Annotated in this window: 60 protein-coding genes and 1 pseudogene (1 of these 61 cut by a window edge); 31 read left to right on the top strand and 30 right to left on the bottom strand. The window is 68.8% G+C overall.

The features are described from left to right. Positions 1–115: 115 nt before the first annotated feature. From M1E25_RS20660 to M1E25_RS20645, 4 genes are read right to left on the bottom strand one after another with little or no spacing between them, the layout of a single operon-like run. A complete protein-coding gene (locus M1E25_RS20660; RefSeq protein WP_251417880.1) occupies positions 116–1,540 on the bottom strand; it encodes an amidase family protein in 1,425 nt (474 codons plus the stop codon). Beyond that, a complete protein-coding gene (locus M1E25_RS20655; protein ID WP_251417878.1) occupies positions 1,537–2,742 on the bottom strand; it encodes an MAB_1171c family putative transporter in 1,206 nt (401 codons plus the stop codon). Before M1E25_RS20655 ends, M1E25_RS20660 begins: the two co-directional genes overlap by 4 nt. Beyond that, a complete protein-coding gene (locus M1E25_RS20650) occupies positions 2,739–3,251 on the bottom strand; it encodes a hypothetical protein (RefSeq protein ID WP_251417875.1) in 513 nt (170 codons plus the stop codon). Before M1E25_RS20650 ends, M1E25_RS20655 begins: the two co-directional genes overlap by 4 nt. A 43-nt stretch (positions 3,252–3,294) precedes the next feature. After that, positions 3,295–3,735 (bottom strand): XRE family transcriptional regulator, encoded by a 441-nt coding sequence (locus tag M1E25_RS20645; protein WP_251417873.1) that lies wholly within the window; start codon positions 3,733–3,735, stop codon positions 3,295–3,297. Between the two features lie 884 nt (positions 3,736–4,619). Here M1E25_RS20645 and M1E25_RS20640 point away from each other — a divergent pair. The 10 genes from M1E25_RS20640 to M1E25_RS25955 all read left to right on the top strand — a co-directional run bounded on the left by M1E25_RS20640 (position 4,620) and on the right by M1E25_RS25955 (position 15,913). Beyond that, positions 4,620–5,510 (top strand): helix-turn-helix domain-containing protein, encoded by an 891-nt coding sequence (locus M1E25_RS20640; RefSeq protein ID WP_251417871.1) that lies wholly within the window; start codon positions 4,620–4,622, stop codon positions 5,508–5,510. 2 nt (positions 5,511–5,512) lie between these two features. Continuing rightward, positions 5,513–6,205, top strand: a complete 693-nt coding sequence (locus M1E25_RS20635; protein WP_251417868.1) for a zinc finger domain-containing protein — start codon at positions 5,513–5,515, stop codon at positions 6,203–6,205. A gap of 157 nt (positions 6,206–6,362) precedes the next feature. After that, entirely contained in the window at positions 6,363–7,001 is a 639-nt protein-coding gene (locus M1E25_RS20630; RefSeq protein WP_251417866.1) for a WhiB family transcriptional regulator, read from the top strand. Beyond that, positions 6,998–8,572, top strand: coding sequence for a hypothetical protein (locus M1E25_RS20625; protein ID WP_251417863.1), 1,575 nt, complete (start codon positions 6,998–7,000; stop codon positions 8,570–8,572). Before M1E25_RS20630 ends, M1E25_RS20625 begins: the two co-directional genes overlap by 4 nt. Beyond that, a complete protein-coding gene (locus M1E25_RS20620) occupies positions 8,569–8,760 on the top strand; it encodes a hypothetical protein (RefSeq protein ID WP_251417861.1) in 192 nt (63 codons plus the stop codon). The genes M1E25_RS20625 and M1E25_RS20620 overlap by 4 nt, the downstream gene beginning before the upstream one ends. 88 nt (positions 8,761–8,848) lie before the next feature. After that, positions 8,849–9,085 carry a hypothetical protein gene (locus M1E25_RS20615; RefSeq protein ID WP_251417859.1) on the top strand — a complete coding sequence of 79 codons (237 nt, stop codon included), beginning with the start codon at positions 8,849–8,851 and terminating at the stop codon, positions 9,083–9,085. A gap of 131 nt (positions 9,086–9,216) precedes the next feature. After that, on the top strand, positions 9,217–9,714 hold the full coding sequence (locus M1E25_RS20610) for a plasmid mobilization protein (protein ID WP_251417856.1): 498 nt from the start codon (positions 9,217–9,219) through the stop codon (positions 9,712–9,714). 84 nt (positions 9,715–9,798) lie between these two features. Continuing rightward, positions 9,799–11,520, top strand: coding sequence for a relaxase/mobilization nuclease domain-containing protein (locus tag M1E25_RS20605; RefSeq protein WP_251417854.1), 1,722 nt, complete (start codon positions 9,799–9,801; stop codon positions 11,518–11,520). Between the two features lie 83 nt (positions 11,521–11,603). Further along, positions 11,604–12,041, top strand: a complete 438-nt coding sequence (locus M1E25_RS20600) for a hypothetical protein (protein ID WP_251417923.1) — start codon at positions 11,604–11,606, stop codon at positions 12,039–12,041. Positions 12,042–12,622: 581 nt separating this feature from the next. Continuing rightward, positions 12,623–15,913: a DNRLRE domain-containing protein gene (locus M1E25_RS25955; protein WP_372501213.1), complete on the top strand. Its 3,291-nt coding sequence runs from the start codon at positions 12,623–12,625 to the stop codon at positions 15,911–15,913. Between the two features lie 75 nt (positions 15,914–15,988). Here M1E25_RS25955 and M1E25_RS20590 read toward each other — a convergent pair whose 3' ends face one another. The 4 genes and pseudogenes from M1E25_RS20590 to M1E25_RS20575 all read right to left on the bottom strand — a co-directional run bounded on the left by M1E25_RS20590 (position 15,989) and on the right by M1E25_RS20575 (position 18,123). Beyond that, complete coding sequence (locus M1E25_RS20590) at positions 15,989–16,489, bottom strand: hypothetical protein (protein ID WP_251417852.1); 501 nt, start codon at positions 16,487–16,489, stop codon at positions 15,989–15,991. 17 nt (positions 16,490–16,506) lie between these two features. Next, positions 16,507–17,374 (bottom strand): annotated as a pseudogene (locus M1E25_RS20585) (DUF317 domain-containing protein). Then, positions 17,375–17,665: a hypothetical protein gene (locus tag M1E25_RS20580; RefSeq protein ID WP_251417849.1), complete on the bottom strand. Its 291-nt coding sequence runs from the start codon at positions 17,663–17,665 to the stop codon at positions 17,375–17,377. A gap of 104 nt (positions 17,666–17,769) precedes the next feature. Then, positions 17,770–18,123 (bottom strand): SPDY domain-containing protein, encoded by a 354-nt coding sequence (locus M1E25_RS20575; RefSeq protein ID WP_251417847.1) that lies wholly within the window; start codon positions 18,121–18,123, stop codon positions 17,770–17,772. Between the two features lie 367 nt (positions 18,124–18,490). Here M1E25_RS20575 and M1E25_RS20570 point away from each other — a divergent pair, with 367 nt between their 5' ends. Both M1E25_RS20570 and M1E25_RS25950 read left to right on the top strand, forming a co-directional pair. Further along, entirely contained in the window at positions 18,491–18,721 is a 231-nt protein-coding gene (locus M1E25_RS20570) for a DUF8825 domain-containing protein (RefSeq protein ID WP_251417844.1), read from the top strand. Further along, positions 18,722–19,228: a DUF6233 domain-containing protein gene (locus tag M1E25_RS25950; RefSeq protein WP_372501211.1), complete on the top strand. Its 507-nt coding sequence runs from the start codon at positions 18,722–18,724 to the stop codon at positions 19,226–19,228. It begins immediately after the preceding gene. Positions 19,229–19,497: 269 nt separating this feature from the next. Here M1E25_RS25950 and M1E25_RS20565 read toward each other — a convergent pair whose 3' ends face one another. The 13 genes from M1E25_RS20565 to M1E25_RS20505 form a co-directional block, all read right to left on the bottom strand. Next, positions 19,498–19,989, bottom strand: coding sequence for a hypothetical protein (locus M1E25_RS20565; protein ID WP_251417842.1), 492 nt, complete (start codon positions 19,987–19,989; stop codon positions 19,498–19,500). Positions 19,990–20,022: 33 nt separating this feature from the next. Then, positions 20,023–20,889, bottom strand: a complete 867-nt coding sequence (locus M1E25_RS20560; RefSeq protein ID WP_251417840.1) for an SPDY domain-containing protein — start codon at positions 20,887–20,889, stop codon at positions 20,023–20,025. A 14-nt stretch (positions 20,890–20,903) separates the two neighbouring features. Continuing rightward, entirely contained in the window at positions 20,904–22,106 is a 1,203-nt protein-coding gene (locus M1E25_RS20555) for an ATP-grasp domain-containing protein (RefSeq protein ID WP_251417921.1), read from the bottom strand. A 138-nt stretch (positions 22,107–22,244) separates the two neighbouring features. Further along, the gene (locus M1E25_RS20550; protein ID WP_251417919.1) at positions 22,245–23,372 is read right to left on the bottom strand and encodes an MFS transporter; all 1,128 of its coding nucleotides are present in this window, start codon (positions 23,370–23,372) and stop codon (positions 22,245–22,247) included. Positions 23,373–23,452: 80 nt separating this feature from the next. After that, positions 23,453–23,965 carry a hypothetical protein gene (locus tag M1E25_RS20545; protein WP_251417838.1) on the bottom strand — a complete coding sequence of 171 codons (513 nt, stop codon included), beginning with the start codon at positions 23,963–23,965 and terminating at the stop codon, positions 23,453–23,455. After that, entirely contained in the window at positions 23,962–24,813 is an 852-nt protein-coding gene (locus M1E25_RS20540) for a winged helix-turn-helix transcriptional regulator (protein WP_251417836.1), read from the bottom strand. Before M1E25_RS20540 ends, M1E25_RS20545 begins: the two co-directional genes overlap by 4 nt. Positions 24,814–24,855: 42 nt before the next feature. Beyond that, complete coding sequence (locus tag M1E25_RS20535) at positions 24,856–25,272, bottom strand: hypothetical protein (RefSeq protein WP_251417834.1); 417 nt, start codon at positions 25,270–25,272, stop codon at positions 24,856–24,858. A gap of 10 nt (positions 25,273–25,282) precedes the next feature. Further along, entirely contained in the window at positions 25,283–25,564 is a 282-nt protein-coding gene (locus M1E25_RS20530; RefSeq protein ID WP_308290456.1) for a hypothetical protein, read from the bottom strand. Positions 25,565–25,723: 159 nt separating this feature from the next. Then, on the bottom strand, positions 25,724–26,203 hold the full coding sequence (locus tag M1E25_RS20525) for a hypothetical protein (RefSeq protein WP_251417832.1): 480 nt from the start codon (positions 26,201–26,203) through the stop codon (positions 25,724–25,726). A gap of 116 nt (positions 26,204–26,319) precedes the next feature. Then, entirely contained in the window at positions 26,320–26,667 is a 348-nt protein-coding gene (locus M1E25_RS20520; protein WP_251417830.1) for an SH3 domain-containing protein, read from the bottom strand. A gap of 76 nt (positions 26,668–26,743) precedes the next feature. After that, a complete protein-coding gene (locus M1E25_RS25945; protein WP_372501207.1) occupies positions 26,744–27,340 on the bottom strand; it encodes a hypothetical protein in 597 nt (198 codons plus the stop codon). Then, entirely contained in the window at positions 27,340–27,894 is a 555-nt protein-coding gene (locus M1E25_RS20510) for a DUF4913 domain-containing protein (RefSeq protein WP_251417917.1), read from the bottom strand. The genes M1E25_RS25945 and M1E25_RS20510 overlap by 1 nt, the downstream gene beginning before the upstream one ends. A 242-nt stretch (positions 27,895–28,136) precedes the next feature. Beyond that, positions 28,137–28,892 (bottom strand): DNA-methyltransferase, encoded by a 756-nt coding sequence (locus tag M1E25_RS20505; RefSeq protein ID WP_251417828.1) that lies wholly within the window; start codon positions 28,890–28,892, stop codon positions 28,137–28,139. A gap of 513 nt (positions 28,893–29,405) precedes the next feature. On the opposite strand from M1E25_RS20505, the gene M1E25_RS20500 reads away from it, so the two are divergent. From M1E25_RS20500 to M1E25_RS20445, 12 genes are all read left to right on the top strand, one after another. Beyond that, entirely contained in the window at positions 29,406–30,527 is a 1,122-nt protein-coding gene (locus tag M1E25_RS20500; protein WP_251417826.1) for a C40 family peptidase, read from the top strand. A gap of 101 nt (positions 30,528–30,628) precedes the next feature. Then, on the top strand, positions 30,629–30,940 hold the full coding sequence (locus M1E25_RS20495; protein WP_251417823.1) for a DUF6112 family protein: 312 nt from the start codon (positions 30,629–30,631) through the stop codon (positions 30,938–30,940). After that, a complete protein-coding gene (locus M1E25_RS20490; protein ID WP_251417821.1) occupies positions 30,940–31,602 on the top strand; it encodes a hypothetical protein in 663 nt (220 codons plus the stop codon). The genes M1E25_RS20495 and M1E25_RS20490 overlap by 1 nt, the downstream gene beginning before the upstream one ends. 21 nt (positions 31,603–31,623) lie before the next feature. Next, positions 31,624–32,940 carry an SCO6881 family protein gene (locus M1E25_RS20485; protein WP_251417820.1) on the top strand — a complete coding sequence of 439 codons (1,317 nt, stop codon included), beginning with the start codon at positions 31,624–31,626 and terminating at the stop codon, positions 32,938–32,940. A gap of 78 nt (positions 32,941–33,018) precedes the next feature. Continuing rightward, positions 33,019–34,491 carry an SCO6880 family protein gene (locus M1E25_RS20480; protein WP_251417818.1) on the top strand — a complete coding sequence of 491 codons (1,473 nt, stop codon included), beginning with the start codon at positions 33,019–33,021 and terminating at the stop codon, positions 34,489–34,491. A gap of 53 nt (positions 34,492–34,544) precedes the next feature. Then, a complete protein-coding gene (locus M1E25_RS20475; RefSeq protein WP_251417815.1) occupies positions 34,545–34,994 on the top strand; it encodes a DUF6238 family protein in 450 nt (149 codons plus the stop codon). A 28-nt stretch (positions 34,995–35,022) separates the two neighbouring features. Next, the gene (locus tag M1E25_RS20470) at positions 35,023–36,534 is read left to right on the top strand and encodes a VirB4 family type IV secretion system protein (RefSeq protein WP_251417813.1); all 1,512 of its coding nucleotides are present in this window, start codon (positions 35,023–35,025) and stop codon (positions 36,532–36,534) included. A gap of 139 nt (positions 36,535–36,673) precedes the next feature. Further along, positions 36,674–37,093, top strand: a complete 420-nt coding sequence (locus tag M1E25_RS20465) for a hypothetical protein (protein ID WP_251417810.1) — start codon at positions 36,674–36,676, stop codon at positions 37,091–37,093. An 89-nt stretch (positions 37,094–37,182) separates the two neighbouring features. Next, complete coding sequence (locus M1E25_RS20460; RefSeq protein ID WP_251417808.1) at positions 37,183–37,434, top strand: hypothetical protein; 252 nt, start codon at positions 37,183–37,185, stop codon at positions 37,432–37,434. 63 nt (positions 37,435–37,497) lie between these two features. Continuing rightward, complete coding sequence (locus M1E25_RS20455; RefSeq protein ID WP_251417806.1) at positions 37,498–37,995, top strand: hypothetical protein; 498 nt, start codon at positions 37,498–37,500, stop codon at positions 37,993–37,995. A 102-nt stretch (positions 37,996–38,097) separates the two neighbouring features. Then, the gene (locus M1E25_RS20450; protein ID WP_251417804.1) at positions 38,098–38,535 is read left to right on the top strand and encodes a hypothetical protein; all 438 of its coding nucleotides are present in this window, start codon (positions 38,098–38,100) and stop codon (positions 38,533–38,535) included. A 375-nt stretch (positions 38,536–38,910) separates the two neighbouring features. After that, a complete protein-coding gene (locus M1E25_RS20445) occupies positions 38,911–39,663 on the top strand; it encodes a hypothetical protein (protein WP_251417802.1) in 753 nt (250 codons plus the stop codon). 597 nt (positions 39,664–40,260) lie between these two features. On the opposite strand, the gene M1E25_RS20440 is transcribed toward M1E25_RS20445, so the two are convergent. Further along, the gene (locus M1E25_RS20440; protein ID WP_251417800.1) at positions 40,261–40,683 is read right to left on the bottom strand and encodes a hypothetical protein; all 423 of its coding nucleotides are present in this window, start codon (positions 40,681–40,683) and stop codon (positions 40,261–40,263) included. A gap of 18 nt (positions 40,684–40,701) precedes the next feature. On the opposite strand from M1E25_RS20440, the gene M1E25_RS20435 reads away from it, so the two are divergent. The 4 genes from M1E25_RS20435 to trpA all read left to right on the top strand — a co-directional run bounded on the left by M1E25_RS20435 (position 40,702) and on the right by trpA (position 44,215). Next, entirely contained in the window at positions 40,702–41,106 is a 405-nt protein-coding gene (locus M1E25_RS20435; protein WP_251417798.1) for a hypothetical protein, read from the top strand. Positions 41,107–41,129: 23 nt separating this feature from the next. Then, positions 41,130–42,917: a type IV secretory system conjugative DNA transfer family protein gene (locus M1E25_RS20430; protein WP_251417795.1), complete on the top strand. Its 1,788-nt coding sequence runs from the start codon at positions 41,130–41,132 to the stop codon at positions 42,915–42,917. 282 nt (positions 42,918–43,199) lie between these two features. Further along, positions 43,200–43,349: a hypothetical protein gene (locus M1E25_RS20425; protein ID WP_251417793.1), complete on the top strand. Its 150-nt coding sequence runs from the start codon at positions 43,200–43,202 to the stop codon at positions 43,347–43,349. Continuing rightward, entirely contained in the window at positions 43,346–44,215 is an 870-nt protein-coding gene (gene trpA, locus M1E25_RS20420) for a tryptophan synthase subunit alpha (protein ID WP_251417791.1), read from the top strand. The genes M1E25_RS20425 and trpA overlap by 4 nt, the downstream gene beginning before the upstream one ends. Before the next feature lie 92 nt (positions 44,216–44,307). Here trpA and M1E25_RS20415 read toward each other — a convergent pair whose 3' ends face one another. The 8 genes from M1E25_RS20415 to M1E25_RS20380 all read right to left on the bottom strand — a co-directional run bounded on the left by M1E25_RS20415 (position 44,308) and on the right by M1E25_RS20380 (position 53,409). Then, positions 44,308–45,153, bottom strand: a complete 846-nt coding sequence (locus tag M1E25_RS20415) for a hypothetical protein (protein WP_251417789.1) — start codon at positions 45,151–45,153, stop codon at positions 44,308–44,310. Between the two features lie 17 nt (positions 45,154–45,170). After that, the gene (locus M1E25_RS20410) at positions 45,171–46,037 is read right to left on the bottom strand and encodes an aKG-HExxH-type peptide beta-hydroxylase (RefSeq protein ID WP_251417765.1); all 867 of its coding nucleotides are present in this window, start codon (positions 46,035–46,037) and stop codon (positions 45,171–45,173) included. A 6-nt stretch (positions 46,038–46,043) separates the two neighbouring features. After that, a complete protein-coding gene (locus M1E25_RS20405) occupies positions 46,044–46,952 on the bottom strand; it encodes an aKG-HExxH-type peptide beta-hydroxylase (protein WP_251417763.1) in 909 nt (302 codons plus the stop codon). Between the two features lie 109 nt (positions 46,953–47,061). After that, entirely contained in the window at positions 47,062–47,205 is a 144-nt protein-coding gene (locus tag M1E25_RS20400) for a hypothetical protein (RefSeq protein WP_172629058.1), read from the bottom strand. 248 nt (positions 47,206–47,453) lie between these two features. Next, the gene (locus M1E25_RS20395; RefSeq protein WP_251417760.1) at positions 47,454–48,740 is read right to left on the bottom strand and encodes an MFS transporter; all 1,287 of its coding nucleotides are present in this window, start codon (positions 48,738–48,740) and stop codon (positions 47,454–47,456) included. A 310-nt stretch (positions 48,741–49,050) separates the two neighbouring features. Continuing rightward, entirely contained in the window at positions 49,051–49,638 is a 588-nt protein-coding gene (locus tag M1E25_RS20390; protein WP_251417758.1) for a DUF6262 family protein, read from the bottom strand. 9 nt (positions 49,639–49,647) lie between these two features. Beyond that, positions 49,648–51,549 (bottom strand): tyrosine-type recombinase/integrase, encoded by a 1,902-nt coding sequence (locus tag M1E25_RS25815; RefSeq protein WP_251417756.1) that lies wholly within the window; start codon positions 51,547–51,549, stop codon positions 49,648–49,650. 702 nt (positions 51,550–52,251) lie between these two features. Next, positions 52,252–53,409 (bottom strand): tyrosine-type recombinase/integrase, encoded by a 1,158-nt coding sequence (locus tag M1E25_RS20380; protein WP_251417753.1) that lies wholly within the window; start codon positions 53,407–53,409, stop codon positions 52,252–52,254. Positions 53,410–53,560: 151 nt separating this feature from the next. Here M1E25_RS20380 and M1E25_RS20375 point away from each other — a divergent pair, with 151 nt between their 5' ends. From M1E25_RS20375 to drmD, 3 genes are all read left to right on the top strand, one after another. Then, the gene (locus M1E25_RS20375; RefSeq protein ID WP_251417751.1) at positions 53,561–54,214 is read left to right on the top strand and encodes a tryptophan synthase subunit alpha; all 654 of its coding nucleotides are present in this window, start codon (positions 53,561–53,563) and stop codon (positions 54,212–54,214) included. After that, positions 54,214–55,326 carry a DnaB-like helicase N-terminal domain-containing protein gene (locus M1E25_RS20370; protein ID WP_251417749.1) on the top strand — a complete coding sequence of 371 codons (1,113 nt, stop codon included), beginning with the start codon at positions 54,214–54,216 and terminating at the stop codon, positions 55,324–55,326. Before M1E25_RS20375 ends, M1E25_RS20370 begins: the two co-directional genes overlap by 1 nt. A 206-nt stretch (positions 55,327–55,532) precedes the next feature. Next, positions 55,533–56,703: the 5' portion of a DISARM system SNF2-like helicase DrmD gene (gene drmD / locus M1E25_RS20365; RefSeq protein WP_308290455.1), read on the top strand. Its footprint extends 2,048 nt past the window's final position; the window shows 1,171 of its 3,219 coding nt (coding positions 1–1,171); its start codon is at positions 55,533–55,535; its stop codon lies beyond the right edge, outside the window.

Here is a 56,703-nt window from a genome sequence, read left to right as displayed (position 1 = left end):
GCCGGACATGCTCGCCGCCCTCATGGATGGGTTGGCATCTGGGATCACGCCCCCGGCCGCGTTCCCTACACGCGGCCGGAGGCCGGAGCTCTGCTGGACCGCCGTCAGCGCAGGTTCAACTCGCCTGCGCTGACGGCTGAAGCAGCGGCGTCAACTCGTCCGCCAGGGCGAGCAGGGCACGGTCTGCGTACGGCGGGCCGACGATCTGGACTCCGATCGGCTGCCCTTCCAGGGTCTTGGCTACTGGTATGACGAGGCTTGGCAAGCCGATGTGGCTGGCGAGGTTGGACCAGCCGGTCTGGTCGAAGAAGCTGCGCTCGTGGCCATCGACCACGAGCGTGCGGCTGCCTGCAGGGATCGCGGGGGTGGGCGCGGCCGGCGTGATGAGGACGTCGTGCTCTATGAAGAAGCGCTGCCAGTTTTCCCGGAGCCGGGCGCGCTCTTCGTCCGCACGGAGCCAGGTGCGATGGGTCTGGGTCCGGTGACGGAGGAACCCAGCGCGAGGGCTGGTGTCGTCGTCTTTCAGTGCTCGTGAGGCGGCGAGTTCCTCGGCCGCCGCCTCATCGCTGCTCGTGGCCGTCGCGGTGGCGTGCAGGAGTTGCTCGAACAGGCGGGTGGAGTCGACGAGGTTGACGGGCCCGGCTGTGTGACGGACGACGGCGCCGATCCTGGACAGCGCCGTCTCGATGGAGGCCAGTGCCTTGGTGGTCGCGCGGTCGACGGGGCAGTTCGGGTCCTCGGCCCAGATCGCGATGCGGAGCTGGTCGATGCTCTTGTTCGGCGCCGACAGGTCCACGCGCCAGGGCGTGTTCTCGCTGGCCGAGGGTGTCGTCAGCGCGGCGAGCAGCAGGTCGAGGTCTCGCGGGTGCCGGGCCAGGGGTCCTGGGGTCACCATGTCGCTGCTGGTGAGCCAGCCCGGTGGCCGGGGGATGTGACCGCGGGCCGGGACGAGTCCGTGCGTGGGCCTCAGGCCGTAAACCCCGCAGTAGTGGGCCGGGAGGCGGAGCGAGCCGGCGAGGTCGCTGCCGAGATCGGCGGGCGTGAGGTGAGCGGCGACCGCCGCGGCGGGGCCGCCGGAGGAGCCGCCAACCGTGCGCGCCGGGTCGTGTGGGTTGAGGGTGGGGCCGAAGAGGGTGTTGTCAGTGTGGAGGTCCTGGCAGTACGCGGGGGTATTGGTTTTGCCCATGATCACCGCGCCCTGGTGGCGGAGCCGTGTGACCGCGTCGGCGTCCTGCTTGGGGACGTGATCTTTCAAATCCTCGGAGCCGCTGGTGGTACGCAGGTTGGCCGTTTCGAAGCTGTCCTTGATGGTGAGCGGGAGTCCATCGAGGACTCCGGTGCGCTCACCGTGGACGCGGCGGTCGTCGGCTGCCCGGGCAGCTTGGCGGGCCGCGTCGTCGTCTCGGGTGACGACGGCGTTCACCGTGCTGGCATCGATCCGCTCGAGGTGGAGGTCGAGCAACTCTCGGCTGGAGATCTCTCGGCGGTCCAGGGCGCGGAGTTGGAGGTGTGCGGGCTGGCTGGTCAGGCCGTTCGTCATGCGGAGGCTCGCTCTGGCTGGTGGGCGCGGGCAGGATCAGGAAGGTGGCGGGCGACTGCGAGAAGGGCGCCGATGTCGTCCATCGGCCGGCTGGTCTGGCGGTTGGCGTCGGCGAAGTCGGTGAGCTGATCGGAGTCGGGACGGACGCCTTCGGCTCGGGCGGTGATGCCGGCGATGATCTGGTCTGCGGTGACGGCGGCGTTCAGTTCGTCACCATGGAGGCCCCGCGTTCGGTGGTGGGCCTCGCTGTTCTCGCGGACGCCGGCATCGAGGTGCTGGCGGATCACGAAACGGCCGTCACGGATCTCGACCGCCCGCCGGTAGAGCTTGATCGTGATGCCTCGGAAGCGGCGGCGCTGGGCGGGATCGACCCGGTCGATCGGCAGGGCGATCTCGGGGGCCTCTCGGTGGAAGACCAGCCAGAGGGGGCGCAGACAGTGGTAGCTGCGGTGCTGGTTGACCCGGTACTGGACACCTTGTGCCTGGTCGCTGATCGTGGGCACCAGCCAGCCGATGAGGGTGAGCATCGCGCCGACGTCACCGCAGGTCCAAGCGAAACTCTCCCACTGGTCGAGGGAGCCACCGAAGGCGCCGGCGATCACGTTGCCGATCCGCACGGCGCTGTATCCGAGGGTGATGGTGGCGCCGAGGGCGACGACTCGCAGCCCTACGCTGACGGATCTACGGTCGCTGCGCCGAGCAAGCCGCCAGCAGGCTCGGGCGAGGAACAGCTCGCCGAGCGTGTAGGCGGTGACGTACAGGGTGAGGTATGCGGCGTACGCGTTGTCGTGGGCGTAGTACAGCGTGAAATCGATCGGCCTCGGCGCGCTGGGGGTCAGCTGGGTGAACAGCGCGAACAGCCCAGCGATCACCGCGAGACCGGCGCCGAGCCACACTCGTGCCCTCCCGCGAGCGACATCCGGGGGTGAGCTCCAGTAGGTGAGGACCACCTGCTGGCAGGCCAGCAGCGCGACCACGCACCCCTGTGCCAGAGGGACAGACAGGTTCACGGTGCCCAGGGCCCGGTCGAGGTACTGCCACATCGGCGTGATGGAGAACAGGAACGACAGTCCCGACAGCAGGAAGACGGCTGCCAGGGCCATGGATGCGGGGTCGCGACGTCGGGCGGGCACGTCCCGCAAGAGGCACAGAAAGCCGAGCGTGGCGATGACGAGGCTGATCGGGTGGAGCAGGTCCTTCACGATCGTGCCTCCCGCCGGCGCAGCAGCGTGTGTGTGACCCGGTCCTGGACGTCGTCGCCGGAGGACTCGTCGCTGCGCAGCCACTGGTCGATGATCCGTTGCTGGAGGAGCGATGCGAGCAGTTCGGTGTCGCGCTCTTCGTCCTCGTCGTACTTGGTCCGCCCCAGCATCATCTGCACGACGGCCGGGTCCATGGTGGTGATGAGGGTCGGTGTCAGGGCGCACAGTGGGCGGGTCTCGTGGTGCCCGAGCAGCAGATGGCTGAACTCGTGGGCGATGATGTGATCTTGGTGCATGGAACTGGTCCGCGGGTCGTAGAACAGGTAGACGGCGCTCTCGGTCACGGCACACGCTCCGCAGACGGAGGGTGCCTGTTCCCTCGGCTCGAGCATCACGGCGCGGCCCGCACGACGAGAGACCTCGGGCCGTAGATCGCGAATGTTGGTGACGTGGGAGAGATCCAGCTCGGCCAAGAGGTCACCCTGGCGGCGCTTACGCGCAGACCACATTTCGATTCCTTGATCATTTACTGCATTGCAGCCGGAGATCCGGCTAGTTGGAGGGCGGCAGCCCCTCCATCTTTCGCACGCCGTCCACGAGCCCCAGCACGGCATCCTTGCCATCCGCTGAGACGTCAGTGAGGCGGAGAAGCACGTTCTTGATCTTCGAGTCGCGGAGCAATTCCAGCAACTTCAGCTCCTGCGCGGTCTTTTCGGCGACTTCATCGTCGAACCAATAGGCAGCAGGAACACCGAAAAAGGTTGCGAGCGCTTCGAGGTGACGCATCGTCGGGTTATCGCGGCGTCCAGTGCGCAGCATCCACAGATAGGTGGATGTCACCGTTTCAAGCCCGCGAGCAGCCATCAGCTCAGCCACCTCGCTGTTGCTGTACGGGCCGCGATCGGGCGGGTGCACTGCGTCAAACAGGCGGTTGAGCCGGTCACTGAGCTTCCGCGCACGCGGACTTATGGGCCCCTCCATCGACTCTTTCATGATCCTTCCAGGGCGCGGATTCACCAGGGTTCAACCACTGTACCCCGCGATTAACATGAGTTGACGCACCGCTCCCGCGTGTGGAAGTTTTTCCTCACCAGCACGTTTCCGTGTGATGCGCACCGGCAGCCAAGCCAGTCTGCCCGTGTTTACCAACCGGGGCGCACTGGGCGACGTGGCGCGCGCCACATTCGCCCGGCGACATACGTCACGTCTGGCAATACAGGAGTGATTCGATCTTCGACCGGAAGGCGTGAGGGCGACAGTGGGAACCACGAGTCCACTTCGCGAAGCCGTCGCGCGAAATGCCGGGACGCTATTCCACGCCGGACCCGCCGGCACGCTTCGAGGATTCTGGCCAACCGCGGCAACGGACCGCCCGAAGGCTCCGCAGCAGCCCGCTCCGGCCCTTCCGGATGACCGCGAAATCGTCCCGCCTCGTCACTCTGTGCAACTCGTGCAGAGGTTAAGAACCAACTCTGGATCTTGACACGGGTCCGTGCGTATGTTCGTCGTCCCCGGGCGCCCCGCCCGAGGCCACGAACATGAGGAGCGCAGCAGGTAACGACCAGACCGTGTAGGTCCGCATACAGCGACGGCGCCCGAGAGCGGTAACTCCCGGACGCCGAACGCTCAACGGCATAGCCCGCCCCGGCAAGGGCGGAGATTGCCCACCATCACCACGCTGATCCCATTCCACCGGGTGCCCCAGCGTGGCAACACTGCAAAGGGGATTGTTGCATGCATCCTGCCCTGCGTAAAAGGCTCGGCCATCTGGCCTGCGCGGCAGCCACCTTCGCCTCGACGCCCTCCGGCCCCGGGCCGGAACACATCACCACGACCTCGGCAAGCCGCCGGGCCCGCCACGCGAGCGGGAGCGGCCGATGAGCGGGGAGGCCCGCGATTGGGTGTGGGAACACAGCTCCAGCCGGGGAACCGCGCGCTTGGTCCTGCTCTCGATCGCGGACCGGGTAGCCGACGAGCAGTGCATCGCCTGGGCCTCCCTCACCAGCCTGGCGGAGCGCGCGAACGCCTCCCGGTCCACGGTGCGCGACGCCATCGACCGGCTGCTCGCCGGCGGCGAGCTCGAGCAGCTCGACGATCTCACCGGCCCGCAGCGCAGCACCGTCTACCGCATGCCTCTCGCCGCACGGGCCGCGGCGGAAGCCACGAGCGAGCAGGACGCGGATGACGCCGCCGCATCGGCGGACGAGCCCGAGGCTGACGCAATGCTCCGGGTCTCAGCCCTGCGACGGTACGGAATCCGACCCCGTGAGGTACCGGAATCCTCCACCCCGGACCGGAAACCGGCACGTCCGAAATCCGGTCCCCCGCAACGGAAACCAGGACCTCGGCGTACCGGTCTCCGGCACGCCGGTGTACCGGTAACCGGCCCCCAGAACCGTAGGGAACCGAAGGTAAACCGTAGGTACAGCAGTAGTGGTGCCGCCCTCACCCCGGTCAGCGAGTGGCAGGTCGACCCAGACACCCATGTCTGGGCCCGCCGACAGGGACACCTCGACCGCCTCGGTGAGGAAGGCCTCCACGCCGCCGACGCCAAGTGGCGTGTGCACCGCGCCGACTGGAAGCCGCGGTCGACGGCTGCCTGGGCCGCCGACTGGCGCTCGTGGATCGCCCGCGAGCACGCCCCAGGCCGCCCGAAGCTCTACGCCCTTCCCGGCAACGACCTCGCCCAACCGGGCGGCATGACCCGCGCCGAGGCCCACACCGCCGCCCTTCTCGCCGCCGTCGACGAGCCGACCGGAACGGAGTAGCCATGGACCGCCGCGAAATCGCCGCCCTGCTGGCCTACATCGGCCGACTCGACCCCCGCACCATCCGCACCGACCAGGGCGAGGCCCGCGACCAGCTCGCCCAGTGGTACGAGCTGCTCGGCGACGTCCCCCTGAGCACGCCGCAGGGCTGGGACGCCCGCATCGCTGCCCGGCAGCACATCCGCCTCTCGCCGTATCAGATCCTGCCCGCGGACATCGCCCGCCCGTGGGAGAGCTACCGGCGCGACCGTCTGCACCGGCACACCGACCCACCTCCCTCCGTCGACCCGGATGATCAGGCGGCCTGGACCGCCGAGTTGGCGCGGACCCGGCGCGCTGTAGCCACCGGCAGCGCCCCGCCGGCGCAGTACCGGCAGATCGCCAGCTGCCGGGTCGATCCCGACCTGGAGGCACGGCTTCGGGAAGTCGGCTCCTGCATTCCGCCGGACGCCCGGGTCGCCCTGGCGCGCTACCGGCCTACGCGCGCGGCGCGCGAGGCGGCCGTCGCCCAGGGCCAGCCGGATGCGCTCTCGGTCCGGTGCGGGTGGTGCCAGGCCCAGGTCGGTGAGCCGTGCCGCCGTCGGCGGATCGGCCCCGATGACGGAGCACGCGGAACCGCCCCGCGCGCCACTCCGCACCCCAGCCGTCTCGACCTCGCCGCCGCCCGGCAGGTCCAGCAGCCTGCCATGGCCTGATCGCCCGCCGGTGCCGGTGTACCTCGTCCGGTGCACCGCCCACCTACCGTCCCGCCCGCGACTGCGGTGCCCGCACCGCGCCGCAGTCGGCGACCAAGCCGCGTCCCTCCGCCGCCGGTCCCGACCGGCCTGACGCGGCAGCACATCGGAGAGACCCTTGCGCAACATCACCACCGACGATGCGCCGACCACCGGCCTGCGCGGTATCGGCGACATCAGCTGGCACACCCGCGGTGTGTGTCACGGCATGGACCCCGAGGACGCCGACGCCACCTTCTTCCCGCTGCCCCGGGACCACGAAGCCATCGCCGACGCGAAGGAGCTGTGCGCCGTCTGCCCGGTCCGCCGTGACTGCCTCAACTACGCCCTGGAAAACGTTCTCAAGGAGGGCATCTGGGGCGGGCTGACCGAGGCCGAGCGGCGCCCCTGGCACGACGGGCTTCCCCAGCGCCTCGACTACAGCCGCGTGATCGCCTTCTTCAACGGACGCGACGTGCACCTGACCGAGACCGAGCGCCAGGTCGTCATCGACCACGCCTACGTCCGGGGCTGGCGCCCCGACCGGCTCGCCGGCGCCCTGCAAGTCAGTCACAAGCACGCCCGTGACCTGCTGCGGCAGGCGGCCAACAAGGTCTTCGATCGGGACCGGACCCTCGGCATGCCGAGGCACAAGAGAGCGAGGCAGCCGACCCCGGCAACGGGCCGACCCTCGACCACTAACCCCAGCACTGAGCAGCCGGCATCCACTCCGACGACGTCGCCCTCCGCGCGCGCCCCTTTCGGAAAGGTCGCATGACCCACCCCGTCCTGGCCGTCGGTGCCGTCCCGGACCTGTCCCTCCTTCTCGTCATCGGCATCCCTGTCTCCGTGCTGACCCTCGCCCTGACCGGCTGGGCGATCCGCCACCGGGAAGCACGTCCGCGGGAACGTCGCGGCAACCCGGCGGTCAAAGTGGCCGCCCTCGCCGCGCTCGGCTGCACCGCCTACAGCGCGGACACGAGCTGGCGCTTCGCCGCCGACTACCTCGACATGGTCGGCATCGCCGAGCGGGCTGCGATGTTCGGCGCCGCCGAACTCGCGCTCTTCGCAACTGCCCTGATGGCACGGCAGAATCTGGCTACCCAGGGGGCGCCCGGGCTGCCGGGCACCTTGGTCTGGGGCATCACCGGCGTGCAGGTGATCCCCGCCTACGCCGAGAGCGGGCTGGTCGGTGGCACCGTCCGAGCCTTCGTCGGGCCGATCATGGCCGCCATGCTCTGGCACCTCGCCATGGGCATCGAACTGCGCCTGCGCACCCCCGGAGCCGCCTCCCACAGCTTGATCGCCACCCTCGGACGGGAGGCTCGCGAGCGGCTGCTGTCCCGCCTCGGCATCGCCGCACGTGACCGCGACGCAGCTCAGATCACCCGCGACCGCGCCACCGCCCGCGCCGTGGCCCTCGCCGCCCGTCTCGCCGAGCGCACCCCCGAACAGCAGCAGGGCTGGCACGGCCGGCGACTCACGCGGCGGTTGTCGAAAGCGATCGGCCGGGCATCGGTCGGCACGGACCCTGTCCAGCGCGCCGAGTTGCTCGACCAGCTCGCCGCCCGCCGGCACGCACTCGCGCTCGCCACGATCTCCCTGCCCTCCCCCTGGTCCCCGCAGGACCACAGCAAGATGACGGCCACCGTCCCTCTCTCGGAGGCACACAGCACCGCGGTCCCCATCGATTGTCCCCACACTGACGCCAAGACGAGGAAAGACCGGGGACCAGGCAAGGTGAGGGGACCGGTCCCCGGCGGGGGCTATGACGCGGGGCCCGGGGACCGTATCGACGGGACCGAGGCCGTCAAGCCGGAGTCCAACGAGGGGACCAAAGGCTGCGCGGGGACCGACCCTCCCGGAATTGAACTGCCTGCAGAGGCCTGGGGACCGTATCGGGGACCGAGTGGCGCCGAGTCGGGGACCGAACCCGCCGGAGACCGGGGACCGAACCACACCGACACGGGGACCGAACCCACCGGGGACCGGGGACCGAACCACACCGACACGGGGACCGAACCCACCAGGGACCGGGGACCGAGGGTGTCCCTCCGGCGGAAGCCGACCCCGAAGTCCAAGAGCAAGGGGCCCCAGCACCGGTCTCACAGCCCGCAGACGAAGCCGCGCGAGCCGGAGCAGACCGTGCAGCACCTCGTCGAGCAGGTCCGCCCCCACGTCCCCTCGCTACTCGCACGGGACGGCAACGAAGCCGTCACCCGGGTCCAGCTCAGGGAGATCCTCCGGCGCGAGGGACTCAAGGGCGGCCGGAACGACCGACTGAGCCTCGTCCTCCAACAGCTGCGAAGCCAGGACAGCACCATGAAGACAAGGAGCACGCGCCGATGAAGACCTGCCCCCGGTTCGCGACCATCCGTCAGGAGTACGAGCGGGAAATCGGCTTCCTGAACGCCCACTCCAAGCGGCACGCCGGCAGGCCGTCGGCGAAGTCCAGCGCGAAGCACGCCGCATCGACGAAGGCACGTATGGCCAGGGCGCTCAGCAGCCATGTCGGGCGTTGCCCGGAATGCGGCTGAATCTGCAGAGCAGCAGGTCAAATCCCTCATCTGCCACGGGTTGCCCGACCCGTGCGCCGGGCTATCCGCACCACTCCAGGAGCATCTTGTGACTCCCCCTCCCGCTTCCCCCTCCACACCCTCGGTCGCCGAGGCCGGCGCCTGGGCGGAGGTCTTGGTCTGCCGGCGCCTCCTGCACGCCGCGGTCCTCGTCCCGACCGGCCAGTGGCTCGTCCAGCGCGAGGCCGACGAGCCCGTGCGCGTCCTCGCCGGCACGGTCGACGTCGTCGAGCTGGCTGCGGCGGTCCAGTACCGAATCCGCTCCACGCGGCCCGAGACCCGATGACGAACCGGAACGAGAACGGCAGCGCCCCGCGGCCCGCCGGCGACTCCAACTCCGTCTCGGGGCGAGCAAGTTATCGGCCAAGACACTCTTCCCCGGCGGGGAAGGTGTCTTGGCCGGAGCCCGTCCCGGGGGTGGCGGGAGCGGACCAGCACCTGGGGGTGCTGGTCCGCGAGGCAGCGACCGAGGGCGGATCGCAGCCGGAGAAGCAGCCGTCGCCGCGCAAGCGCCGCGACGCGAAGAAGACCTCGCGCAAGCGCTCGCCGAAGCCGCCCGCGCGCAAGCGTGATTATGTGTGCAGCGTCCGCCTGAACGACGACGAGAAGACCCTGCTCGCCGCCGCTGCCAGCGCCACCCGTACGAGCCTCCCCGGTTTCCTCGCCCGCAGCGGCCTCGCCGCCGCGCACGACATCGACAACACCGCAGCCGCTGTCGCCGGCCACCGCGAAGTGATCTCCGAGCTGTTCGCCGCCCGCCGGCACCTCGGGCAGGTCGGCAACAACCTCAACCAGGTGGCCCGTGCCATCAACTCAGGTGGCCATCCTGCGGAAATCGACGCGGTCGTCGCGGTGGTCCGGCGCGCCGTGACGCGCGTGCAGGCAGCTACAGACCGGTTGCTGGAGCAGCGGTGATCGCGCAGCTCACGTCGACCACAGGACCTGGAACGCCCCCTTCCCGCCGCCCGCCCAGTTGATCAATCGGTCTAGGACAGCAGCATGATCCCCAGGATCCAGAAGCGCGGGCAGCGCACCATCGGTCTCCTGTACTACCTGTACAGGCCGGGCAAGTTCGAGGCACACGTCGACCCGCACCTGGTCGCCTCCTGGGACCACAACGCGCCCGACCCAGGCCGCGACGCCTCCGCCACCCTCAAGCAGCTCCAGCAGCTCCTGGACCAACCCGTCGAGAACATCGACCAGACGGAACGGCCGCGAAAGCACGTGTGGCACCTGTCCGTGCGCAACGCCACCGAGGACCGGATCCTCACCGACGACGAGTGGGGCGACGTTGCCCGCCGCATGGTCGCCGCCGCCGGCATCGATGACCCCGAGCAGGGTGCGGGCTGCCGATGGGCGGCCGTCCGGCACGCCGACGACCACATCCACATCGTCGCCACCCTGGTCCGCGAGGACGGATACAAGCCCAACCTGGACAACGACGCCGGCCGCGTCCAGGCACAGGCCCGCGCCCTCGAAATGGAGCTGGGCCTGCGTCGGCTCAACAAGGGCGACGGCACCGCCGCGAAGCGCCCGACCAGCGCCGAGCGTCACAAGGCCGAGCGCCAGGGCCGGAAGCGCACCGCCCGGGAGGAACTGCGCGAGACCGTCCGGCGCTCGGTGGCCGGCACGACGAGCGAGGAGGAGTTCTTCAACCGGCTGGCCGCCGCCGGCCTCCTGATCCGCAAGCGGGTTGCCCCCTCCGGGGACCTGCTCGGCTACAAGGTTGCCCTGCCCGAGGACCGCAACAAGGACGACGAGCCCGTGTTCTACCCCGGCGCGCGCCTCGCCCCGGACCTGTCCTTGCCCCGGATCCGGGAGCGCTGGTCCGCCGACGCCCGCGACCAGGACGCGGCACCGATCGATCCGATCGTGCGAAGGGCACCGGACGGCCCGTCCGGTGCCCGCCGGCGAACAGCCTCGGCGGCGTGGACGGCGGTGCTGGTCGTCGAGCAGGGCGAGGACGCGGTCACCGCCGCGTACATCGCCGCTGCCGGCGAGATCCTGGACGCCTTGGCGAAGACCTCCGCCGCCCACACCCGGCACCAACTGCGTGACGCCAGCTTTGCGTTCGAGCGGGCCTCCCGCTCCCATGTCCGTGCCGAGCGGGGACACGACCGGGCCCTGCGGCAGGCCGCCCGCGAACTCATCCACAGCGGCCCGGTCCTCGGCCGGGGCGAAGACGGAGCGACGACCGCGATGGCGATCGACATGCTGTTCTTCCTCATCACCGCCGCCATGCACTGGCACGCGAAGAGGGGCCATGCTCAGCAGGCCGTGGCAGCCCGGAAGGCTGCCGAGCACCTGCGCGCTGCCTACCGTGCCGCCGCCGCGCAGCCGCTCGGCGCCCTTTACCAGCGCGGCCAGCGCATGAGCCGCCCGCTACGCCAGCGGCAGACGTCGGTGTTGCGCAAGGCGGTGCCGGAGCTGGCCGAGCGGGTCCTCGCCGAGCCCGGCTGGTACGCGCTCGCCGCCACCCTCGCCGACGCCGAAGCCGCCGGCCACAACCCGGCCGCGCTCCTCGCCGACGCCGCGACGCGACGGGAACTCGAGACGGCCGACTCCGTCAGCGATGTCCTCGTGTGGCGGCTGCGCCGGACCGCGGACCTGCCCGCCGACACCAGCGACGCGTTGAGCGATGCTCACGCAGCAGAGCGGACGGCACGCCACCCGGGCCAGCGAGCACTGGGACGGTCCGGGTCTCAGCACGGCAGGTCGTGACTGTGGACTTTGTGAATTGAAGCAGGCCGGGAGCTCGGGCACGATCCTGCTGCGTGCAGGGCGAGACGAGGGAGGACGCCAGGGTGTTTCACCGGATGCGCCGTCGGCGTAAGGCCGAGATCGGCGAGATGCAGCACCGCCGCTTCGCGACGCGGGCACGGCGGGAGGGCCAAGTACCGCCGGAGGTGCAACGAATGCAGGCCACCGCCGAGCCGGCACCGGTGATGGACGACTTCCTCCCGCCGGGGCTGCGCGTCCCGAGCCACGACCAGCTCGACGGCCGGATGATGCCCTGGACGCAGCCGCTCGTTCTCAACGGCGAGATGGTCGCCTGCGCCGCGTGCGGCGCGTACCGGGACTGGCTCATCCTCTCCACCCGAGACCAGATCTGGCTGCGGTGCCGGGCCGACCACCAGCAGCGCGAGACGCGTCTCGACACCGCCTGGTACAACCGGAACGCCGGTCCCGCGGACGCGACGCACGCCACGTTCGAGGACTGCCTGCGCCACCTCGGCCACTGACCCCCACTCCTACGACCCCACAGGGCCCGCAGGCCCGCGCTGGCCACCCGTCACAGAGCACCAAGGGGTCAGCCCACCCATGCGCGTTCGCGTCGCAACGCCATCGGCCTCACCGCCGCCACCGTCCTCGCGCGGGTTCGCCCGGCCTGTCCTGACGACGCGACGACCCTACAAACGTCACTTGAAGCCGCCACGGAGACGCCTCACCCGCCAAGGTTTCCTCACCAAGCTGGAAGCGGCTCCCACCAGAAGCGAACTTGACGCCTTCTCAGAACCCGGCGCTTCTCCACAAGGTGGATTTTTCAGCCACAGCCGCCATGGGGGCTGTCTCCGCCTCGGCACCATTTCCTCTCGCTGAGGTGCGCCCGCAGCCCGTCGCCCTGAGCGCCCGATGTGATCCATCCGACGTTTGGGCGCACAGTCCCCTGCCGCCAAGGACGCTTGCCGCCGGGGAAGTTGAACGGAATTCGCACGTCCGGAAATCAGCTTCAGTGTATTGATCTCGCTACCTAGAGTACTTCTGCCCGTGCGATTTCGCACAGGCGTTCGCGTTTGATCTAGCGAGAAGGACACGGCACCTCGTGTATCCATCCACCCAACCCACCACGCGAAGACACAGAAGACGCAACCGGCTCGCGACAGCCGCCGCACTGCTACTGATCGCCGAGTTCGGCATCGCCGCCACCAGCCAAGCCGCCGCAGCTCCCGCCCCGGAGCGCACCGCGGAGGCGGCCAGCAAGCCAGCCTCATCGGGGATCCACAAGGGCGACACGCAAGGGACGGCCCGGCACCCCGAGGGCTCGAAGGCGTGGGCGATCCGCAAGGCGAAGAAGACCGGCAAGAAGGTCGTCGCCCGCGACGAGACCACAGCCACCTCCTACACCGTTGCCAACCCCGACGGCACCCTCACCACCGAGCTGACCTCCGGGCCCGAGCGGGTCTGGCGGGCCGGCAAGTGGCGTACGGTCGACGCCACTCTGACGATGGCCGGCGACGGAACCGTGAAGGCCAAGGAGCACCCCAACGGGCTACGCCTGGCCGGCAAGGGCGGCACCGCGCCGCGCTCACTGGCCGCCGCCAAGGACGCCGCCCCGCGCGATCTCGTCACCCTCGGCACCGGCAACCAGGCGGTGACGCTGCAGTGGAAGGGCGGTCTCCCCGCGCCGAAGCTGAACGGCACCACCGCCCGCTACCGGGAGGCTGTGCCCGGCGCCGACGTCATCATCGAGGCCACGCGGACCGGCTTCGAGCAGTACGTGGAAATCGACAAGAAGCCATCCGGCGCCTACTCCTACACACTGCCAGTTAAAGCCAAGGGGCTGAAGGCCAAAGCGAACAAGGACGGGTCGGTGACGTTCACCGACACCGAAACCGGTGAACGGCGCGCGACGATGCCCGCCCCGGTCATGTGGGACGCCTCGGTGGACAAGCGGTCCGGCGAGCACACCCACCGGGCCCGCGTCGCCATGAAGGTCGTGAACAAGGGCACCGGCCGGATCGACCTGGTCGTCACGCCCAGCGCGGATTTCCTCGCCGACCCCAAAACGCAGTACCCGGTCACGGTCGATCCCTCGACCTCCGCCCTGGCCTCCACCTTCGACACCTACGTGCAGCGCGGCGAAACGGTTGACTGGTCTGCCGACACCGAACTCGACTTGGGCAACCCCGGCACCACCAACCCGGACGGCACCACCCGCGTGGCCCGGTCCTTCATCCACTGGGACACCACGCCCATCCAGGACGCGTTGATCACCGACACGAACCTGGCGCTGTGGAACTTCCACTCCGGCAACATCGACTGCACCTCCCAGTCGTGGACCGTCTGGGACACCACCGCGGCATCCACCTCGTCGCGCTGGACCAACCAGCCCACCTGGAACCAGCAGTACCACTCCTCGACCCAGACCCGCGGCAACCCGGACTGCACCGGCACACAGCCTGACGGGTGGATCAACGCCGACGTCGACACCCTCGTGCAGACCTGGGCCTCGGCGAAGGCCACCCGCGGCTACATGGGCCTGCGCGCGGCCACCGACGACACCCGCGCCTGGAAACGCGTCAACTCCGGTAACGCCACCACGAACCAGCCGAAGCTGACCGTGACCTACAACTACCGTCCCTCCGACGGCACGGCGCAGCAGGCTGGCCCGCCTTTCGAGACCTACAACGATGTGTGGGGTGTCAACACCCTCACGCCCACGCTCAGGGACAAGTTCGCGGACGCGGACGGCGACACGGTCAGCGGTAGCTTCCAGGTCTACGACGCGGACACCAACACGCCGATCACCACGCCGGCCGGAGACGGCGTGCTCGTCTCCGACTTCGTCACGCCTGGCGAGTGGGCGACCGTGCAGGTCCCGGACGGGCAACTCGTCGACGGCAAGATGTACAAGTTCCGCACCAACGCCTACGACGGCACCCACTACAACCTGGGCTGGTCCCCGTGGCGGACGTTCGTCGTAGAGACCGCTGCGGCCGGCGTTCCCAGCAGTCTTCAGCCCGGCGACACCTACACAATCAACGATCCAGCGCTGATCGCCGACCCCGCCCAGGTCGAGCAAGTCCTGAACAGGGACGGCAATCTGGAAGCACTCGGCATCAAACCGCGCTCGGGCCCGTCCGCTGAGCAGCCCGTCGCAGCCCAGGCTGCCTGGGAGCGCACGTACACCGTTCCCAGCCAGCGATTCAACCGAGGCCGCAAGCCCGAGAACAACGGCCAGGACCCGTACGAGTACATCGCCGACGTCGACGAATGCCACAATGCTGACGACTCGGACAACAGGGCCGGGTGGATCAAGAACCGGTTCTCGTACTGCCAGGAGACCTTGACCGTCATGCCGGCGATCAAGTGTGGGTTGTGGCCCCCGGGCTGCTATCTGCAAGGCACCTTCATCTCGACCAACACCCTTATCGGCCGAGGTCAGATAGGCGGCTTGGACGGCAGCACTCTGACCCGGTCCGCCGAATTCGACTTCAACGTGGATGTCTTCGTATCCAGCGGAGATTTCGGCAAGGTCGGCGCCAAGTTGGAAGCGAAGCTCGAATGCGAGGGAGACTGGGACACCGGAGTTCCGGGAAGCCCTACGACAGAGGACGCCTGCCAGCCTGGAGTCTATAGCGGCCGCAGTGATTCACCCAGCCAGTGGAAGTACGACGGCGACACGAAGTTCGACCTATGGTCACTGGCGCCCAGGCTGCCCGATGTCGCCAATGGCGATCAGATCGCCACCGGCCTGTTCACTCCGGTCCTCGAGTTCACGCTCCCTGGCTACTCACAGGTCATACCCTCCGAGGGCGAGCAGGGGGAAATTCGCTTCGACAGCGCCGCCTACAACGTACGAGCAAAGGCAGGCTCCGTTTTCCCCGATGCCACACCCGCCCTGCGCTACGACCGGAGTGACACGTCCGATGCCAATGCTCCCGTGGAGCCGTACATCGGAGTAGCCGCGGTCGCGGACCACATCGGCGACGCTCTTGACGACCCGGGCAACACTTACCCGACGAAGAGCGACAAGAGCCTCCCCGGCGGGAGTGCCTTGAACCCGTTGCACCGCCTAGTACCGGGCTTCGGGTTGAACGAGCAGGCACGCTACGACGCTAACCGCTCCGTCGTCTCCTCTACGTGCAACAACGCCGCCGTTCCGGGTAAACCGACGGCGGGAGAGCAGCGCGACTGCGACGAATTCCCCTTCGCCTCGAGTTACCAGGGAGCCGCACGCTACCAGTACGAAGGTGAGCCATACCGCGACGACTTCTCGGTCCGCTACATCGACTCGAACGAGAACCAGGAAGCCGGGCGGCGTCTCGGCGCCTGGTACGACAATGACCGGATCCTGAGCCATGACCCGTTCATAGTCGCCATCGGCGACTGACCGGGACATCCGGTCAGAGATGGTCATCATGCGGGGCCGGTCTGCCAGACCGGCCCCGCATTTCTTTCACTCTGTCTATTCACTGACGACTGTGCGCCAGATCTGGACCAGGCAGTATTGATCTGCGCCATTCAGTTTCTCTTCGCGGCCCAGCGGAATGTGCAAGGGATCCCGAGGCCCCTCCAACGGAGAGGTGAAGGGCCCGCCTGCACGATTGAATATCCACTGCCATCGCATCCGGTAGAAGCCGGACGAGGGCAGGATCAAGGGGACTTCTTTCTGCCCCCCGTCGATGGTTTCCAGCGCTAGGTCGCAGCCCGGAAGCTCCACCTCCACGTCCTCCGCACCGGACCACTGAGCATCGCTTACCGGAGGGGCGGTCGACCAACTCTCCAACCGCACAGACGCCCGAATTACTTGGGGTGGCACCTGTAGATAGACCATGCCAGGGGCGGAAAGGAGCCAATTCGTGCGATCCGCATGTGGTGCATACGTGTCAACACTCGTGTCGACCAGCCCGAAGATGCGATAACTTGGAGAAACCACGGTCTCGAAAACATCCAGCAGCCTGCTCAAGGGCACCTCGCACGCGATCAGTTGAGTCGCGAGCAGCATAGTGCCGTCGGATTAACACTTCGGCAGGAACGTGCACGCAGGAGCCCGTCCCTGGTGCTCTCGGGCAACACCCGGCGTAGGAGCGGTGCGGTGGAGGAGCCGAAGGAAGCGGCGAACGCGGTGACGAGGTCGTGCGGCGCGTTGGCGCCGAGGGACGCGGCACACAGGCACCGTGCGCCCAGAGCGGGCTCGGCCCATGTCTGCCAGCCGGGCGGGCCCGCCTCGTCCGCCTCGACGGTCAGGGCGCGGGTCGGCGTCCTGGATGAGAGGCGGCACCTCGCCGAGGCTGATGTGCGAGGTGAAGGTCGGGTCCAATGCCCTCGCGCCGGGTTGGTCGATGTCTCGGAGCCAGCTGTGCGCGGTGACGGCATCGAGGACCAGTTCGGGCCCGGCACATGGCACAGCGGAATGAGCGCGGGCGTCCAATGCGAGACGTCGTCGACGAGGGCCTCGCCGGTGGCACCCGGAGTGAAACAGGCCGACCACTGCGCGAACGGTGTGGTCATCTCGGTGCGGGCACAGACCTGCCAAGCGCTCAGCAATTCCGCCAGCTGAAAGGGCTCGTCAGGCGGTACCCCCACTGGGCACCTCGGAGGGTGTCGGGCTGATGTGCAGGACGGTGCCGTGGTGGGACCTGCTGGTCCTCCAACGCTTTGTCCGGCTGCTGGCGTCCGCGGACGATCGTCAGGCTCGTCCAGCCGAGGCCAGCGAGCGTGTCGGCGACGGCGTCGTAGAGACGCCCGTCGTCGCCGACACGCTCGCTGGCCTCGGCTGGACACTGTTCGGGATGGACGGGCCGAGTGGGAAGTCGGGGTGCAGGGGCGCCTCCGGAAGCTCGGTGCGGATCTACTTGCTGCCGGCGGTGCGGCGGGGGCTGCGCGGGGGCGCCTGAGCAGGGGCTTGCCAGGCGAGGTCGACGGCGGCCTCGGGTGGCAGGTGGCCGAGCTGCGTGTTCGGGTCCCGGCCCTCCGCCAGGTAGACGACGGGCTGACCGGTCTCGTCCGCGGCCTGGATCACCTGCGCGAGGCGGTGCGCCATCGGGAAGAACGGATTCATCGCCTGCCGCACCGGAGCACTCCGGTCGCAGACCGACAAGCGGTCGATGAGATCGCCAACGGTCATCTCCGTGTGCACCACGGGACCTCCTTGCATCGGGGAAAGCAGGTGGAGTGACGGACTGTGAGGCCGCCGTGGAGACAGAGCAGCCTCCGGTCGAGGCTCGCCGCCTCCGGCCTTTGCCGTCATACGCGCCGGGCGGTCTCCAGCACACGCGCCACCGCGACGGCAACGATCTCGGCCGGCGTCTCCACGTCGAACGACATGTCGTAGCCGCGCACCTGAGCCGTACCGGTGACAGCGATCTTCCATCCCTCACCGTCGGTGCCGGGGCGACCGAGCGGGAACCATCCAAGGTAGAAGCGGCCGTCCTTCGAGTTGACGTGCACGTCCGCGCGGTCGTCCACCACGAGGTGGAAGTGGTCGGCGGAGAACTGATCCATGACGAGCCTGGGCTGGCCCGGGCCGAGCTGCCACTCACGCAGCTGAAGGGCCTCGATGTTGGTCGAGATTCCGGGGTTCACGGGAGCCACGATCACCGGCAATCACCTCTCTGACCTGGGAATTTGCTGCAAGGTCGTCTACGTTGACATGCCCCTGCCCGCATTGACCAGTCCCTCGTGGATCTTGCCTTCTGCCCCCGGCGAACTGCGACGCCCAGATTGATCTGAGTGCGGCCCCGGCCGGGAAACTGTCACCGTCGTGATCGAGTAAGCCTGCGACCTGCCGAACGGGACCCGTGAGGACGGTAATTCAGAGCGCCAACATGGACACACGGCGCTCGCTGGAGGCGACCGACCATGACTGCGGGCGCCGAGGTGGTCAAGCGGCGAGCATCAGATAACCCTCACCCCGCCTCACCTGCAAAGATGCGACAAAAATCGAACACGTGATGCAATAACTGTTATGCGATGCCCTGCTTTCCCCGAGGACCTGATCGCCGCGCAGCGTGCTTGGGACCGTACCTATCGGGCGCTCGCCGATCCGGCTCAGCGCGGCCGGACGACGGCGCTGCGGCGGCGCCTGCTGGAGCTGTCGGTGCAGGTGTGGTGGCACCCGTACTGGCGCGATGCCAAGACCGGTAACCGGATGGACCTGCGGGTACGGGCGCACGAGCTGGAGACCGGGGTGCGGTAGATGGGCGGCGCGTCCGGTGACCAGCGGCCGGCCAGAGCCGCCCCGCCCGCAATCACGCTGAACCTGCCGGACGGGCAAGCCGTGCGGGCCCGGCTACACGAGCGCCAGGAGGTCCCCGGTCCCTATCGGTGGCGATACCTCGTCGGAGTTCCGGCGTGGACCGCGAGGCCGGAGGGGGTCGAGGCCGCCGAATACACGGTGTGGGTGACCGGCCGTCAGCTCACGCCGATCGAGGGCGTGGATCTCTCCGCTGTGCCGACCCGCCGTCTCCCCAGTCCACCGCCCCCACCAGCCCCTGGCTGGGTGGTGAGGCCAGCGCCGGAGCGCCGCGGGCGTACGGACGTACATGACGCCGCATGCCGTCACGTTGTCGGCAAAGGGGGAAAGGAACTGAGCACGCTGGAGGCTCTTGATGCCTTGATGCGGGATGGTGCGCGCGCCTGCCGCGACTGCGACGCAGCGGCGGTGTTGAATCCGGCGCTCGAACTCGGTGAAGGCCGCGCCTAGCAGCCCGGACCTGCTCCTGCTGGACATGCGGCAGCCCCCGGGTGGTCGTTCCCGGGGGCTGCCGCTGTCTAGGGTGATCGTGGGTTGGGTGGCTTCGCCGTTGCCGTTCTCGCGGTCTCGGATGCCGCTCGGCGATGGGCGGCAACACCGACGACACATGGTTCCCTATCAGCCCCGATGTGTGTGGGGTGTTGGTCGCCCTTTCGGACGGGTTGGGGCCCGGAGACCGCGGCGTCGGGATGCTGGCCAGGGGCGGTGGAGAGCGGTCTTCAAGGGGCGCGACCGCCGCTACGGGCGGGCGGCGGAGACGGCAACGTGCGAGCGGAACGGCTCGTAGCGCGTGCCGCCGTGGACGTCTTCCAAGCACCGGGGAACCAGACACTGGTGTACTGCTCGATGGCGTCACGCAGCCCGGTGGTGACAGCGCCCTCCCACGGCGGTTGACCCGGACGGTGGCGCTTGGTGTTGAAGGTGCCGTAATCGAAGTTCTGCCGTGGTGTGTTCTGGGCTTCGTCACGGCGATGGAACGTGCCATGGTCCACGAAGTTGAGTGCCGCGGAGTCGATTTCGCCCCTGTCCATGTGGACGACTGCTACGCGGAGGCCGCCGTAGGTGTCCGCGTAGATGGTGCCGGTGAAGCCGATCCGCAGCCGCAGCCGTGCGTCCGCGGCGGGGGTGGCGTAGTAGGTGTTGCCTACGACGGTGCTGTCGGTGAACGGGAGGCACAGCTCGGCGAAGAAATCTGCTGCTTGCAGGGACAACAAGAACCCTTCCGGTAGAGGTCGAGCGGGTGGTTATGGATGGGGGCCGCGATGGGCTGGGCGGCTGGTGCTGCTCCAGCGAGGGACGCTGGTGGCGGGGAGCACCGCCGGGCGACGGAAGGCGGCCCGGTGGACGTCGAGCGGGGTCGGGGCCGGGGGGCTCGGCGGGAGGATGGAGATGAGGTGAGCCTTGCCCTCGACGTAGCTGTAGGTGTCCTGGCGCCACCGGGGCACCGGAGTCGGGTCGGAGACGCACTCAGTGACGGCTCGGAGCAACTCGACGGGGGTGTCGGTGCTGGCCGTTGCGTACCAATACGGGTGGTCGATGGAGGTACCGGCCCACAGCTGCCAGCGGGCGTCGCGGGTCGTCAGCTCGGCTTCCCGATCGAGGTGGCCGGTGGTGTGCTCCAGCGCGACGAGCCCGTCGGGCGACTGGATTGCGAAGACGCCCCAGCGGGGTCGGTCGATCTGCCAGCCGCGGTTGATGAGCGGCGCGACGGCTTGGAAGGGGTCGCGGTCGTCGCTGCCGGCAATCGGCCTGGCGAGGTAGGCGTCCGGGCCCCGTTCGTAGGCCTGGGCGAGGGTCGTGGTGAAGGCCCGGACGAACTCGGTCGGCGTGGAGTCGTTGAAGCAGGCGCCCCACGTCGGCGGGCCGAAGGAGTCGCGGTAGGCGTTGATGCGCCAGAGGCCGTCGTCCTCGCCTTCGGGGAGGTAGCCCAGGCGGACGGTGCGGTCGGGCGCGTTGAGGTAGGCGTTGCCGAGGTCGTCGTGTTCCAGGTTCCAGCCGAGGTCGAGGAGCGGGGCGAGGGCGGGGTCGCCGATCCCGGTCGTACGGGCGAGGTAGCGCGGGGAGACGTTGACATCTCCGTGGATGGCGCGAAGGTCGTCGTCAGGAGGCATGTGTATTCCAGTGATCAGCGGGTCGCCGAGACCGGCTCGACGCGGAAGGCGAGGCGGCCGAGCGCGTGGGCGGCGCTGGCGTGGGCGGTCTCGGCGGTGGGGCCGGTGGTGATGAGGTAGCCGATCCGGGCGGTAAACATGTCGCCTCCGTCTGCGGGCAGCAGGAGTTGGTCGCCGGGGTGGTGCTGGAACCGGATCCGCTCGGTCCAGGGAGGGCGGGGGCCTTCGAAGCTGAGCCGGGTGAGGGTGCCGGAGGTCTCGGGGTAGATCAGGTGGATGGCGGCGGCCGAGGATCTGGTGGGGTTCAGGTCGGGTGCGCGGTCGCCGGCGATGTCGGCGGCGGCACGGGGCAGGTCGATGCCGGTGGCGAGGCGGACCAGGTGGCCGATCATGTCGCCGGCGATGCGTGCGTTGACCTCGACGAGCCGGGGCTGTTCGTCGACGAGGCGCATCTCGACGTGGCTAATGCCGTCGGTGATCCCGAGCGCGCGGATCGCCGCCCGCGCGGCGGGTGCGACTTGGTCGAGGAGGGGGTCGGCGGCGTCGATCGAGTGCGCCAGTTCCTCGAAGAACGGCGGTTCGCTGACGCTCTTGCGGGTGAGGGCGACGACGGTGGTCTCACCGCGATGGGTGACGCATTCGACCGAGACCTCGGGCCCGTCGAGGTACTCCTCGACAAGGACGCTCGTGCTCTCCACTCCCCGGTCGGCGGCCCGGGTCGCGAAGTCGTAGGCGGCGACGAGCTGTTCAGGGGTGTCTGCGCGGATCACGCCGATGCTGGCCGCGTGCGCGGCTGGCTTCAGGACGACCGGGTAGCCGATCCACTCCGCCGCGGCCCACGCCTGCTGGCGGCTGCGGACGGACGCCGAGGCGGCCGAGGGGACACCGTGGCGGGCGAACAGGGCCCTCGCGGTCGCTTTGTTGCGGCACGCCTGCATCGCCGCCGGTGGTGTGGTGGGCAGGCCGAGTTGGCGCGCGAGGCGTGCGACCGGGACGAGGTACCACTCGGTCCAGGTGAACACCCCGGCCAGGTCATAGCGGTCGGCCAGGATCCGGCCGGCGGCGGACAGCGCTGCCTGATCGGTCGGGTCGGGCACGACCACGCAGTCCCGTATGTGGGGCACCTCCCACGACGGTTCCTCGCCGGTGATGAGGACGACGTCGTAGACGGCCGCCACTCTCTCGAGGCAGTAGCCGCGATACGTCTCGGCCTCCATGTCAGCAGCGGCGACAACCAAGACGACGGGACGCTCGGACAAGAGAAGGTGCTCCTCGCAGATCAGACGAAGGACGAGGGGTGGCTCCCGTCCCACGCGGTGTGAACATGGGTGATGAAGGCCGTCTGCTGCTCGCGATCAGGCAGGTGTTGCGGGCAGGTTGCGCAGTCGAATGAAGGCCGCGGTAAGGCCGAGGGCCTGCAGGAGGGCGGCGACGGTGACGGCATGGCCGAGCTCAGCGGGCGGAGCTGCCGCGACAAGTAGCCCTGCGGCAGGGAAGGGCAGGAGCAGCAGCAGGATCGTCACCGCGAGAGTGCTGCCGAACACCTCGGTGGGGATGAGGTGGGAGCGCAGGGTGCGCAGGACGACGGTGAGGCCGCCTTCGCCGGCCATCAGGACAGCGATGAGCAGGAGGTAGCCCACGTAGGTGTCGGCGTGAGCTACGGCGAGGGTCGCTCCGGCGGCGATGGCGGCGGCAGCGGCGCCGACCGGCCACAGGCCCCAGCGGTCGATCGCCCAGCGGGCCGCGGTGATGGCGAGCAGGGAGGCAAAAGCGGCGGCGGACCAGATGAGTCCGGCGTCCGCGCTGGAGCGACCCAGCTCGGTGACCACGATCACCGGGATCGCTGCCTGGAGAAGGCCGACAGCGGTGTTGGAGACGACCAAGCCGCCGACCAGCCAGGCGAGAGCCGGCAGCGACCGTAGGGTCCGCCATCCTGCCCGTAGCCCGCTGTTGTTCGTCGCGGCATCGGTCGGGACGGACCACTCCCGGGGGGCGAGGGCGGCGGCCAGGAGGGAGAAGCCGGCGAGCGTGCTGAGCATCACGGCCGGGCCGCCGTGCTCCAGCAGCAATCCGGAGATCAGCGGCCCGGCGAGCATCGCCGTCTGGTCGATGCCCAACAGGACGGACTGCACTCGATGCGCCCGGCTCCCGGCCGTACGGCTCGCCTCCCCGCCGGCAGTCTCGGCCGCGACGTAGCTGAACTCGGTGAGGAGGCCCGTCAACGGAGCCAGCGTCATCACCGTCACCACCACCGCCACCCCGGTATCAAGGACCGCCAGCAGGATCGCGGCGGCGAGGACGACCAGGGCCCTGAGGGCGCATGCGGTGCGGAGGACGCGGGTCGCGCCGTGGCGGTCGACGATCGTGCCGGCAACGGTGAACGCCCCGAGGCGTGGCAGCCACTCCAGTGCGAAGGCCAGCCCCGTCAGCGTTGCCGAGCCAGTGGTCGCCAGGACCAGGAGAGGGATGCCGTAGGTGGTCATCGCGAACGCGGCACCGTCGGCCGTCCGTGGCAGGTAGATGCCGCGCAGCAAGGTCGGTGCGTGCCGGGCGGTGTGTGCGCTCACGCGGCCGGCGCGGAGTTGGCGGCCTGAGGGTTGGCGTCCAGCCACTGGATCAGCAGGTCCCGCAGCCGGGCGAGGTCCGCAGCCGCTTCCGCGCTCGGCAACAGCGCACCGGCAGTTGGGGCGCGGGGGCTTCCTTCAAAAGCGAAGGTCGGCGCCTCGGTCAGGAGAGCGAGGGTGTGCTGGATACGGCGGTTGAAGTCGGAGACCGGGGCCGGGTAGGAGTGGCGACGTGCCCAACGGGCCATCGCGTCGTAGACGTCGGACAGCTCCGCGCCGGATCTGGTCAGGCCGAGGCCGGTGCCGGGTCGGAGGTGGACCAGGTCGAGGTCGCGGGCCAGGTCGATGCTCTGGCGCAGGTGGTGCGAAGGGAGATCGGCGAGAGTGCGTGCGAGCCCGCGGGACGGGATGGGGCCGTTGTCGTCGATCTCGGTGATCAGGCGGATCAGGGCCGGCGAGGACAGCACCGTGCAGGCGTGGCGGATGCCGGCCGTCGAGGGTGAGGGGTTCATCGGTGCGGGCCTCCCGCCGGAAGTGCCGTCTTCGGTCGGGCCGGGGTGGTGTGGGAGAACAGGTCGCGGTGCTGCCATGTCGGAGCGGAGCTCTGACCGGCTCGTACCGGCGACGGCGCGGCTGCCGGGGCCGGCAGCCGTGAGCGGTTGCTGACCCACTTCCTGCGAGCGGGGGCGGTTTCCGGGCGTCCCCAGAGCGGGTGTTGGGCGGCCTGCGCGAGCGGTTGTCCGGCGGACCATGCGGACAGGGCCGCGAAGACTGTTCCCAGACCCCTCCCGGCCGCGGAGAGCCGGTAGGGCTGCCCGGTGCAGGCGGTGTCGACCAGGCCGTCGGCCACGAGCTGCCGCAGTGGCGGATAGATGTTGGTCCAGTCCCTGTCGGGCAGGACGATGCTGGCCAGAGCCCTGCCGCTGGCCTGTCCGCGGGACTTCAGCACCCACAGGATCGCGGCGGCGTGCCGTCGGGTGAGGAGGGTGAGGCTGTCCTCGATCTGCTCGATCGCCGGCAGCGGACCTTCCGGCGTCTCCAGATGTTCCTCGGCCCAGGTGACGATCAGCGGCAGTACGGGAAGCAGCTCCGTGCCGCGATCGGTGTGGCCGTAGGTGACGTGACGTGGGGTGTGCTCGGTGCGCTGGACGAGGCCGGCATCGCACAGGGTCCGCAGTTTCGGGTGGAGCTGGCCGTTCTGCAGCCAGGTGAACTTGTCCGCGATCTCGCTGTAGCGCAGCGGCTTGCCGGAGAGGGCCAGCAGGATCCGCACGTTCCATCGCGGAGTGATCATGGCGAGTGCCTCGGTGACCCGGGCGACGTCGGTGTCGGTGTCGGGGAGCGGACCGGCGATCGGCATTGGAGGAACTCCAGCGGTGAGGGATGGGTATGCCCGGAGAGGTCAGCGGCTGCGAGCAGCGCTCGCGGCCGGGACGGCAGGGGTGAGGGCGGCCGGCACGGCGGACGGGGCTCGGGATCGCTCAAGCGAGGAGAGGCGTCCGAGGCTTCGGAGCACGGCGGAGGCCGTCTTGGTTTGGACGTCGCGGACGGCAGCTGCTTCGGCGAGCCGGCGGGCGCAGTCGAGAACGTGCGATACCTCGTGTCCGCCGATCTGCCGCCCTGGGTGGACGAGTTGGGCGAGATGGTCGCGGTGGATGTCGATGCTGCGCTCAGCAGAGGCGAGGTCGTGGTGCATGCCGAGCAGGGTGGAGAGCATGCCGGGTGGCTGGGCGCGGGCGTGGGCGTGGAGGTCAGCGAGCGGTGCGCCGTACAGGTCCTCGATCCGCCCGGCTATCTCGGTGGACGTGCGGTGAGGCAATCAGGGGCTTTCACGGTCGGCGGGCCCGGGCCGCCCCGGCACGCTGCGGTGCCGGGGCGGCGAGGGCCAGGGGCAAGGCGGTGGTGATCACCGGCTGTGTCATAGGACAGGCCGGGCCTGTTGGCCGGGTGGGCGGCATGGTGCGCAGCAGGTCGTCGAGCGCAGTGAGGTAGCGGGCCTCGAGCGCTGCCTCCAGCCATTGGGCATCCATCCACAGGTCGTCCGCGGACAGTTCACCCATGTCGCGCTCGGGTGCCATGGCTTGGTGCACGCGGTCGCGGACATGGGCCACCTGGTCCTCGGCCAGGGCGAGGTACCGAACGCAGCTCCACGGCGCAGGTCACAGCAGGAGCGGCATCGGCACTGTTAGCCGTCTCGTACAGCTCGGCGACCGGGGCACCGAATGCCTGATGCAGCCGGCCGTCCACGGTGCTCGGCTTGAGCCGGGCGCTCACCGCAGGGTTCCCCTTCCCGCCTGGGGTGCCGGTGCGGTCCCGGGCCGGGGCGCGGGCCTGGTCTGCACCGCCGGGCCCCGGCCCGGACCGCGGTTGAGACGGGTCAGCTGTTCGGCGGCAAGACCCCCCTTCCCGGGAGCGTCGGGGTCGAGAAGCCACCGCACGACCATGGCTCGTCCGTCGCGCGCGGCGACGGCCGCGTTGACGTGGTGGGCGAGGCCCATCGTCGGATCGTCGACCTGGCTGGGCTGCGTCTCCAACGCGGCGAGCAGGGCGTCCTCAGCGCCGTCGAGCACCGTCTGGGATTCGACCAGCAGCCCGTGCCACTTCACGACGTCGGTCGCATCAGGATTGGCGTCCGGAGCCGAAGCAACCGCGGCCTCCAAGTGGTCCATGCCCATGTCGAAGTGCGCTTCGATCCGTGCGGTGAGCACACCCACGACATCCTCTGCGCCGTCGGATATGTCGTCGACCAAGGAGAACTCCTCTCCGCCCGGGCACACCGGACGCCCGGATTTTCACGGGAAGGGAATTGAGCAAACGAGGGCTTAACTCAGCCGCACCATGAACGAGTTGTTGCCGGAAGCGCCTGTCAGTGGAGGCACATTCGGACGTCGCGGTAGAGGTAGGTGCCGGAAACCCAGCCCTTCACGCCGGTGGTCTTGTCCGTGATGTAGTGCCAGTTGCCACTGCTCTTGTGAACGGTGAACTTGTGGCCGCGGTAGAGGATGCCGACGCTGGTGGACTTGGCCGACGCCTTGGACCGGATGTTCACGGCCTTCGTACCGATGACCCACGGACCGAGCTGGTCACACGACTGGGTGGCCGCGGCGCTGCTCGGCGCGGATGCCGGGGCGGCCGTCGCCACGCTCGCTGAGGCGATCGGCAAGGCGAGTGCGCCGACCAGCGCGGCGGATATGGCAATTCGGGTTGAGCGCATGCGGAAGAAACCTCCGTGCAGGAAAAAGGGGGGAATGGGTGGAGAGGCAGTCGGGGTTGCTGTTGTCCCGGTGGCCTTATTCAAGAGTCCGGAGAATTGCCGGTTTGGCCAACCGGCGGTCGTCCGCTATGTTTCGCCGGCCCAGTCGACTTTGATGCTCAGCGCGATCGACCTGGCGGGCGCGGAGCAGACGCCTTCGGTGTGGGAATCGGGCGGGTGAGTGATGTGGCTGGCCGCGCGGGCGGAAGAGGGCCGGCCTTGCCGTTGAGCCGGTCGTCGCACCACTGGAGGACTTCTTCGACGGTGGCGAAGCCGCCCTCGCGCAGGGTGTGGGTCGGCGGGTCATCCCCAGCCGGGCACCGACCGTGTCGTAGACGTCGTTCCCGGCCCGCGGCCGGAGCGCGACGACGTGGATCTCTCGTGGGTGCGCGGACGTCTCGGGAGCCGGGTGGAGGCCGTAGACGAGGCGCCACTGCCGGCGAGAGTCCACGAACAGCTTGCGGTAGCCCTCCAGATCGCCCGTGAGCCGAAGCCCGAACCTCTGGGCGTTCACGACGTCCTGCAGGTAGGCGAGGGTCAGGTCGCGGATGTCGCTGGGGGCCTGGAGGAGGTCGCTCAGGGCGCGGGGGTCGAAGCTGAGGCCGAAGGCCGGCCGTTGCTGCCCCTCGTTCATCACGTCGACTCGTCCCGATCATCGGAGCCGTCCGACTGGTGCTCGCTCGCCGTCACCTTCTCCGTCCGGGTAGAAGGCGGCGGGCATTGCAGGATCCGGTGCGCGGGACGGTCCGGGGAGGTCATGCAGGCCGACAGCGGCCCGCCGGGTGCGCGGATTGCCGCGATGGCGTGGGTGAGGAAATCGCGGTGCCACACGAACAGCCCGGACAGGCCCGCCTCTGAATCCTTGTGCTGCTGGTACGCGAGCCACAGGGCATGGAGCCAGGCGACAACATCGTCGTGCTCCTGCCACTGCAGGCACCAAGGCGCCGCCGTGGTGACCTCCGCGCCGTAGACCGGGAGAAGGAAGTCGTCCACCCAGTCCGAAAGGGCGTCGAGTTCGTCCTCGTACTCCTCGCCCTCCAGCTCCAGGATGGGGCGCGGTTCGGGCAGCCTCGCCGGGGATGTTCCGCCGAGTCCGGGCGTGCCGAACGCGACGAACGGCGATCCACTGGAGGCTGGAGCGGATGCCAGATGGTCGAGCTGCTGGGCCTGCTGCGCCGATTGCTCCATCAGCCGCCGGACACTGGCCTCGATCCCCTCCAAATGGGGGTCTGGAATGCGTACCGGCTCCAACTCCTCGTCGATTGAGGGTTCTACGGATTCAGGCATGAAAAGTGGGCCTCCTATGAGCCATCGACAGGGGGCAGCGGAAGCAAGGATGAGCGGATCCGCTTCCGTGGCGGGCGGCAAAAAGCCGGGGCCCTCGGGCCTCGAGCGAGCCAATTCATCCCGTAGAAAACGTTGTTGGCGTGTCAGATGGTGAGAGCCACGTCGTCCTGGGTAAGGGTGTCGCGGATCGTCTCGGTGAGTCGATCAGAGGCGATGGAGACGTAGTGCTTGGTCTTCTCCACGCCGATGAAGTCGCGACCTTCGAGCAGGGCGGCGACGCCGGTGGAACCGGAGCCCGCGCAGAAGTCGAGTACCGTGCCGCCTTCGGGGCTGATCTTGACCAGCTCGCGCATTACCTCGACGGGCTTCTGCGTGATGTGCTGGCGTTTCGCGCCCGAGGGCTGCGAGGCGCTGTACAGGCCCGGCAGGTAGACCGGGTTGCGGGAGGCGTCGATCGGGCCGTTCGACGCCCAGACGATGAACTCGCAGTTCTGTGTGAAGCGGCCCTTCTGGGGTCTGGCCTGCGGCTTGTGCCAGGTCAGCACACCGCGCCACAGCCAGCCCGCCGCCTGGATCGCGTCCGTGGTGATGGGAAGTTGACGCCAGTCGGTGAACAGCAGGGCGGTGCCGCCGGTCTTGGTGAGGCGGTGAGCTTCGGTCATGACCTGGGTCAGCCAGAACCCGTAGGAGCGCTGGTCCATGTTCTCGCCGGTGAAGTCGGCCAGCGTGTGCTGGGCATCAGCGGAGGTGTACTTCTGCTTCGCGCTGCGGCTGGTGCGTTCCTTCGCGGTGCGGCCGCCTGAGTTGTACGGGGGGTCGGTGATCACGGAGTCGACGCAGTCGTCCGGCAGGTCGGCGAGGACGCTGAGCGCGTCGCCCTGATGGAGGGAAAAGGGCAAAGAGGAACCCCGATTCGGGTGGGAGCATGAGGGGGAACAGCCCCTTACGCCAGGAGTCCCTGCGGGCAGGAAGAGGGGCATGAATTCACGCCCAGGCGCAGATCGGGAAGGGCGAGGGGAGTCCAAAAACGGTAGAGGCGAATTCGCCGCCGACCAAGAAGGCCCGTAGCGAGGGGGCCGGATTCCGATCCCTCACGGCGACTTCTTGGTCAACCGCCCATCCGGGCCTACGGTTTTTGAACCGCCGGCACACCGGCGCTGGCTTTCTCCCATCCCCTGCCTCGCGGAGGTTCCCTCCTGCCCCGGCGCACCTGACGCACCACCTGGCCCCGCCGAGCGAGCGGCAACTCGCCCGCGGCGGCCTACACCCCGATCGCCCACCCCGGCTGCCGCGCCCCTTTCCACCACACCACGCGCACGCGGCACGCCGAGCACCGCACCCAAGGACTCCTGCATGACCTCTCGTTACCCGCCCCTGCCCGAAGCCCGTGACCTGCGAGCGGGCCGTACGGGTTGAAGGCACTCGCCGCCGGCATCGGCGTCGTCGTCCTCTCCCCGTTTCTCCTCGGCGGCGCGGCCATGATGATGGCCGCCTCCAGCGAAGCCGCCACCGGCGCCAGCGCCATCGGCCAGTGCCTTCCCGACCGGGACACCGGCAAGGTCACCGAGCAAGTCACCAAGATCCTCGACGGCGCGGACGCCTCCGAGGCCCGCATCGAGGGCCTGGACCGGCCTGGCGAGCAGATCCCGCACGCTCAGACCATCGTCGCAACCGGCATCAGCCTGCACGTTCCCCGAAGCGGACAAATCGTCGCCCTGGCAACCGCCCTGCAGGAGAGCCGACTGCGCAACCTCACCTACGGCGACCGCGACTCGCTCGGTCTGTTCCAGCAGCGCCCCAGTCAGGGCTGGGGCACCGCCGAACAGATCCGCGACCCCCTCTACGCGAGTGACCGCTTCTACCAGGGGTTGGTCAAGGTCCACGGCTGGCAGCAGATGACGCTCACGCAGGCCGCGCAGGCGGTGCAGAAGTCCGGCTACCCGGGCGCGTACGCGCAGTGGGAGCCGCTCGCGACCGCGCTGCAGAAGGCCATCGCCGCCACCTTCCCCCGTGCCGGCCGAGATGATCCCGGCCGGCACACCTCGGCGCCGCCCTCTCGAGCGGGCTGCGGTGGCGCAGGGGACGGATCGTCCTTCGGTCCGATCCCTGAGGGAGCCGTCCCGAAGGGCTACAAGATCCCGAAGGGCACCGACCCGCGAGCCCGGAAAGCGATCGTCTGGGCGATGCACCAGCTCGGCACGCTGTACCAGTGGGGTGGCTCCTGCACGGATCCGCACGGGCCCGACCCGATGGACCGGTGCGACTGCTCCAGCCTGACGCAGCAGGCCTACTCCCAGGCCGGCATCCGGCTCACCGACACCACCTACACGCAGGTCCACGACGGCAAGTCCGTCTCGACGAAGACGCTGAAGCCCGGTGATCTGATCTTCAGCCGCGGCAGTGCCGCGCGGCCCGAGCACGTCGGCATGTACCTCGGCGAGGGCCTAGTCATCGAAGCCCCTCGCACCGGCAAACGCGTCCGGATCACACCGATCCAAGACTGGGACGTCCTCGCCGCACGCCGCGTCGTCTGACGCCGGCCCCTGCCGCGCCCGCCGTCTCCCCTCCCCCACTTCCTCACCTTCCCGTCCGCCGGGTCCTTTTGGCCTGCGCACGCAAGGAGCCAGCCCTACCCGTGTCACCCTTCGCCGACCCGCTCATCCAGCTCGCCTACGATCCGGGCATCTCCCCCAAGGGCGGCGGCCTTCCGGGGCTGTCCGTGCTGAAGACCGTCGTCAACTCGATCAACCTCTTCGGCATCGTCGCCGTCGTCGGGGCCCTGGCCGTCAGCCTCGGTGTGTGGGCCTGGGGTCACCACACCGGTGGTCACCAGGCCGAAGCCAACGGAAAGAAGGGCGCCGTCGTGGCCGCCGGCGCCGCGCTCGGCCTCGGCGCCGCCAACGGCATCGTCGCCTTCTTCACGACCCTGGGGGCGCAGATCCAGTGATGCGCCCACGATCCCTCGGCAGCCGCAGCGGCCCGAACCGGCGCATCACCCTGGCGGCCATCGCTCTCGCCTGCCTGCTTGCGGTGGCCGGCACGATCGCCTTCCTCACCGGGCGGGGCGAGCAACACGGCACGTCCTCCCACGCCCCTCAGGCGCCGCGCAGCCCAGTCGTCGAGACGAAGCAGCCGGCGACCGAGGCCGGCTCGGTCCCTCGTCCGCCGAAGGTCTCCGATCCGATCCGGTTCGCCAAGGCCGCCGCCAAGATGCTCTGGTCCTACGACACCCGCACGACTGGCCACGAGCAGCAGCTCGCCGGCATGGAGGCGTGGATGACCGGGGAGAGCCGGTACCGCGACTGGGAATCGGTCTCCACGCAGGTGCCCGATCCGCTGTTGTGGTCGCGGATGGCCGACCAGAACCAGCGCGCTGCAGCGACCGTCGCCGAGGCCCACTACCCGGCCGCATTCAAGCAGGCGCTCACCGAGGATCCCGCCGCGATCACACAGGCCTACATCTACGCCGTGACCGTCACCGGCAAGCAGACCATCGCCTGGGCGGGAGGCGGCCAAGGGGCCGAGGACCGATCGAGCACCCTCGCCGTGCAATGCCGGCCGTCCGTCCACTGCTCGCTCGTCGCCATCGCGCCGCGCGTCGCACCCTGACCCGGAAAGGAGGTAGCCCTCATGGGGTTTTGTGATCTCCCCCTCACGGACGAGGTCTGCGCAGTCGGCCAGGCTGTGGACTTCGTCTCCGACCCGGGCAAGGCGATCGGAGACTGGATGGCGAAGTCCGCGGGTGAACTCGCCGCGGCCTCGGTCGACTTGGCAGCCGAGGCCGTCGACTCCACCACCCGCGTCGACCTCAACGCCGGTTGGTTCCGCGACAACTACGAGACGGTCCTGCCGATCGGCCTGGTCGTTCTCGTGGCCACGTTCTGCGCTCAGCTGGTCCGCGCAGCCGTCCGCCGCGACGGACGAGCCCTCGCCCAGGCGTTCACCGGCACCGCGTCCGGCGTGATCTTCGCCTTCGCAGCCATCGCTTTGACGACCGTCGCGATCGAGGTGGTCGACGCCCTCTCAGCGGGCCTGCTCAAAGCCGCGAACCTGAACCTCGAGTCCGCAGTCCGCCGCATCGTCAAGGTCGGCCAACTCACCGCTCTGAGCAGCCTCGGATGGCTGGTCATGGTCCTCGCCGCGCTCGGTGCCGCCATCGGCTCACTGCTGTACTGGTGCGTCATGATGGTCAGGAAAGTGGGCATCCTGGTCATGGTCACTCTGGCCGTCTTCGCCGGGGCCGGCGGAGGATGGGAAGTCGCTCGCCGCTGGCGTAAGGGCTGGATCGAAGCCACGGCCACCCTCGTGGTCTCGAAGCTGCTGATGACGATCATCTTCGTGCTCGGCATCGCCGCGATGGGAAAGACCGAAGCGAAGGACGGCCTCGCCGCTCTCGCCGACATCCTCGCCGGCATCGTGATCATGATCCTGGTGCTGCTGTGCCCGTACGCGACCTTCAAGTTCGTCCACTGGGCGGCCGAAGGATCTGACGGCGAGTCCCTCCACCGCGCCGGTGGGGCCGGGGCCCAGCTCGCCAGGCAGCACGCCGAGCGCGCCGGGCGGAAGACCGCCGCGCTGGCGGCCACCGCCGGGACCGGCGGCGCGTGGGCCGGAGCCGGCGCCGGAGGAAGCGCCGCTCCGCAGGGACCGGACTCGATCCCCGGCGAAGGATCGGGCATCTCGCCGGGCGGTGACGCCGCCAACGCCGGTCTGGAGAAGGCCGTCCAGCCGCCACCGACCAACGTCACCGACGAAGCCAGCGGCCAAATAGGCGGCAACCCCGGTACGGACTCCGGGCAAGGCTCGGCAGCCGGCCTGGCCGGCGGATGGCAGTCCACGCCTCCGACCACGACCCCGCCGCCGCAGGGCGTCCCGCCATCGTCCGGATCGCAGACCGCCGGCACCAACGGGTCTTCCTCGCCGCCGCCTCCCCCGCACGGCCTTTGACCCCCTGCCCGCCCCCCGGTTGCACGAGGCACTCCGTTCGTCTCCTGCCCCGGGGCCCCGCGCCTCGAGGACCAGCTCTTGTCCGATCTTTCCGTCATCCCGCCCGTGGTGAAGTTCCCGTACCGTTCCCGCCGCGGAATCCTCCTCGGCCTCACCCTGGGCCAACTCGTCCTCGTCTCCTGCGCGCTGGCGCTGCTGCTAGTGACCGTGGTTTCCATGGGGCTGCTGGGCGCGATCGTCCTCGCGCCGCTGTGGGCAGCGGTCGCCGCCCTGGTCACGGTCCACTGGCAGGGGCGCTCCCTGATCGACTGGGCCCCGGTCGTCGCCCGCTATGCGCTGCGCCGCCGCACCGGGCAGGCTCTGTGGCTCGCCCGGCCCATCACCCGGCCCCGGCAGGACGGCGTCCTACACCTGCCCGGCACCGCTGCCTCCCTCATGGTCGTCACCCCCGGCGACTCCGCGAACGGCGCCGCGGCCGTCCACGACCCGCACCGGCAGACCCTGACCGCCATCGCCCGCGTGAGCAGCCGCGCCTTCGCCCTGCTCGATGCGGCCGCGCAGAACCACAACGTGAACGGGTGGGGGCGCGCGCTCGCGGGCCTCGCCCGCGGCGGCTGTGTCGCCACTGTGCAGGTCCTGGAGCGCACCGTTCCCGACTCCGGTGACACCCTCGCCCGGCACTGGGCCCAGCACGGCCGCCCGGAGGCCCCGGTCGCCGGGCAGATCTACTCCGAGCTGGTCGCCTCCGCCGGTCCCGCCGCGGCCCCGCACGAGACCTACCTGGCCATCTCCCTCGACCTCAAGGCCGCGAAGCGGCTCATCAACCAGGCGGGCGGTGGGATGCCCGGTGCGTTCACCGTCATGCAGCAGACCACGGCCGGCGTCGCCCAGGCCGCCCGGAGCGCGGGACTGAAGATCAGCCGGTGGCTGAGCGCGCGGGAGATCGCCGCCGTGATCCGCACCGCCTATGACCCCAACGCGCTTTCGGCCCTGCAGCAGTGGTCCGAAACCGGTCGCGCGGAAGCAGATCCCGCAGCCGCCGGGCCCGTCGTCCAGGTCGAGGAGTACGACCGGCTCGCCACCGACTCCGCCCACCACGCCACGTACTGGGTGGAGAACTGGCCGCGCACCGAAACGGGCGCCGGGTTCCTGCACGGGATCATGTTCAGCGCCGGCGTCCGCCGCAGCCTCTCCCTCATCTACGTGCCCCAACCCCTGGAGTCCGCGCTCCGCGACGTCCAGCGCCGCAAGGCCGCGATCACCGCCGACGCCAGCGAGCGCGCCCGACGCGGCCAGGTCGACAGCGAAGAGGACGCGGTCGAATACGCCGACGTCAAGCAGCGCGAGCGGCAGCTCATCGCCGGGCACGCCGACATCGCCCTCACCGGCCTGGTCACCGTCACCGCCCAGAGCGAGACCCTTCTCGACGCCGCCTGCGCGCAGATCGAGACCGCCGCCGTCACCGCCGGCGTCGACCTGCGCCGCCTCAACTACCAGCAGCCGGACGCCTTCACCACCTCTGCGCTACCGCTCGCCCGCACCACCCTCTGAACGGCCCGCCCGCCGCACCGATACCACGGTGGCAGGAAGGACCCCGCCCCTCTGTGACCTCTCCCCCGCGCCCCGACGACGCGCACCCCTACCTCCGCGCCGCCACCGCCGGCATCCGCCACCACACCCACGCCCGAAGTACCTCGGCCCTGCCGGCGCCGGTCGACCGCGCCCACCTCGACGTCCTCCACGCCCACCTGGTCGCCCTGAACCGGCTGCTCAACCAGCTCGCCGAGACCGCGCGTCCCCCGCATCCCAGCGCAGGCCGCCACCTCGCCGCCGCGCACACCCGGCTGTGGCAGGCCAGCGCCGAAGTCCACACGACTTTCCACCTGTTGCCGACCGCAGCTGCAGACGCCGCCGAGTGCCACCCCGAGCGGCTCCCGGAGGGACCACCGGTCCTCACCATCTGCCAGCGCCACCTCGCCGTTGGACACACCGTCCGCCGCAAGACCACGCCCGCAGACCTCAACCGCCCGCACACGACCGCATGCGTCCGGTGAGCACCACCCGCCGAAACGAGGGCCCACGATGAGCCACCGGCCCGCCCGACGAGCCCGCCGTGCCACCGCGTCCCCACTGTTCACCCCCCACGGCACCGACCGGGCCAGCCGCAAGGACGCCCGCCGCCGGCTCGCCGAAGCCACCACCACGGCCCACGCCGCGGCGGCCGCCCGGCCAGCCGGCACCGAACCGGCCGACAACGAAACACCCGCTCCCCTGTACCCGGCGAGCGGACGCCCCGGCCCCGGCTCCGCCCGCGGCAACCGGCTGCGCCTGCCGACCCACTGCATGACGACCGCGATCGCCGCCGGGGCGTATCCGTTCCTGGCCGAAGGCGGACTCGGCGCCGAGGGCATCTACATCGGCCGCGACGTCCACGCCGAAGCGAGCTTCGTGTTCGACCCCTTCGCCCTGTACGGCAAGGTCGACGGGTTCACCAACCCCAACGTGCTGCTCGCCGGGGTGATCGGCCAGGGCAAGTCCGCGCTCGCCAAGAGCTTCGCCCTCCGCTCGATCGCCTTCGGCTACCGCATCTACGTGCCGTGCGACCCCAAGGGCGAATGGACGCCCGTCGCACAGGCGCTGAGCGGCACGACCGTGGCCCTCGGCCCCGGGCTACCCGGCCGCCTCAACCCGCTGGACGCACCCCCGCGACCGCAAGGCACCTCCGAGGCCGACTGGGCCGGCGAGATCCGCAAGCGCCGCCTGCTCCTGCTCGGCTCGCTGGCCCGGACCGTCCTGGGCCGGGACCTGCTGCCGATGGAACACACCGCCCTCGACGTCGCCCTCGACACTGTCGTCACCCGCGCCGACACCGACCGCGCACCGCTCATCGGAGACGTCGCCGCCGCCCTCAACAACCCCGCCGAACTCGACAAAACCGCAGGAGCGATGTCCGGCCGGCTCGGCGACGCAGCGCGCGACCTCGCCCACGCCATGCGCCGCCTCGTCCACGGCGACCTCGCAGGGATGTTCGACGCCCCCTCCACGGTCGCCTTCGATCCCGGCGCGCCGATACTCAGCATCGACCTGTCCCGACTCGGCGGATCCGGCGACGACACCGCCCTCGTCCTCGCCATGACCTGCGCATCCGCGTGGATGGAATCCGCCCTCACCGACCCTGACGGCGGACGGCGGTGGATCGTCTACGACGAAGCATGGCGCCTGATGCGCCATGCCGGCCTGCTCCAGCGCATGCAAGCCCAATGGAAGCTCAGCCGCGGCCTCGGCATCGCCAACCTACTCGTCATCCACCGGCTCTCCGACCTGCTCACCGCCGGCGACGCCGGATCACGGGGCCGCGCCCTCGCCGAAGGACTCCTCGCCGACTGCTCCACCCGCATCATCTACCGGCAAGAGAGCGACCAACTCCACGCCGCCACCAACCTGCTCGGCCTCACCTCCGTCGAGATGCACGCCATCGCCCACCTCAACCGCGGACGCGGCCTGTGGAAAGTCGCCGGACACTCCTTCGTCGTCCAACACCTCCTCCACGCCCACGAACTGGCACTCTTCGACACCGACACCCGCATGCAGTGAAAAAGCGCCGAGTTCACGAAAACAGAAGCGCCCCCGCCGCCCCCACCCCAGCCGTGGGCGCAGCCCCGCCCGCAGGGCGGGCCAGCCCATGTCCCCGCCGGAAAGCCTCCATCCACCGCGACAAAGGAGAACAACCTTCTTGGACTCTGGCACCCACTTCGCCTTCGGCCCCCACCTCCAGCACGGGTTCGTAGCTGCGTTCAACCCCTCGCTGCCAGCACACGTGGCCCACTGGTTCCTGGTACGGGAGCAGTTCCAGTCTCTCCCGGACCAGCCGGACCTCTTCCGGCTCATCGAGCCCGAACGCGACGGCCCACGCCGGACCCGGCAGGCCATCCAAGACCTGCGCAGCCACGGCTTCACCGTGCACGTCGACACCGTCCTCGATCCCACTGCCTCGGCAGGCCCGCCGTGCCCGACCAGGCCCAACGGGCTCGCGGAGCGGCGAAGTCGGATCGCGCGGGCTGCCACCGACCGGTCATTGCAACGCGGCGTGGCCCCGGTCACCTCGCTGCCGACCACGACCCTGGCTACCCAGGGCAACGGACGGTCGCGATGACGCCCGGCGCCGACTAGATCCGCATTACCCGCGGACGGGGCGGCCAGGTCCAAGTCGACGGCCGTATCGACTCCCTCTCTCGAGGTGTCTTGAGCCGAGCAGGTTTTCTCTTCGAGCCGACTCTCCGCGGCTACTGGATCCGGCTCCCTTTCGACATGGGGCGCGACTGGGAGAACCAACACGCCACCTGGGCAGCGCAGATGCTGGCCGCCGCCCACTACCCCGTGCATCTCGCCACCGACCCGTACCACCCCGCCACCGAACCAGCCGTCGGCACCGGACCGGCACACCCATCGCCCAACACCGCGCCCGCCTGGCCCGGGCGTCGGCCGCACCACTGATCCGGAGCACCGTGCGGCCCCTGCAACTACCCCGTTTTCGCATGTCTTCAAGGAGATTCATCCATGACTGTCCGTACGAAGTGGACCGTCGAGCACGAGTGTGGCCACTCGCTCATCCATGACTTGTCCGACCGGCCCGCCGACCGGAGGTCCGGCTTCGCCCGCTGGCTCGCAGGCAGGAATTGCACCGACTGCTGGAAGGAGGCGCGTGACGCCGACACCGATTCCAAGGAGCAATGGCTCACTGCCAAGCGTGCAGAGGAGCAGCAAGCTGTATCGGAGTGGGCCGAGAACTTCGAGATGCCGGGTCTGGAGGGCTCGGAGAGGGCCATGGAGTGGGGTGAGCGGTGCCGGCACCAGCTGATGACGGCCGCGCACGCCGTACTGGTCGTCGAGGGCTCCTGGGACGAGGCGGACTGGGCAGAGCTGGAAGAGAAGGCCCGTCCGATAACCCGGGCCGGGTGGTGGATCGACCAGCGGGATGCGGACGGTGCCGATCTACACGAACTCCTCGAGGCGGCCGGCGAAGCGGACCGCGGGACGGAGAACCCGTTCCTCTGACCGGACTGGAACATAGCCAGGGAGCACCGGTTAGCCAAACCGGCGATGCTCTGGACCATTGGTCCTCCCGCCGCTACTTCGCCCCTGTGTGGAAGGACTTGTATGACCCCGCCGTCTCGAACGCCTCCGCCCACCCCGGCGTTCGCGCCGACGCCCGACCCGCTGACCCCCGCCCGCGACATCACGCACGCCCACTTCGAGGCCGGCGACCAGGTGATCGTCCTCAAGGGCGTGGCCGGCGGAGAGTTGTGGGGTGATGCAGTGCGCGTTGTCGCCCCGTCCTGGCACACCCCGACCGACAAGGACGGATGGCGTCTGCGCGATGCGACCGGAGGCGCGCAGACGTACATCACCGGCCACCCCCGCTACCTCGTGCACCTCTCGCGGCGCTGCCCGGACTGCCTGATCTACCTGCGGGCCATGGAGGAACACCTCCTGCCGAAGTACGCCGGGCACGACGCGGTCGTCGACTGCGGCTGGTACACCACCACGGCCCTCGGCCAGCTCGTGCACATCGCCGACGCCCGGGGCATCCGGTGAGCCTCCCCATCCGCCGTCCCGATCGTGCCCTCTCCTGGAGCGGGGCCGCCCTCGAAGACGTTCTCCTCGCCACCGCCGAGTTCCACGACGACCTCGGCGACACGGGATGACCCGCACACCGCCCGGCGCTTGCGCTACCTCGCCGACCGGCGCCTGAAGGCCATCCGGACCGACCTCGTCCACACCCGCAACGCCCTCGCCGACCGGCACGCCCCGCAACCCGGCCGCAGCACCTGCACCGCAGAAGTCCCCGCCACCGAGCGCGAACGATCCGCAGTGTGTGCATGCCCGCCCCCGCCGCGCACTGTGCCGGCCGCTCCACCGCCGCCCCCGGCCCGCGGCATGCGCCACTGACCCCTTCTCGCCAAGGACACCATGTACGACCCCGACAGCCCCCAGCGCCTCGCCTCGTACGCCGCCGTTCTCGCCGGCGCACTGCCCGGCATCTGGACCAGCACCCACCACCTACCCGAGCAGAAGAACAACCTCGCCCAACTGGTCGACCGCGTCTGGGACATGGACCTCGTGGCCGAGTCCCTCGCCCAACACTCGCCCGGGCAAGCGGCGATCCTGACCCGGTCGGACGGCACCCAGCTCGTCCTCCTCGAGCGTCACGACGAACACGACGGCTTCCTCATCGCCGGCATCGCCCCCGGCGAACTCCCCGACGAGGCATACCGCGGAATCCGCGAGCCCAACGGCATCGTCCTGACCGATGACCCGATCCTGAGCGCCGAGCAGGTAACCGGCGACCTGCTCGCCCGCTTCGACATCGCGCTCGCCCAGGTCCGCCGCACCGCCGTGGCCGCCGTCCAGCCCTCGCAGCCGGAGCGGGTCGTCCTGACCTGGCAGGAGGACGGCAGCCTCGCCGCCGCGCCCGTCGGCGAGACGGCCGCCGCCGTGCTGGCCGCCAACGGCTTCGTCCCCGACGCGGTCGGCATCTACCGGCTCAGCGGCGACGACACCACCACGCAAGCGCACGCCGTGCGTGCGAGTGGCCAGCAGCTCGACGTCCACGGCATCGCCACCACCCTCCAGCACCCCTCGGGCCGATTCGCCCCAAGCGCAACCCCTGCCACACCATCGGCCCCGGCTGCTCGTCACGCTTCGCCGACCAGGGCTCGATGAAGCCGCCACTGCTCTGAAGCCCTTCAAGGGCAACCGAGCTGAAGGCCAACCTGAATCCCGAAGTTCGACTACGCCCGACCAGCAAGCAGAGCACGAGATCCGCTTCCGCCCGGGCTCGAGCGCCCGCCACTCCCCGCAACCGCGCCCCCGGCCCCTGGCATCCCGCACTGCCACGGCGCACCACGCCACAGCGAACGGCGGCGCCGACTCCCCAGGACGGGACGCCCGCGACACGCACCACACCGTACGACTCACCGGAGATACCCGTAGCACCCCGCACGCCCTCACCCATCCACTGCCGCCACAGGCCCCGCCTTGCGACCGCCCTGTTCCGCCGCTATCTACGCGCCTGCCTTCCCGCCGACCCCGACCGCGCCTCCCGTCTGGCCAGCGCGCGCCCCGAAGCCGTCCTCACCGAGACACAGCGGATCGGCTACCGACACCACCACTGATCAACCGGAGGCCCATGCCCCAACCCACCCGCACCCAGTGCAGCTGGCCGACGAGATCACCCACCAGCTCGGCCGTCCCACCGACCAGCTCGTGGAGCTACCTCTTCGTGAGGCACGTCATCACGCACATCCACAACGCCCGCCCTCAGGTGTTCCTCATCTGATTCGACGCCACTCCGTGGCCCCTGTCGCTGATCCCGCCCAGCCCGGTTGCCACGAGCAGGCCGTGGGGACAACTCGCCACCGAAGTGCTGTCCACGCGTGCACCCGCCGGCGCCCAATACCCGCGGTGTTCCCAGTCCATCGCCCATTCAACTCCTCTCGCTGAACCGCAGATAGGAGCCTCACCATCCCTCTCCATCCCACCGATCACCGCACGTTCCTCCGCAGCCTCGACGGCTTCCTCCGCAACAGCAGGAAGATCCTCGACACCTGGAATGCCTACGCCGACTGGCACACCGACCTCGACGGCTGGCCGCTCGACGATCACGCCTACAGGCTTCGCCGGAGGCAGCGTGACGCCGATACCGCCGACGCGTTCGAGTCCCTCCGCGCCGGCGCCCGCCACCTGCTGATCACCGCCGACATGCAGCTCGAGAACCTGCCGGCCGATGCCGCGCAGAACCGCTGGGGCCACCAACTCGGAATCCTGCACGCCGCACTCGACCGCCTCGACACCCTGCACCAGGAATGGATGGGCAGGCGCGAGAGACTTCCCGCCGGCGACCGGCCCGGCACGCCGGCCTTCGAGGACGCCCTGGCTGAGCACCACGCCACGTGCTGGCGGTGCCTCGAAGACTGGGCCAGGCACGGCCACGTCCTCCGCGACATCAACTCCGCCGCCCGCCGCGCCTCCTCTCTCCTGGCCCGCCTCCAACGTCCCCGGCAGCTCACCCAGCTGGACCACCTCGGTGAGCAGGCGAGCGGGCGCCGGGGCTCCGAATCGGGAGCGCTGCGACGGCCGGCGTCCGAACATGGCCGCACCCGCTGACCATCGCCCGGAAAACACAGCCCTTGCCCTCTCCCTCCAGCAACACCTCCGACAGCTACGACATCGCCTTCCGTTTCCTCCTCACAGTCTTCGCCATCGTCGTTCCTCTGGCCCACGTGGCGTGGCTGTCCGGCAACATCACCGCCTACCTCACCGGAACCGCTTGGGCGCCATACCAGCCGACCGCGGCGTTGCTGCATCCCGATAAGCTCTGGCCGGCCGCCGGGGAAACGTCCCTGCTGATCAGTACTCGCATCGTCCCCATCGCCGTGCTTCTCGCCCTCGGAGCCGCGGTCGGCATCGTGTGGGCCCGGCACCAGGGCCGCGGAGGCCGGGAGAAGATGGTCACCGGCATGGCCAAGCCGAGGGATATCGAGCCGCTGATGGCCAAGGCGATCACCGACAAGGCCCGTTCCCTGCGCCCGAGTCTGAAGAACGCCAAGCGCATCGACGGAGACGACACCGGCATCCTCCTGGGCAACCTGCAGGACTCGAAGCATGAGGTCCGCATGGGGTATGAGGACGTCGCGGTCGCGATCATGGCGCCGCGCTCCGGCAAGACCACCAGCCTGGCGATCCCCTCCACCCTCAACGCCCCCGGACCGGTCCTTCTGACCTCGAACAAGGCTGCCGGCGACGCCTACACCGCGACCATCGACGCCCGAGCGAGGGTGGGGCAGGTGTGGTCGATGGACCCGCAGCAGATCGCGCACGCGACCCGCGCCATGTGGTGGAACCCGCTCGCCGACGCCAAGACGCTGGACGGCGCCGTCCGGTTGGCCGGGCACTTCCTCGCCGCGAGCGTGGACGCCTCCCAGCAGGGCGACTTCTGGTCGAAGGCCGGATCCAACATCCTTTCCCAGCTCTTCCTCGCCGCCGCGCTCGACGAACGGCCCATCACCGACGTCACGCAATGGCTGGCCTTCCCCGCCGACCGCACCCCCCTGGACGTCCTGCGCGATCACGGCTTCACCGCCGTCGCCGCCCAACTCAAGGGCACCGTCGAAGGCCCACCCGAGACCCGCGACGGCATCTACGAAACCGCCCGCCAGTACGCAGCGGCCCTGCTCAACTCCGAGATCGCCGCCTGGGTCACCCCACAGGCGGGCGTCGCCGAGTTCCGTCCGCCTGAGTTCGCTACCTCCACCGACACCCTCTACCTGCTGAGCAAGGACGGTGGCGGCGGAGCGAGCGCGCTGATAGCTGCATGCGCGGACTCGGTGATGCGGGCCGCGACCGCACAGGCAGAGCGCGCCGGCGGGCGCCTCGACCCGCCCATGCTGGCGATTCTCGACGAGGCCGCGAACGTGTGCAAGATCAGCGATCTTCCGGACCTGTACTCTCACCTCGGTTCCCGCGGGATCATCCCCGTCACGATCCTCCAGTCCTACCGCCAGGGCCAGAAGGTGTGGGGCGACGCGGGCATGGACTCCCTGTGGTCCGCCTCGACCATCAAGGTGATCGGGTCCGGTATCGACGATCCGGATTTCGCGGACAAGCTCTCCCGGCTGATCGGCGACCACGACGTCGAGACCACGTCCACCTCGCACTCCCAGTCCGGCAAATCGACCTCCGTCAGCATGCGACAGGAGCGGATCCTGCCCGCTGACGCGATCCGCGCCCTGCCCAAGGGGACCGCCTTGTGCTTCGCCACCGGCATGCGCGCCGCCATGCTCGACCTGCGCCCCTGGTATCTGGAGCCCGGCACCGCCGAGCTGTCCGCAGCCTCGGCCCGCGCGTCGAAGGCGATCACCGCCCGCGCCGTCACCAAGCACGCTCCCACTCAGGGCGACTACGGCACCGCCGCGTAGAAGCCCTGTCCGCACCCGTCGTCCGCCGCGCCCACCACCCTTCCTGCCGGTCCCGGTCACGAGCCGGCACGCTGCCGCACCCCTGAACCCCACCTCGTCATGTGCGCGGAAAGCAAGAGGTCCGGGATGGTGCCGCCGCTCCAGCAAACGCCCCGCCCACACCGGACGGACATCGCCGCTGACCCACCACGGAGACGACGCCATCACCATACGAAAGAGCCCGTCCTGGACACTGCCGAAGCCCTCCGAACCGCCCTCACCCAACCCCGTTGCCAGCTCGGCGTGTTCGTCCCCGCCGGACTGAATGCTCCGGCCGAGGAACGCCGCAACCTCAAACACCTGGCCGAGGCAGGAGCCGACCTGTTCGAGGTCGGCCTGGCGTACTCGTTTTCCGAACGCCGTGCTGACCGGATCGCAGGTGACCTGCGATGACGTATGACGTACATGTACGTGACGCGGCGAACCAGGCGAGCAACGCCCTACGAATCGGTTTGGACAGTACACAGCCCGCTCTCGGCACCTTCTCGGTAGCTGGCTATCCCGATCTGCGTAGCAGTGTCGAGACGTTCGTCGCCTTCGCCCAGAATGGCGCGACGGTGCTGGAGGTGGGCGCTCCCGCGCAGGATCCTTGGCTCGACGGCCCGGTTATTGCCGCAGCGCATCGCCGCGCGCTTCGTCGTGGCGATGGCGTGAGCACCACGCTGGAAACGGTGCGGCAAGTATCCACGCTGTCGGACAGGCCCGTGGTCACCATGATCTATTGGGCGACGGTTCTGGCTTATGGTCCGGAGCGAATGGCTCGTGAGCTCGCTTCCGTGGGGGCTGCCGGATGCCTCGTTCCCGACGTGCCGCCCGGATACTCGCGGACCTGGGCGATGACAGCTGTTGAGCATGGAATCACCGCACCGCTCTTGGCCGATCGTGGCGTTTCGCGCGACGAGATGAGTGCTACGTGTCGGGCGGCAAGAGGCTTCATCTACGCTCCTGCGGCGACAGGAAAGCGGACGGGCTACTTGGCTGGGATTGATCTCGCCAGTTTGGCCTCGTTTGTCGGATCGGCTCGGCGCATCGCGCCGACGACTCCGGTTCTCACCGGCATCGGGATCAGCACACCTGAGCTGGCCGCAGCTGCCGTTCAGCAGTGTGGTGTGGCCGGGGTGGTGATCGGCTCACCGCTGGTGCGTGCGCTCACCGACGGAGGGCTTGATCGAGCAATCCCGCTCGTGGAGCGATTCGCTGCCTCGCTCAATCAGGCGGGGCGTGCACGAGTGGGGCTTACGTGCGACGAGAAGCCCTGAAGATCATTCCCCGCGCCCTCGAAGATCGTTCCCCAACTGCTTCACGTGAAGTGGGCGCCACGAGACGTGAGCCAACAGTGCGCAATCTTCGGCTACATGCTCTGCTCGATCTCCTGCATGCGGGTGCGAGCGTCAGAGAGAAGGGCCCTGAGCCGAGGTGTTGCGAGAGCGTCGAGGTTCGGATGCGCCATGCAGCGGTCGTACGTCCTCTTCGCGGTGGCCAGGATCTCGGGGGTGGACCCGTGTATGCCTACGCCGGGACAGATTTCGGGGTGACGGTGTCGCACGGTGAGGATCTCGGCCGCGATGAGGAAGCTCTGGAATGCGAAGAAGATCGACCGACGCCGCCCGGTAATCGCGGTTTCCGCCTCATTTTCCGGCATGTCGAGCAGGCGATAGTCAGGGTGGTGCGTGTGTCGTAGAGCATCCAGGTAGAGGAGAGTGTGGGCGAACTCGTGGACCAGGCATTCGATGACGTCCTGCGTACTCCACTCGGGCAGAGGGTTGATGTAGACGAGCCCGACTCCGTCGAAGGAGGAACCGCTGCCCGGCTCTTGCGGGAGCGTCATGACGAATACTTGGTTGACCACGAGATCGAACAGCGGGGCGAGTTCCGGCTCGCTCCCGCACAGGACGCGGAATCCCTCCTCGACTCTATCCATGGCCCGCTCCACCGCTGAAGCGTCCTCCGGCACCCCCTCCATGTCCGGTGCGTCAGGACTGCGGAACCAGCCGCTCAGCTCCGTCCGCCATGCTCCGTTGCGGACGAATTCGGTGTGCTCCACGGTCTTCGCCGGAACCTTGGGCTGCTGGACGGCGAGGTACGTCTGGTAGGCAGCCTTGACCGCAGGAAGCGAGACGCTGCGGCGGTCGAGATAGGGAGCAGAGAGCGTGACGACGTCCTCGAGACCTTCTTCGGGACCTCGGAGAAAAAACATTGTCCACCTTCTCTCGGTCAGGAGCCCAGTGCGCCAGGACGAATAGCGTCCAGCTGTTTTCCCGTTTTTTCGAGCAGTTCCCGGAGCCGAGGGCTGGCAAGGCGCTCGATGTTCGGGAGAGCGAGAACGGATTCGAGGGCAATGAGTGATTTTTCGCGCATGCCCCGCGATGGCGGATGTATGCGAAACTCCATACCGTGGCCGTGATGGGATTCTCGCAACTGCAGCAGTTCACTCGCCACAAAGACACTGTGCACGGAAGCGAAGAGCGATCGTTTCTCGTTCCTGATCGCAGAGTTCACGAGATTCTCTTCGCGGTCCAGTTCATCGTAGTGTGGGTAGTGCGTGAACCGGCGCTCGTCGAGCATGACGAGCGTGTGGGTAAGTTCGTGTACGTACGCCTCGATCAAGTCATCGGTAGCCCAGGTTGCGAGCGGGTATACCCACATCACGCCGAGTGCAGCACGTACGGTCATGCTGCCGGCGATAGGGCTGACGGGAGTCGAGAAAATCGACTTCACAGCCATCTGAAAGAGCGCGGAGAGTTCGGGGTCATACTGGGCGAGTCGCTTCAGCCCCTCTTCAAAGAAAGCAACCTTCCTGTCGTCCATCGATGGTTTTTCCATTACGGCTTTTTGCCGAGTTTCCGCCGGGCTACCCTGCAGACCGAACAAGTCGGCCAGGAATTGCGCCTGGGGTTCGTCGCGCACCAGGAAGGTCTCGGCGGTGGGGGTGCTGGGTACGCCCGGCTGAAGGTCGGCCAGATAGCCACGGTAGGCCCGTGCGACGGTGCTCTCGGTGAGCGGTTCCCCCTCCGGCAGGTGAGCTTGGGCGAGCACCATAATCGTTTGGAGGTTGATGGCAGCACCTTCGAGAAAATACACGCCCGATCAGCTCCTCACTCGCCGGCCCGGGACGGTTACAGGCCAACCGTTCTTCCGGGTCAGGCGCTCCACCTCTGTTCGGCAGCGGTCCAGGATTTCCAGCGCGTGCGGAGTGAGGAGATCTCGCGTGGGCGGAAGCCCGATGTCCCGGATAGCCTCCATGGCGCCCTGCGCCATGGCCGGCGAGAGAGGGTGAAGTATCGCGGAGTCCGGGTGCCCGAGAATTTCTTCGCGGGCCAACAGGACGTCGGCGGCGACAATCGCACTGTGGTACGCCTTGTCCAGGGGTCGGACTGTCTTGCGGATAGCGGAAGTAACCCAGTTCTCCTGTTTGAGGAGTTCCGGATAGGACGTGAAGAGTCCGAATCGACACTCGTCCAGAAAAATCAGCGTGTGATTCAGCTCATGTATCAAGAATTCTTCGAGATCACGGTCACCCCACGAGTCCCTCGGGTCGACCCAAAGGACACCAAGTGCGGCACTGGTGGTACCTCCGCTGGCTATCCCGCTGGGCGCTTGGAAGACCGCGTTCGTGGCCAGCGGGAAGAGCGCTGCGAAGGCTTCGTCTCGCCGAGCGATAGCGCCCGCGCATTTCCGGGTCCAGGCCAGAGTTTTATGCGCACCTGCTTCTATTGCCGCCGAGGATTCGTTCACGGTTCCGAACTGGTAGCGGGTGTCGGTCAAGGCCGAGTCAGCACTGAAGATGCCCAGATACTCCAGGGTTCGACGCGTCTCCTGGATGTAAGCAGGCTCGTCACCGGTTTCCGACGGGACGCTCGGCTGCACAGTTCGGAGGAAGGACCGGTACGCCTCCTTGAGGACAGGGAATGTCACCGGCTGCCCCTTGTCGATGAAAGGGAAGGCGAGAGCGGTGATTGTCCTCAGGTTTTCTTCAGCTCCGAACAGATGCAGCATGGCTTCTCCTCGCCTCATCGGCGGCAGCTACTGTTTTTGGGGGGCGATCGCGGACCGCCGCCGCAGGGATCTTGAGCGGATCTATCCTGCGGCGGCGGCCCGCTCGGGCTCAGCCCTGGTCGGCGGCGAACATCTGGAGCCGGTACTTCTTGGCGTCACCGCTCGTCTCGCTCATGGCGGCGGAGGACTCCTGCGCCTGCGTGATGTCCTCGTTCGTGATCGTCGCGGCGATCTTCTGGAGGAGGTCGTCCACTGTATTCACTCCCTTCGGGGCTGGTCATTGCCGTGCGACACCGTGCGTCCGGACACCCGTTGCCGCTTCAACACTCTCTCCCACGAAGGGGCGATCACAGTGTGGATAGCGGCCGAACACCGGACGTGAGGGTGACTGCATATGCGCTGGTCACACTCGGAGCCGGACATGGGAGTGGTTCCTCCGCTTGCTGCTGCGGCCCGCGGACCATCCCTCGAAGGTGCAGGTGAGCATGTTCTTGACAGGACTCAGTGCGCGAGGTCCGGAGTGTCCTCGTGGGCCATGTCCGGTTCGACGTGCTTTCCCGCCCTCCCCGTGCGTGTTACACCGATCGTCCAGACGACCGCGCAGACGATGGCGAGTGCAGCGAGGAGTCGGGTGGTGTCGGGCATGCCGATGGACGCGGCCAGAGGTGCCACCGCCAAGGACGACACGCCCTGGAAAGCGGAGGAGATGCCGAAGACGAGGACCATGACCCGGCCGCGGATGTGGTCGGGTGTCGCGAGTTGAAGGCCGTTGACAGCGAGGATGGCGCAGGCGCCCACTCCGATGTGGCCGATCAGGGCTGCGGCCATGCCGGGACCGAGGGCTGTGACCTGGGCCAGGGCAAGATAGCCGAGCCCGAAGAGGGCAAGGGCGGCACCGGCCGCGTTCAGTCTGCGGCGCATCGACCCGGCGACGAGTCGTCGGCCGAGGAAGGGGCCCAGTACGGCGCCAAGTCCTTGCGCCAGATACAGGGCCCCGACGCCGGCGTCGCCGACGTGGAAACGGTCGAGGGCGTAAACAGGCAGCAGGCCGACCATGCCATAGCAGAGGCGCAGTCCCACAGTCAGCCACAGAAAGGCGGACACCACCGGCATCCTCCGTACGAAGGTCCAGAGTTCGGCCGTATCAGCCCGCACCCGAATCCGGCCATTGGCGATCGTCTTGGCGAGCGGCTGCCTGATCCTCCTGATGAGGAGTGCGGAGACGGCAAAGGTTGCCCCGTCGATGACGAGAGTGACCGAGGGGCCCCATGCCGCGGAGACCACGCCTCCCAGGCCGGCTCCCACAAGTAGGCCCGCCGAGTACAGGCTCCCGAGCGCGGTCTGTGCCAGTGAGAGTTCGCGGGAGGTGACGAGGTTCGGCAGCGCAGCCTCGGGGATGGGACTCGCGATCGCTGCGGCGATGGACAGCCCTGCCAGGCAGCCAAGGGCCAGAGGGACGGACTGGATGTGGAAGGCGACCAGCAGGCCGGCGACTGGGATGATCGCGCCCAGGTCGCAAGCGATGCGCAGGCGTTGCCGGTCGAACCGGTCGGTGAGGGGTCCGATCAGCGGCAGTAGGACGACCCCGGGCAGGGAGTTGACGGCGAACAGCAGTGCTGTCCAGCCCGGCGAGCCCGTGTGGCGGTAGACGAAGCTGCTCAGGGCGACGAAAGTGAACCAGTCGCCGGTCAGGCTGAGAGCGGAAGCGCAGAAGAGGCGCCGGAAGTCGGCGTTGTCACGCAGGAGCGCGACGAGACTTCCGTGAGGGCGGCGTCGAGCGAAGAACACCTGTGACTCCAGCAGTGTGACGTCCCGAAAGATGACCGGGACGAACGACGGAATGACGTCGTGTGTGCCCCGTGGCCTGAGGAGGGTCACGGAACGATCGCTGGTCAGTCACAAAGGTGATGCATGAGAGTCATCGTATTGGTGATGTCGCCGTTCGCTGACGGAGACGACGAAATGTGCTTCGGAGAACCCCTCGCCGCCCGGGGACCGTACTTCCTCAAAACCAAACAAGGACCCGACGCCCGCGGCGCCATCCGCCTGTCGGATCTCGAAGGTCCGGCTTCGACGTCCAAGCTCCCGAGTGTCGCCTTCAGCGGCAGACTTGCCCGCCCAGTTGATGTTCGACGAGTTGGACTTCAAGTTCGCTGATGCGGCTCTCGGCGAACCGGAGGTTCGTTCGGCAGCCTTCGAGACGCTCTTGCAGCTCGCGGTGCTCCTGCATCAGCTGACGGACTCGACGCTTCAGGGTGGCGTTCTCAGAGGCTGTGGTCCGATTCGATTCGCCACTGGAGGCGGTCATTTCCTTGTCGCGGAGCTGTCCCATGAGCTCACCGATGCGGGTGCGTTGGGCACGGATCTCGTTGTGTGCCTGCACCAGTCCTTCTTCGGCGTTGAGGGCGCGCTCGCGCCAGGTCGCTTCGACTCGGTCGTGTTCGTCAGTGGCGTGTCGGGCACGCTGATCGCGGGTGGCCGTGACCGCGTCTTTGACCATGGAGCGAGCCTGCGGGTTTTCGTAGAGGAAGGTGCTGGAGACGCCGGCCCGACGGGCGATGGCCGTGACAGTGAGGTGTCCGGTCTCGCGGCGGAGCTGGGCGATGGCTTGCTGGACGGCGGCGAGTTTGGCCTGGGCCTGTCGTCGTCGGGCGGCCGTCGCGGCGGGAGGTGCGGTGGCGGGCATCTTGGTCTTTCAGTTGGCGGCGTCGAGGGCGTCGGGTTCGGTCTCGTCGCTGTCCTGCTCGTGGGCGAGTTCTCCGGCTCGGAAGGCAGCGGACCAGACGCGGCCGTAGTAGTCCTGGGGACGGCGCAGGTCGAGGCTGAGTGCTTCGTCGAGGAGGCCCACTGCGCAGAGGGCTCGCTCCAGTCCGTCGATTGCGCGGGCGGTGGGGTCGAAGACCTGGTGCAGGTAGTCGCGGGTCGTCGCGTCGGGGGCGCGTTCGGCGAGCATGCGCCACTGCTCGCGCTTGCGGTGCCAGTAGACGAGGTCAGCGCCAGTCATCACGAAGTTGTCGCAGGTGTGGCAGTTGAGGTTGAAGGGGCAGGCGCCGCCGTCGACGACGGGTTGGAAAGTGCAGAAGCCGCCTTCGGCGGGGGTCGAGCGGTGGGTGAGATCCACGAGCATGGCCTCGGCCTCTTGGCGAGTCATGGGTTCGCCGCCGGACAGGATGATGCCGGGTTCGAGTGCTCCTGGGCCGCTGACCCAGACGGCTTGGAGCGCGTCGCTCAGGCGTGGATCGGTGTTGGCGATGTGGGCGTAGTGCTCGGCCATGGCCTCGGAGACGTGCCCGAGGTAGCGCTTGATCTGCGCCAGGTTGGCGCCGGCTTTGAGCAGGTTCGTGGCCAGGGTGTGTCGAGCCTGGTGGGCGACGGTGTGGGGGATGTCCAGGGTGAGGACCCAGGCGCGGAGCAGCTGGTTGAACCAGCCGTAGCTCACACTCTTGACCCCCGTGCGGTTGGCCGTGCGCCGGGGGAACAGGGCGAGCTCGCGCTCCTGGGCTGGGGTCGGTGGTTGGCCGTGGCGCTGGGCGAAGCGGGCACGGGTCGTGGCCTGCCGTTGTTCGATGCGCTGGTACATCCGCTCGGAGATGCGGATGGCTTCCTCCACCTTCCCGACCTTGCTCTGGTCGTGCCACAGCAGAGGCAGCCCCTTGTAGCGCCCGATGCAGTCCAGACGCAGCGTGAGGATCTCGCCGCACCGGCGGCCAGTGGTGACGATGGACTCCCAGACGTCGCGCAGGCCGCGGTCGTCCAGGTCCGTGTCGTCCAGGCGGCTCAGGTTCGCCTCGTCGGCGAGCGCACGCGCGGCTTCGTCCGAGAACGGGCGGCGACGTCTGCTGCGCGGGTTGCCGCCGGGCGGCAGTGCGACCACGAACTGCCGATCCAGGCCGATACGTTCCGTCTCACCCGCGTCCATAGCGGTGCGCAGCACGAAGCGGGTCGCGCTGAAGATGGTCGCCACCTGCGCCTTGGTGACGGCGACGGGGCCACGGTTGCGCTGCAGGATCTTGTAGTGGACTCCCAGAGGCTTGAGCCCTTGGGCGGCTCGGTGCCGCTGGTCGGTCACGAATCCGAGCATGTGCTCCTTGCGCAGCAGAGTGGGGTCGTGACCGCCCTTCGGGGCGTGCGCTTCGAGATAGGCGCTCAGTTCGACGCATCCGCGTCGAGGTCGAGTGAAGGTGCTCTTGCCGCGGGGCGGGTCGCTGGTCAGCCGCATGTCGAGGTAGTCCCACAGCAGATCGCGCAGCCAGCGCTGGCTGACCTGGGAGATGTCGAAGTTGCTGGTGTGGCCATTCAGTCGGACGCCGTAGTGGTCGGTCTCGATGTAGCCGGCCTCTTTGGTGTCCTGCCGGCTGAAGTAGACGACCCGCAGGTGGCTGAGCATGGTGCGGGCCATCGTGCGCGGATGCTGCGGGGCACGGCTCAAGTCCAGGTCGGCCAGCGAGCCGATCTGCTGCCTCTGGCACTCGGTGGCCAGCCGCTGCACCACGCTGATCGGCCAACGGGCCCCTTCGGTCGGCCCTTGGGCATGATGGTTCAGCACCCACTTGAACTCCGCCCGCGCCAGCGGCTTCAGCCCGCGTAAAGAGAGCACACCGTCCGTGCGCCCGGCCGGCGTCGCAGCAGCGCACCAGGCCAGGAACGCTGCCTCGTCGACGTACGTGAGCGTATATCTGGCCTCTCTGGTCCGGCTCGTGCGTGTGTGGAGCGCCCGCGCTCCGCCAGGCCGCCCATATGTAGTTCAGCCAGTGGTAAGGGCAGAGGCGCACGTAGTGGCCGGCTTGCTCGGGACACGCAGGTGCACGGCAGTCACCGAAGTGGGGAAACGGCCGCTGGCGGTCCGCCCAGCGTTCGTAATCGGCGCTCAGACCGGTCCTTTGGCAGAAGGCGCGCCACTTCACCAGGTTGCCGGAGTGCAGGTAGCACAGCCCGTTGCTGCTGTAGGCCGGCGCCTCGGGACAGAACAGGCAGTTGCCAAGGTGACGTCCCCCGCGGGGTTTGAGCGGCACCGCCTCGCGCAGGAACGCGACGATGTCTCGCCCCTCGCGCTGGAACTGGTTCCACTGCGCGGCGTGGTCGCAGCAGTAGTCGCGCCACACGTCACGGCTGCGCTCGCATCGCGGAACATGGCACAGCCATCCGTAGACGGAGTGTTCGCGCGGGACGCGAATGACATCGCCTCGGAGCACGGGGTCGAAGGTCGGCCCGTCGATCAGGGCCTGGAGCAGCTCCAGCCGGTCGGAGACGGTCCGCGTGCCGGAGGTGGGATCGGTCGCCAGAACCAGCGTCGGCGCACTCATTCCTGCTCACCCCAGACGTTCTCCAGTGCCGCGGTGAACTGCGGTGAATGGAGGTCAGGATGCCCGTAGACCTCGTCCACCATCTGCGCCGAGGACCAGTTCCCCACGAGCTTGGCCACCATCGGATCGCCCGACACGTCGAGCACATCGTTGGTGAGCTGGTGCCGGAACGCCTGGGGCTTGATCCGGCCCGGCAGACCAGCTCTGCGGCCCGCCCGTCGCAGCATTCCTCTCGCTGCGTCCGCGGTCCACGGCTGTCCACGCCGCGGACCGGCCAACTGAATCAACAACATGCCATGGGACGCAGCATGTTGGGTGTACTCGGTCGTGATGTAGCGGAAGTAGCGGTTGATCATTGCCGGACTCACGCGGTAGATCTCCCCGCCGCTGATCACTCCGTCGGTCATCTGCCACTCGGGCTTGATCTTCGCTGCCGCTTCGTTCGGGTTGGCCCAGCGGTGGCAGACGTGCACGTGGGGGTCACGGCACTCCCCGCATGCGGCGCCCCGGCGCAGATGCAGATCGACCAGGTGCAAGCCGGCCAGCCCGCCGATGCGCATGGCGGTGTCCGACAGCCACTGCACCACCATCGCGTCCCGAGCCGTGTTCACCTGCTCCAACAGGTGCGGCCGAGTGCCCTCCGGCAACATCTTCGGATGCCGTCGCGTCGGCCGACCGGTAGGAGCAAGCGGATTACTGGGCATCGACTTCAGCGCGTGCCCCAAGAACGCCCGGCTTCGGTCAGCCTTCGTCGGCAGGCGTTGCACGGCCAGAGCCGTACGCAGCTCCGCGTTCGTCCCGCTGCCGGTGCACACATACAGGTAGTAGCCCTTCAAGCAGGCCGCAGCGCCCTTGAGGGCCGACGCACCGTACGGACGCTTCGGCGGCAGACGCCATGGCTGCCCCCATGGCATCGGCACCTGCGCTCCCACCGCTCCCATGTAGCGAAGTAGGTCTCGCAGCGTCGTCCTCTCCGCTGTGAGCCGCTCACGAGCGCACCACCGCAGATGGTCCACCAAGCAGTAGGCGTAGGTCTTCTGCGTCCCCGACCCCTCGTACAACCGAAGGAACCCATCAGCATCGTCATGAATCGATCCGTCAGCACACAAGATCGTGTACGACGAGCCGCCACCCGGATTCGTCAGTTTCTGCACCCGCAGATCACCAACAACCAATCTGCCTCGCGTCACAAGCCCCTCGCCCCCCGCTATGTTCAGCCCGTCGCGGAGACTACGAACATGCTCGGTAAACACGCCCGGGACCACACAAGAGACCGCCCGCACGGGTGACGCGAAGCCTTACAAGGTGTTCGGTAAATACCACTCGGCCTTCCTCGACGGGCCGGTCATCCAGTCCGCCTACCACCGAGCCCTGCAAGGCGGGCACGCCTTCGACCGCGCCCTGCGCGCGGTCGAACACGCCGCCCGCTGCCGCCCCACTGTGGTTATGAGCTACTGGGAGCCCGTCAAGGAACACGGCCCCGAACGCCTGGCCCGCGGGTTCGCCGACGCCGGCGCCGCAGGCGTCATGGTCGTCGACCTACCTCACGAATCTGCTGCGTCCTGGCGGCAGATCGCCGCCGGCGTCGGCCTCACCACGCCGCGCCTCGTACCCCGCGAGGCCACTGACCGCCAGCTCCAGTCGATCTCCTCCAGCGCATCCGGATGGCTCTACGCCCCCGCCAACCCGGCGCCTACCGGATACCGCGGCCACCTCAACCTCCGGAACCTCTCAACGGCCGTGCGACGCCTCCGGGCCACGAGCCCCCTGCCCATCGTCTCCGGCGTCGGCATCTCCACACCGGACCGCGCCGTCGCCGTCGCGCCCCTGGTCGATGCCATCGTCATCGGCACTCCCATCGTCCGCGCCCTCGACCAGGGTCCCGACGCAGCAGGCCGGCTCACCGCCGCCTTCGCCCAGCCGCTCCGCTCGGCGCCGATCGGCACCTCGGCCGCCTGATGCACCCCACCGCCGAGCCCGACTACGACGACCGCGACACGATCCCACCGCCGGTCTTCTACGCCGAGCAGGCCCTCCTGGGCGCTCTCCTCCTCCAACCGCACCGCCTCGCCGACATCACCGGTGTCTCCCCCGACTCCTTCAACCATCACCCGCACATGGCCCTGTTCAATGCAATGCGCAGCCAACCGGCCCCTGACGCGCGCCGGCACGCCACCACCACCGCCTGGCTGGACCACGTACTCGCCGCAGCCCGCGAGCAAGCCCCGGGGCTCACCTCCGCCCACCTTCATCTCCTGGTTCAAAGCTGCCCATCGCCCCGACACGCGCCTGCCTACGCACGGATCGTCGAGTCAGAACACGCTCGCCGCCGCTTGATCCGCGCCGCCCAACGCCTCGCCCGCACCGCGCGCGATACCTCGCACCCGGATCCCGTGCCCGCCACGCTCGCTGACGCCGACGCCCTCACCGCAGTCGTCAACGACATCGCCGCCCGCTTCCCGGCGCGCTCCGCGCTTCTGCCCCGCACGCCGACACCTGAGCCGACCGCCGTCCACGACACCGAGGAAGCAATCGACGAAGAACAACTGCTCCTCGCGACCGCGACCGCGCATCCCGACGACATCGAGCGGACCCGGTGGCTGAACCAGAACGACTTCGCCCATCCCCTGCACGCGGGCCTATGGCAGTGCCTGACCGCCCTCGCCCGCCGCCGCGAGCCCGTAGACCCCGTCACGGTCCTGTGGGAGGCCCAGCAGCGCAGACTCCTCACACCTGGAACGGAACCGGCAGATCTCCTCACCCTCCTTGCTACGCCGACCGGGTCCCTAGAGCACTGGGGCATACGAATCCTTCAACGCGCCCTTCTCACGACGGCTCACGAGGTGGCACGGCGCATCGAGGCGTTCACCAACGACCCAGCCACCACCCCGCACCAGTTCATCCTCGGCAGCCGCCGGGTCCTAGTCGGCCTGACCTCCGTTCGAACCCGCTGGCACCGCGCTACCGCGCCAGCGTCGTCCGTCGTGAAGCCCCAGCGCGCAAGAGGTTCCCCGCCACGCCCCAGCCCTTCCCGGTCCTGGGTGTCCGCCGCCCCGCGCATCTCCCGCTGACACCTCAGCAACCTCCCACCACCGCTGAACGGTGCACAGATCGCACTTGACGCCTTCCTCACCGGACGGACCAGCGATTTCAACGAGTCCGGGGGACTTGGAGCGGGCCATCCGGAGAGTCGGAGATACTGGTGCTTTCGGGATCCTCCGTGCCCCTCATTGCGAGGCAAATCGCCGAGGGGCAGGGTCCGGCGACAACAGCACTGGTGAAGGAGTCCGCCGAGGTGGCGACCGCTACGGAGCACCTACAGGGACCAGCGAGCAATACCCGCAACGCGGCAGCCCTTCCGCCGATCCCGGAGCCGGGACAGGTCGTCAAGGTCCGAGGCTCCACCTGGGCGGTGTCCGATGTCCGTAAGCAAGGTCTCCCTCGAAGCCCTGCCGACGAAGGCGCGCCGGGGCTGTCCCATGTGATCAGCCTGCAGTCTCTGGACGAGGACCGGCTCGGGCAGGAGCTGACGGTCGTCTGGGAGCTGGAGGTCGGCCACACGGTCGCGCCGCATCAGGGCCTTCCGGAGACAGTACGGGCGGAGGCGTTCGACGATCCGAACACGCTCGCCGCCTTTGTGGACGCAGTCCGCTGGGGTGCGGTCACCTCGGCGGATTCCGACTCCTACCAGGCCCCGTTCCGGAGCGGCGCGAACGTGGAGGCGTACCAGCTGGTTCCGCTGAGCCGGGCCCTGCAATCCTCGCGTACGAACCTGCTTCTTGCCGACGACGTCGGGCTGGGCAAGACCATCGAGGCCGGCCTCGTCGTGCAGGAGCTGCTGCTGCGGCACCGCGCACGGTCTGTGGTCATCGTCTGTCCGCCGAGCCTGTCGCTGAAGTGGCAGGACGAGATGCGGGAGAAGTTCGGCCTCGACTTCGTCATCGTCAACAGCGAGTTGATGGCGAAGGTGCGGCGAAGTCACGGGCTGAACGCCAACCCGTTCCGGCTCTTCCCACGCGTGATCGTGAGCATGGCGTGGCTGCCGTCGCTTCGGGCGCAGCGATTGCTGCGCGACGTGCTGGCCGATGTGCGCAGCTCTCAGACGGCCAGGCGGTACGCGTTCGACGTGCTGGTGGTCGACGAGGCGCACCACGTGGCGCCGGCCAGCCCGACGACAGCACCCGGGCAGCGCGGCTACGCGGTGGACAGCAAGCGGACGACGGCGACGAAGAAGCTCGCGGAGGCGTGCGAGCACCGGCTGTTCTTGAGCGCCACGCCACACAACGGCTACTCGGAGTCGTTCACTGCCCTCCTGGAGATGATCGACGGCCGCCGGTTCACCCGCGGCGCGAGCATCGATGAGAAGGCGCTCAGGGAGGTGATGGTGCGCTGGCTGAAGACCGATCTGCCGGACAAGGGGTTCAAGGCACGGAAGCTCGGGACCCTCC

The organism is Streptomyces meridianus, assembly GCF_023703325.1.
GTDB classification, from domain to species: Bacteria; Actinomycetota; Actinomycetes; order Streptomycetales; family Streptomycetaceae; genus Streptomyces; species Streptomyces meridianus.
The sequence above is the reverse complement of the archived record's forward strand: the minus strand, read 5'-3'. Positions and strand labels throughout refer to the sequence as shown.

Bases quoted from the DNA above. Each gene is read 5' to 3' on its own strand.
- M1E25_RS20370 (WP_251417749.1), top strand. From the start codon at position 54,214: ATGCACCCCACCGCCGAGCCCGACTACGACGACCGCGACACGATCCCA.
- M1E25_RS20545 (WP_251417838.1), bottom strand. From the start codon at position 23,965: ATGAACCCCTCACCCTCGACGGCCGGCATCCGCCACGCCTGCACGGTG.
- M1E25_RS20435 (WP_251417798.1), top strand. From the start codon at position 40,702: ATGCAGCTCGAGAACCTGCCGGCCGATGCCGCGCAGAACCGCTGGGGC.
- M1E25_RS25945 (WP_372501207.1), bottom strand. From the start codon at position 27,340: ATGAACGAGGGGCAGCAACGGCCGGCCTTCGGCCTCAGCTTCGACCCC.
- M1E25_RS20450 (WP_251417804.1), top strand. From the start codon at position 38,098: ATGACCCCGCCGTCTCGAACGCCTCCGCCCACCCCGGCGTTCGCGCCG.
- M1E25_RS20445 (WP_251417802.1), top strand. From the start codon at position 38,911: ATGTACGACCCCGACAGCCCCCAGCGCCTCGCCTCGTACGCCGCCGTT.
- M1E25_RS20470 (WP_251417813.1), top strand. From the start codon at position 35,023: ATGAGCCACCGGCCCGCCCGACGAGCCCGCCGTGCCACCGCGTCCCCA.
- M1E25_RS20635 (WP_251417868.1), top strand. From the start codon at position 5,513: ATGGACCGCCGCGAAATCGCCGCCCTGCTGGCCTACATCGGCCGACTC.
- M1E25_RS20645 (WP_251417873.1), bottom strand. From the start codon at position 3,735: ATGAAAGAGTCGATGGAGGGGCCCATAAGTCCGCGTGCGCGGAAGCTC.
- M1E25_RS20650 (WP_251417875.1), bottom strand. From the start codon at position 3,251: ATGTGGTCTGCGCGTAAGCGCCGCCAGGGTGACCTCTTGGCCGAGCTG.
- trpA (WP_251417791.1), top strand. From the start codon at position 43,346: ATGACGTATGACGTACATGTACGTGACGCGGCGAACCAGGCGAGCAAC.
- M1E25_RS20620 (WP_251417861.1), top strand. From the start codon at position 8,569: ATGAAGACCTGCCCCCGGTTCGCGACCATCCGTCAGGAGTACGAGCGG.
- M1E25_RS20415 (WP_251417789.1), bottom strand. From the start codon at position 45,153: ATGTTTTTTCTCCGAGGTCCCGAAGAAGGTCTCGAGGACGTCGTCACG.
- M1E25_RS20605 (WP_251417854.1), top strand. From the start codon at position 9,799: ATGATCCCCAGGATCCAGAAGCGCGGGCAGCGCACCATCGGTCTCCTG.
- M1E25_RS20625 (WP_251417863.1), top strand. From the start codon at position 6,998: ATGACCCACCCCGTCCTGGCCGTCGGTGCCGTCCCGGACCTGTCCCTC.
- M1E25_RS20405 (WP_251417763.1), bottom strand. From the start codon at position 46,952: ATGCTGCATCTGTTCGGAGCTGAAGAAAACCTGAGGACAATCACCGCT.
- M1E25_RS20390 (WP_251417758.1), bottom strand. From the start codon at position 49,638: ATGCCCGCCACCGCACCTCCCGCCGCGACGGCCGCCCGACGACGACAG.
- M1E25_RS20555 (WP_251417921.1), bottom strand. From the start codon at position 22,106: ATGGAGGCCGAGACGTATCGCGGCTACTGCCTCGAGAGAGTGGCGGCC.
- M1E25_RS20490 (WP_251417821.1), top strand. From the start codon at position 30,940: ATGCGCCCACGATCCCTCGGCAGCCGCAGCGGCCCGAACCGGCGCATC.
- M1E25_RS20660 (WP_251417880.1), bottom strand. From the start codon at position 1,540: ATGACGAACGGCCTGACCAGCCAGCCCGCACACCTCCAACTCCGCGCC.
- M1E25_RS20485 (WP_251417820.1), top strand. From the start codon at position 31,624: ATGGGGTTTTGTGATCTCCCCCTCACGGACGAGGTCTGCGCAGTCGGC.
- M1E25_RS20550 (WP_251417919.1), bottom strand. From the start codon at position 23,372: ATGACCACCTACGGCATCCCTCTCCTGGTCCTGGCGACCACTGGCTCG.
- M1E25_RS20570 (WP_251417844.1), top strand. From the start codon at position 18,491: ATGCGATGCCCTGCTTTCCCCGAGGACCTGATCGCCGCGCAGCGTGCT.
- M1E25_RS20540 (WP_251417836.1), bottom strand. From the start codon at position 24,813: ATGCCGATCGCCGGTCCGCTCCCCGACACCGACACCGACGTCGCCCGG.
- M1E25_RS20455 (WP_251417806.1), top strand. From the start codon at position 37,498: ATGACTGTCCGTACGAAGTGGACCGTCGAGCACGAGTGTGGCCACTCG.
- M1E25_RS20640 (WP_251417871.1), top strand. From the start codon at position 4,620: ATGAGCGGGGAGGCCCGCGATTGGGTGTGGGAACACAGCTCCAGCCGG.
- M1E25_RS20520 (WP_251417830.1), bottom strand. From the start codon at position 26,667: ATGCGCTCAACCCGAATTGCCATATCCGCCGCGCTGGTCGGCGCACTC.
- M1E25_RS25950 (WP_372501211.1), top strand. From the start codon at position 18,722: ATGGGCGGCGCGTCCGGTGACCAGCGGCCGGCCAGAGCCGCCCCGCCC.
- M1E25_RS20510 (WP_251417917.1), bottom strand. From the start codon at position 27,894: ATGGAGCAATCGGCGCAGCAGGCCCAGCAGCTCGACCATCTGGCATCC.
- M1E25_RS20560 (WP_251417840.1), bottom strand. From the start codon at position 20,889: ATGCCTCCTGACGACGACCTTCGCGCCATCCACGGAGATGTCAACGTC.